The following is a 47,492-nucleotide window of genomic DNA, read 5'->3' as shown; positions in this document are numbered from 1 at the left end:
CCGCCCGCCCGTATTTCTCAAACTGTTAAATAACCAAAAATAATTGACCTGAAACCGCTAATAAGGTGCTTTTGAGAATCATCTTATTTAACCGCTACCCCTGCGTGCTTACATTAAATTCCAATAGCACAAGTTCGGGAGTTAGTCGGTGTGATGAACGGTAGCGAGCTCAAAATCTGGAGGCTGAATCACTCAGAACCAACTGAGGCCTGTGAGGCGGGCTTTAGCCCGGTCGCGTGGGGCGCTGAATCCGCCGGCGGTTGCCTGGATGCACTGCAAAGTCAGCTAACCGACTTGATGTCCGTGTCTACCAGCAATAGCGCCTTTGCTGCAGTGAGACTGGGCGGCAGGGTAACGACTTGGGGGAGTCGCTATTGTGGGGGAGATGCGAGTGACATTCTGCACCAGCTCAATGATGTAACAACGGTGTGCAGTACCGGAGCCTCTTTTGCTGCCATCAAGAACGATGGAACGGTTGTGGCCTGGGGTGCGGATTATGCCGGGGGTGACACCTCTCACGTTCAAGAGAGGCTCGTGAACGTGACGAAGATATACAGCACCGCAGCGGCATTTGCGGCGCTCAAAGCGGACGGCACGGTTGTCACTTGGGGCAGTGAGTATGCTGGCGGTGATTCGAGCAAGGTTCAGCGTCAGCTCGTTGATGTGGTCGATATTACGAGCACAGGAACAGCGTTTGCCGCATTGAAAAGCAACGGGCACGTGGTTGCATGGGGCGATGCAGATTGGGGCGGCTACACTGACCGTGTTCAGAATCGGCTCTGGGGAATAAAAAAGGTCTTTTGCACGGGTAGTGCGTTTGCCGGATTGAGAGGTGATGGGACGGTCGTTACCTGGGGATGTGATTATGCTGGAGGCGACATGGGTGATGTTTCCTCCGAGATCAAACAAGTAAAGACCATTTTCGCCAATAGGTACTCGTTCGCGGCTCTGAGATACGATGGTCGGGTATTAACGTGGGGGCTCGACAGCTGCGGTGGTGCCGTCGGGGAGGCCCAAAGCCGGCTGGTGGAGGTGCAGCATATATACAGCACCAATTCTGCCTTCGCTGCACTGTGTGCTGATGGGCACGTTGTAACGTGGGGGGATGAGCTCGCTGGGGGCGACAGCAGCGCAGTTAACGGTGAACTGCAGTGCATCACGGGTGTTTTCAGCACCGAGCGGGCATTTGCTGCCATTAAATCCGATGGCAGTGTTGTGGTTTGGGGAGACCCTGATGGTGGTGGTGCTGCAGGCGCTGTTCAGGGACAGCTTGTCGATGTCGAAACAATTTTCAGCAATGCTTCGGCATTTGCGGCACTAAAAACCGATAAGACACTCGTGGTGTGGGGTGACGACGCCTCGGGAGGTGACGCCAGTCAGGTTCAGGACATGCTCGTAAGAATCCGCAGCGTTCATGGCACACGGCGAGCGTTTGTTGCCCTCAAATCGAAATGAAAAATTCTTACCTCAACGTTGCCTGTTTGTTCTGGATATAGTTATTTTAACTTATAAGTATAACTGCACATTCCTGCTTAATTGTTTTCAGATTCTTCTCATTTTTTGTCTCATTACGACTGCGTAACATTGGTGGCGAGTTTTGAGGTTATCCCGTTATACCCTCAGCTGCTCTTAATCTTCTATATATGACGAATTCGTGTGAGGGAAAGAGTTATGAAAAAGGTAATTCTGGTAAGTGCACTGTACATGCTGTCTGCAACTGCTGCTGCTTCAGATAATACTATTACCTTCCAGGGTGAAGTTGCTGACAACACCTGTCAGGTTTATGTAAATGGCAATGCAGCATCACCGGTAGTATTGCTGCCGACAGTTAGTGTTTCAGATTTTTCTGCTGCCGGAGATGTTGCGGGAGAGACATCGTTCACCATATCTGTGGAAGGTTGTACTACTGACGCCGAGGCAATAAGCATTGAGACCATCTTTGTTCCCAATGGGCTCTCTGGTGACAATATGGCGAATACCGGCACCGCCGCCGGCGTGTCTTTGCAGCTGCTTGATGCACCGGGCGGAGCTGCGATTTCCCTGGTAAATGGTATCAATTCTGTCTCCGGACTGACTGTTGACGCCGGCGCTACCAGTGCGAGCCATGACTTTGCCGTTCAGTACTATGCTGATGATGCCTCCGTTACTCCGGGAAGCGTTACCAGTGCCGTGCAATACGCCATTAGCTATCAGTAATACTTAAACTGATAAGTGGTTGCTTGCAAGAGGTCCGCTATATAAGGAGGGAGTATTTCCCTCCTTATTATCTCGAATTTAATGAAAGCATAAACTAATTTATTCCGGGGAGCATCATGAGGCGAATTCTGCTTTTGATCGCATTATTATCCTGCCAATTAATGGCGAGTGTTCAGGCCGCAATTATAATGGTTGGTACCCGGGTTATATATGATGAAAGCTCCCGGGAAGTAACATTAAGGATTTCAAATACCGGTGATTCCCCGGTTGTAATACAGTCCTGGTTGGATACAGGTGATACGCGTTCTTCACCCGATACATCGGATGCGCCATTTGCGGTTGTTCCTTCCGTTACCAAAGTTTTGCCAAAGCAAGGTCAGTCGCTTCGGATGGTCTTTACGGGTGACGCCGGCGAACTGCCAACTGATATGGAATCTGTGTTCTTTCTGAATGTACTTGAGATTCCATCTATCCGATCTGAGCAAGTTGATCAGAACAAACTGGTTCTGCTCACCCGACACCGGGTCAAAGTATTTTATCGACCGAGTGGAATTGCGGAGCAACCGAGCCGCGCGTTGGGGCGACTCTCGGCAACACGTTCCCGAATCGGCAGTAATCAGACGCAGATCCTGGTTCGAAACCCCACGCCTTATCACGTGTCTTTTCGCCGGGCAGAAGTCGTTGCTGGCGAGCAATCGTTAGATCTGGGCCGCGGGGGCATGATTGAGCCGTTTTCCTCAGAGCGCTGGGTGCTGGAGGGGGATGTTACGGGTGAGCCGGCCGAATTGCGCATGATGGTTATCGATGATCATGGCGGCAATCGGGTTCAGAGTGTTTCGCTGTAAGGGCCGGAGTCTTGTCATGTACCGAAAACTGCACGGTTGCAGCCAGTGTGTTGATGATCTGCCGAGGCGGAACTACGCACTCCCGCTGCTGGTGGCAATGCTGGCTTGCAATCCATTTCCGGCATACGCCGGTGTGGCAGGCGACAGCGTAGTGACACAACACGACGAATACGTCTTCGACGACAGCATGTTGATCGGAACAGCCCTGGGAGCCGGGGGCATAGGGCGCTTCAATCGCCATGCCCACGTTGACCCAGGGCAATACCGCGTTGACCTGAGATTAAATGGAAACTTTCTGGGTCGCTTCGACGTACTCATGGTTGAGGCGGAACACGGAAGGATTCTGCCGTGCCTGGACAGAAGCATTCTGATTGGCGCGGGAGTGCTGCCCGAGCAAATCTCCCATGAAGACGAGGATTCATGCTTGATGGTTGAGAAGAGCATTGAGTCAGCATCCACAGAGTTTGATGCCGGCGCCCTGGCGCTGGTTATCAACGTGCCCCAAAGTTTGATGCGAAATACGCCAAGGGGCTATGTCGATCCGAATCTTCTGGATAGCGGCGCCAGTATGGTGTTTGCCAATTATAGTGCAAGCCATTTCCGCGTTGATCGTGACGGCGGTGCGTCCAACAGCAGTTCATTTGGTTCCCTCAATGCGGGCGTTAATGCAGGTCTCTGGCGGTTTCGGAGCCAGTCGAACCTGAGCGTCGATGATCGTGGTGAAACCCGATGGAGCGGTGCCAGAAATTACGTTCAGCGAGCACTGCCGACGATACAAAGTGAGTTGACCATGGGGGATAGCTACACGTCTGGTCGTCAGTTTGGTGGTGTGGCGTATCGGGGCTTCGAGCTTTCCTCAGATCAACGAATGTTACCCAGCTCCCAGCGTGGTTATGCTCCGGTGGTCCGGGGTGTGGCAAACACCAATGCCAGGGTCAGCATCCGGCAGAATGGCCGGGTGATCTATCAAACGACGGTTCCCGCAGGCAGTTTCGAGATCAGCGATTTATATCCCACCAGCTTCAATGGCGATCTTGAGGTGGAGGTGCTGGAGGCCGATGGTGCGGTCAGGCGCTTCAACGTTCCCTTTTCCTCCGTACCAGGGTCACTTCGCCCCGGGCAGTCACGGTATAGCCTGGCTGGCGGTTTGGCGCGTGAGATCGGCGACGGAGACGACCCATTTGGTGAGCTGGTGTATGAATACGGTCTCAGTAATCGCTTTACCCTCAACGGTGGTGTGCAGGGTGCCAGCGGCTACGAATCCGTCACATTGGGCGGTGTTCTTGGCAGTTCCATCGGGGCGTTTGGGCTTGATTTTTCCTACTCATCGGCTGAGTTGCCCAGCGACGGCAGGCAAGAGGGTTTGATGGGACGAGCAAGTTACAGCCGGAGCTTCTCTTCAACGGGCACCAACTTCTCCCTGGCCACTTATCGTTATTCAACCCGGGGTTACCGTAGCCTTTCGGAGGTCCTGTTGGCCCGTCACACTGACAATGAGGGTGCGGCATCCAGCTCGTCGATCGTATCGCAGCGCTCTCGTTTCGATATGAGCGTCAGCCAGCATTTGACGGATCGGGGCAGTCTCTACGCTAACGCCATTACCCGGGATTACTACGACACCTCCCGCGGGCGGGACTACGAATATCAGCTTGGTTACAGCCATCGGTTTGCTAACCGGGTGAATCTGAATGTGTCTGCCAACCGGCAGGAGGTTGGAAGCCTGGGCACCGGCGACGAGAATCGAGATCACTCCTTGACGGTGTCGTTATCCATGCCCTTGGGCACAGCGAGTAACAGCCCCAGTTTTTCCCTGTCAGCAAACCAGAACAGGGGTGGCGACACGTCCATTCAGGGGGCTGTAAGTGGCGTGGCGGGAGACGACTTGTCGACTGGTTACGGTGTTTATGCTTCCCGTGATACAGCACACAACAGTACCGAAGCCGGGGTTAACGTTCAGCACAGGTTCTCGAAAGGCACCCTGGCCGGAAATTACGCCCAGGGCCGGGATTACTGGCAGGCTGGTGCATCCGCTACCGGTGGGGTTGTGGTGCACGGTGGCGGCATTACCTTTGGTCCTTATCTGTCGGATACCTTCGCGCTTGTGGAGGCGAAGGGCGCAGAAGGTGCACGTGTCCGGAATGCCAACGGCGTAACCATTGACAGTAATGGTTATGCGATTGTGCCTTCTCTGTCACCTTACCGCTACAACCACATCTCACTTGATCCAGTCGGAATTGATACTCGCGCTGAGTTGCAGGAAACCAGCCGTCAGGTTGCGCCCTATGCCGGTGCAAGTGTCTACGTGCCTTTCAGGGTGACGCGTGGGCGCGGTGCGCTGATTACCGCCAAGCGGGATGGTGGCGCCCAGATCCCCATGGGGGCCACGGTTGTCAATGAATCCGGTGATGTGGTCGGCATGGTTGGTCAGGCGAGCCAGGTGTATGGAAGGTTGGAGCAGGACGCAGGTGTTCTGACAGTGCGCTGGGGTGAGGGCAGTTCTCATGCTTGTTCGCTCCCGTACGAGCTACCTCCGGAGACCAGTGTTAAAACACCGATTGTCAGGGTAACGGCGTTGTGCCGTTGAGGGGGAAAGTTGCATAACTTCTTTTCGAAGCAGTCTCTGGGTTTGATCCTGGCTGCTGTGTTGGTGTGGAGCAGTGCTGCGGATGCACGTTGTTATCGTGGGCCTGATTGGACGAACCGCGGCTCTGACGGTAACGCCTCCGGCATGGGGATTACGGCGATCAATATCATGAGCAACTATTTGCAGCCAATGGGTTCGGTGATTGCGGCCAGTACGGTGGTACCCAGTCAGTCTTTTAGTGGAGGGCAGGCGGGAAGCCCTGATGACGTACTTTATTACTGTGAGACGCAGGAAGACGTTGACAACTTCCGGGTAACCTTCGCGACCAATGGGGATAACCGTTACAGCGGTGAGTTCGAAGTGCCGGAGTATCCGGGCGCGTACTACACCCTATGGCACAACGTTGCATTTCGAGCCACATTGACGGAAACCGGCCAGGTAGTTAACCGGCTTTACCAGGAATTTCCTGCCAAACCAATCTACAACCCGGACACGGATCGGTACGAATTCTATTTCAGACAGTTGAGTCCCTTGGCAGTTGAGCTCATCAAAGTGCCAGGGAGACCTCCGGGAGGCATTTGGGATACGGATGGTCAGGCTTATACGTACACTCAGCCTTTCGTCTATTACGTTTTTTCCATGCCGGGCGTGAATGCAAACGGGCCGGTGGCCGGCGATGATTCTAGGGTTATGTATCGAGGGTTTTCCAACGAGTTTGTGGGTTTTGGGATCTACCGAAATCCGAGAGCTACCATTTATCGAAGAGCCGGTTGCGTTGTACGTAACAACACGCCATTTGTGCTGTTTCCGACCGTTTCGGTAGCCGAGTTGGAGAGTGGCGCGGCGCCCAGCAGCCCGATACGGGTTGATGTTGAGTGCGACACAGGTGTCGCCTCCGGAACCAACGCTGGTCAGACCGCGTTCGGCTTGCAGGTGTCGCAGGCGTCCTACTTCAACACCCAACTGCATGAGAGCGACCTGATCAACGGCTATGGCGGGGTGTCTTACCTGTTGTCGGATGATTATGGTGTTGACGCTAATGTCGCCAGGGGCGTGGGTATTCGCCTTGAGCATATGGCGACAGGGGAGCGCATGAATTTCCTCGGTTGGCACGGGGTGAATTGCGTTGGCACAGCGCCGGAAGTCTGCGGCGAGAACCCGACAGGCGGCGGCAGGCTTGCGGGCTGGTACCCCGTTCTCGCCGGTGCGGAGGTGACTGAGATTTCCGACTTTGGGACAACAAAATACAGTCACCAAATGTCTGCAACCCTGGAAAAACTCCCCAATTCAACGGTAACGCCAGGCAAGGTGAAAGCGCGCGCACAAGTGTTAGTGAGGGTGCAGTGAGAGGCTCGCGGAGGCTATGTGGTGCAACCGTTGTGGCTTGCCTGTTTGCGTTCAACGCTCAGGCTGGCCTGGCGATATCGGGCACACGTGTTGTGCTGACCCAAGCTCAACCGGAACAAACCCTTCGGTTGTTGAACGGATACTCGCATCCCGTATTGCTTCAGGCCTGGACCGGTGATGGTTCACCCTATGCCACCCCGGATACCGATATATCACCAGTCATAACGCTGCCGCCGGTATTCAAGCTTGATCCGGGTGAAGAAAAGAGCTTGCGGCTGATTTTTGATGGTTCATCCCTGCCGGCAAATAGAGAGAGTGTTTTCTGGCTCAATCTCTACGAGGTGCCTGCGCTCAAAGCGGGTGAGTTCGACGAGGAAAGTGTTCGTTTACAGGTAGCTACAAGAACACAAATGAAAGTTTTTGTGCGGCCGGAAGGAGTTGCAGATAAAGACAGGCAAGTGGCGGGAAAACTGAAGTTCACAATCGGTCGTAAAGACAACAAATGGTTTGTGCGGGTAAACAACGGTTCGTCGTTGCATGCCTCGTTCTCCACCTTGAGCCTTGAGATCCAGGGCCAATTGCACGAACTCAGCGGTGATTGGGAAGGGATGTTGGCGCCGGGGGCTGAGCGCGCACTCTTCTTCGGTTACCAAGGCGACCGCATAGACAGCGGCAAGCTCACTTACGCGCTGATCAACGATTTGGGACAGGTGGTTGAATACTCTGTTCCTCTGACTTATCCCGCCCGGGCACAAGGTGAATGATGGAGAAGCAAGGGAGGCAAGGAAGTTACAGGGTGGTCTATTTTTTTGCCATCGCTGTCATTATGCTGGCGGTTGCAAAGCCGTTGATGCAGGAATCGTTTGTCTGCAGTGTGCCAGGTGTGGGCGCCACACCGTTGTGCCAGGAACCACCGGCATCAGAGGTGTTCCGCAAACCAAGTGACCGGTTCGTCCAGGATTTCCTTCTTGGGCCGTCTTCTGCCAAAGGTTCTTTCGAATCGGCATTGTCTCGGTCAGGGTTGAGTGTCACAGAGACAAGTGGGTTCGTGGTGGCAACGGATTGGAATCGTTTCCATTCCTTGTTTGCCGTTGTCACCAGTTTTCTGTTGCTGGTTATCTTTTGTCTGTCACTTTGCCTGCGCAGGTATCGTCGGGAGGTTGCTCGCCGGGAGCTCATAGAACAGCGTCTTCTGGATGTGACACAGAATCTGCCTGCTGTCATTTACAAAGTTAAACTGGATAAAAACAAGCGAATTTCCGTGCCATTGATTATCGGGAATACGCTAAAGATCCTCGGAGTTGATAAAGCGGAGTTAGAACAAAATCCGTTTATATTGTTCTCAGAGAACGGGATGCCCGGGCGATCAGTGATCGAAGAGTGCCTGTTATCCTCTGTGGCGACTTTCGAACCTATTTCAAGAGAGTTCTCGATCATCGACAACGTTGGGGGGCAGCGTTGGATCGCCACCTATCTGGTACCCCGACGTACCGAATGTGGCGATGTTCACTGGAATGGTTACTGGGTTGACGTAACCAAGCAGCACGAACAGGCAGAATCCCTGGCCGAAGCAAAAGAGAAAGCTGAGGTGGCCTCAAAATCCACGCGCAGTTTCCTGGCCGCCATATCCCATGAAGTAAGAACCCCCATGAGTGGCATCATCAGCACTCTGGAGCTGATCAATGACAGCGAGCTCAGCGCTGGTCAGGCGCGCCTGGTGTCACTGGTTGCGGATGCCTCAGAGTCGCTGTTGCAGATTCTCGATGATGTGCTGGATTTCTTTAAGCTCGATGCCGACAAGTTGGCCATTCATCCTGAGCCGGTTGATTTACGGCGTTTGGTTGATTCAACGTTAAGTGTCCTGTCGCCCCGAATTTATGCGAAAAAACTGAGTTTAAGGCTTTATCTGGACTCCAGGCTCTCAGCGTTGTTCTTGACCGATAGCCTGCGTTTTCGCCAGATCCTGTTCAATTTGGTGAGCAACGCCACAAAGTTTACCGAGGCTGGTGGTATCGAAGTTCGGCTTGAGGTGATTGAAGACAGGGGTTGCTCCCAGACGGTGCGATTGCAGGTGACAGACACCGGCATCGGGATTGATAAGCAGATGCAAGGGGAAGTGTTTGTACCATTTGCTCAAGTAGATGACGCAAGAACCCGGTATCTGGGCGGCACGGGGTTGGGTTTGCCAATATGCCGTCAGTTAGTCAGTTTGATGGGAGGCAAAATAAACCTCATCAGCGAACCCGGGGTGGGTACGCGAGTCGTTGTTGATTTGCCGATCGACATTACGGTGCGAGAACCGAAGGATACGCCACTCTCCAACGTAAAGGTTGATGTGTCTTTGGACGATATGGGCCTGACAGAGGCGCTCCAGGAGATTCTCATCTATTTCGGTGCAGACATCGCCACGTCTGTCGAGAGCGCCGATCTGAAAATTCGGGATCAGCGTGGAGCATACCCGAGGAGCGACATCGTCTACGTAACGTCAGAACCGTTGGTTCTGGATAATGAGTCCAGAAACGTGCTGAGCAGCAACCCATTCAAGTTGTCTAGTGTTCTCGATGCGGTTCAGCACTGCCTCGGGCGGTCCGCCAGGCAAATGCCGGTAGAAGATGCAAAGCCGAAAATTAATACTAACTGGCCCGCGACCGTGACGATATTGGTCGCCGAGGATGATGCATTAATAAGATCGGTATTGGCGGAGCAGCTGAATCGATTGGGAATAACCTACGACATTGTTCAGAACGGCTGCATTGCGTTGGGTTTGGTTAAAGAAAAACACTACGACCTGATGCTTACCGATTGCCATATGCCAGAGATGGACGGTTTCGAGCTTACGCGCAGGTTAAGAGCCGTGGAGCAGAACACGGGCTGGCCGAGAACCACCGTGATTGGTATGACGGCGAATCTGCTGGATGGGCAAATTGAAAGCTGCTTTGAGGCTGGGATGGATGATGTGATTGGCAAGCCAATCCGGCTGAATGCGTTGAGCAATATGTTAAGCCAGCAACTGGCAGATATTATCCGGCCGCCCGCTGACGATGATCGTCCTCCCGGTTATTACAACCTGCTGGACATTTTTGGTGACTCGGAGATGACGGAAAGAACGCTCATAACGCTCCTCTCGGAATTGCGAAGTGGCTTAAACGAGCTTAGGGAAGCCGTCATGGAAAACGATGAGGTCCTTATGGGGCAACTCGTGCACCGAAGCCTGGGGGGGCTCCGAATGCTGGACGAGCCTGCCCTGTTAAGTATGGGATTGGCAATCGATGCCCGATTCCAGAATTCAGAGGCCCAGGATATATCCATGGTCGCCGCTTTCATCCGTTTTCTGGAAGACTGCCTGGCGGGTATCGAGCGTTGGCTTGGGCGGCGTGATGATTAAAGTTGTTCGGGCTTAACCCCGAAGATATGAATGATTCCATTCTCCAGGGCGCGAAATGAACGGCTCAATGCCGTGCAGTATGGCGATAGTCACTTGGGGACTTGCCCATCACCTTCTTGAACAACCGGGAAAAGTAATAGGCGTCGTCATAACCCAGCTGCCGGCTGATGTCGGCGAAGCTCTGGCTGGTGGTATCCAGCAACTGGCAGGCCCGCTCCACCTTCAGGTGCAGGAAGTGCTGAATGGGTGAGGTGCCGGTCTGCGCCCGGTAGCGGGTGGCAAAATGCGCCGGGGACAGGCCGGACAGTTCCGCCAGTTGCTGCAACGTTAGCCGTTCCTCAAGGTGTTCCCGCATGTAGTTATGGATGGTCTCCAGCTCCGCCTGTTGTGCCAGGCCGGTTTCGTCGGCATTCAGGGGCACGGCGGCCAGCAGTTGTCGCAAACGGTTGCTGGCGTGAATCAGCCCCCGGGCGCGAAAACCGGTCTGGCGAACCGACAACAGTCCGTTGAAATCCACCAACAGCCTCGGTTGCCGGCCCAGATGGCGAACGTGGTTGTTGCCATCAAAGCCCATGTAGTTTCTGAACTCTTCTGCCAGCGGCCCGGTGTAGTGCACCCAGTGAATGGTCCATGGGTTGTCCGGTGCGGCGGTGTAGCGATGGCTGGCACCGGCGGGTAACAGCAGAAGATCCCCCGCGTTAACCGTCAGGGGCTCGCCCGCGACATTCAGGAAGGCCTGGCCTTCAGTGCAATAGATCAAAAGATTGTCACGATGGTGTTCCCGGTGCATGTGATGGCCAGCGGCCCTGCGGTAGTGGCCAAAAGCCAGCGGGTACAGCTCGCGGGTTAATGGATGCTTGGCCAGCAAGCGCACTATCGGTTCCGGCACCACATAGCGCACGCTGTCTGGCGGCACCGGCCATTGCGAGGTTTGGGTGGTTTTCGGAGTTCTGGGTTCCTGTGGCATCGAAAAATAATCCATCATGGGCGAAATTTAGTCAATCACCCTTTGCCAAACCCCGTGCTACGCTCTTTCCATATCGTGCCGCTTCCGGGTGGGAAACGGCGTCCCCGCACAACAACAAACAGGGATTATCAGCATGAAGAAGATACCTCAGTACATCGCCGGTGAATTTGCCCAGAGCCAGACCGAAAACTGGATCGACCTCACCAACCCCGCCACCAACGAAGTGATCGCCCAGGTGCCCTGTGCCACCGAAGCCGAAATGCGCCGGGCCATCGATAACGCCGGGGAAGTGTTCAAGAGCTGGAAAGAAACCCCGGTGTCCGAGCGAGCGCGGGTGATGCTGCGTTACCAGGCACTGCTGAAAGAGCACCATGACGAGATTGCCGAAATCCTGTCCCAGGAAACCGGTAAGACCTTTGACGACGCCAAGGGCGATGTCTGGCGCGGTATTGAGGTAGTAGAGCACGCTGCCAATGTCGCCTCCATGATGATGGGGGAAACGGTAGAGAACGTAGCCCGCGAAGTGGATACTCATTCCTGGATTCAGCCCCTGGGCGTGTGTGCGGGCATCACCCCGTTTAACTTCCCGGCGATGATCCCGCTGTGGATGTTCCCCATGGCCATCGCCTGCGGTAACACCTTTATCCTGAAGCCCTCCGAGCAAGACCCGATGACCCCGATGCGCCTGGCAGAGCTGTTCGAGCAGGCGGGTGCGCCGAAGGGTGTCCTGCAGGTAGTGCATGGCGCGAAAGAGCAAGTGGATACCCTGCTCACAGACCCGGCCATCAAAGCCATTTCCTTCGTCGGCTCGGTTCCGGTAGGGCGTTACATATACGAAACCGGCACCAGCCACATGAAGCGGGTGCAGAGCTTCGCCGGCGCCAAGAACCACATGGTGATCATGCCGGATGCCGACAAACAGCAGGTGATCAACGCCCTGGTGGGCGCCTCCGTGGGTGCCGCCGGTCAGCGTTGTATGGCCATTTCCGTCGCGGTATTCGTGGGCGCGGCGCAGGAGTGGATTCCGGAGCTGAAAGAGGCCATGGCGAAAGTGCGCCCCGGTGCCTGGAACGATTCCGGTGCGAGCTACGGCCCGGTGATCAGCCCCAGGGCCAAGGAGCGTATTGAACAACTGATCGCCACAGGCGAGAAACAGGGTGCGCAACTCCTTCTGGACGGCCGGAACTGCACCGTGGATGGCCTGCCCGATGGCAACTGGGTTGGGCCAACCCTGTTCGGCAACGTGACTCCGGAGATGGATATCTACAAGGAAGAAATCTTCGGCCCGGTTCTGACCTGCATGAACGCCAACGACCTGGGCGAAGCCATCGCGCTAATCAACAACAGCCCCTATGGCAACGGCACGTCCATCTTTACCAATCACGGTGGCGCCGCACGCCGGTTCCAGCATGAGATTGATGTGGGCCAGGTTGGCGTGAACGTTCCCATTCCGGTACCCCTGCCGTTCTTCTCCTTCACCGGCTGGAAAGGTTCCTTCTACGGCGATCAGCACGCCTACGGCAAGCAGGCGGTTCGCTTCTACACCGAAACCAAAACCGTGACATCCCGGTGGTTCTCCAGCGAAGCCACCTCATCCGAGGCGAACTTCTCAATTCAGCTTCGCTAAAGGAGGAGCCGGGTAATGGACTTCAACCTGACCGAAGACCAACTGGCCTTCCGGGATGCCGCCCGTGCCTTCGCCGAGAAATCCATGGCACCGCACGCGGCCCAATGGGATGCCGAACACATCTTCCCGGTGGAGGTGATGAAGCAGGCGGGTGAGATGGGCTTTATGGGCATGTACACGCCCGAAGCCCTGGGCGGCATGGGGCTGTCTCGCCTGGACACCTCGGTGATCGTGGAAGAGCTGGCCATGGCCTGCCCCTCGACCGCCGCGTTTATCACCATCCATAACATGGCCACCTGGATGGTGGCCAGTTTTGCCTCGGATGACCTGAAGCAGGCGTATGTGCCCAAGCTGGCCAGCGGCGAATGGCTGGCCAGCTACTGCCTGACCGAGCCTGGGGCTGGCTCCGATGCCGCCAGCCTGCGTACCCGTGCGGTGCGAGACGGCGACAGCTACGTCATCAACGGCAGCAAGATGTTTATCTCCGGCGCCGGTGCCACAGACATTCTGGTATTGATGGCCCGAACCGGAGATGCAAACAGCGGCGCCAAGGGCATCTCGACCTTCGTGATTCCGGCTGATGCCGAAGGCATTTCCTACGGCAAGAACGAAGAGAAAATGGGCTGGCACAGCCAGCCAACCCGTATGGTCACCCTGGAAGATGTGCGCATTCCCGCCAGTAACCGGGTGGGTGAGGAAGGCGACGGCTTTGCCATCGCCATGAAGGGGCTGGACGGCGGCCGCCTGAACATTGCCACATGCTCCCTTGGCGGTGCCCAGGCGGCCCTGTTGCGGGCGCGCAACTACATGCATGAACGCCAGCAATTCGGCAAACCCCTGGCGGCGTTCCAGGCCCTGCAGTTCAAGCTGGCGGATATGGCCACCAACCTGGTAGCTGCCCGGCAAATGGTACGTTTGGGGGCCTTCAAGCTGGACAGCGCAGACCCGGAAGCCACCCTGCATTGCGCCATGGCCAAACGCTTCGCCACCGACGCCTGTTTTGACGTGGCCAACGAGGCCCTGCAGCTGCACGGCGGCTATGGTTATATCCGTGAGTATCCGCTCGAGCGCTACCTGCGGGATTTGCGGGTGCACCAGATCCTGGAAGGCACCAACGAAATCATGCGCCTGATCATCGCCCGCCGGCTGCTGGAGGATGGCGTGGTAGAAGCCATCCAGTAACCGGCCAGAGACAAAACAAGGAACCGATCATGAGTGACCTGATTCAACTTGAGAAACGCGACCACATTGCGACCCTGACCATCGCCAATCCACCGGCCAACACCTGGACGGCGGATTCCCTGGCGGCACTGGCGAAACTGGTGGAAGAACTGAACCAGGACCGCAACATCTTTGCCCTGGTCGTCACCGGCCAGGGCGAAAAGTTCTTCTCCGCTGGGGCGGACCTGAAAACCTTCGCCGACGGGGATCTTGCCCGCGCCAACGACATGGCCCAGCGTTTTGGCGAAGCCTTCGCCGCACTCACCGCCTTCCGGGGCGTGTCTATCGCCGCCATTAACGGCTACGCCATGGGCGGTGGCCTGGAGTGTGCGTTGTCCTGCGATATCCGCATCGCCGAGGAGCACGCCCAGATGGCCCTGCCGGAAGCCAGCGTTGGCCTCTTGCCCTGTGCCGGCGGCACCCAGAACCTGCCCTGGCTGGTGGGTGAAGGCTGGGCCAAGCGCATGATTCTGTGTGGCGAACGGGTGGATGCCCAGAAAGCCCTGCAGATTGGCCTGGTGGAAGAGGTGGTGCCCTCCGGCGAGGGGCTGGCCGCGGCCCTGAAACTGGCGGAAGGTGCCTGCAAACAAAGCCCGTCGTCCATTGCGCGCTGCAAGCAGCTGGTGATGAGTGCCCGTGACGGTCGCAGCCACAGCGACGGCTGGCGCATGGAGCGGGAACTGTTCGTAGAACTGTTCCACACCGAAGACCAGAAAGAAGGCGTGAATGCCTTCCTGGAAAAGCGCAAGCCGGACTGGAAGAACCAATAACCGTTGAGACTGCTATGAGCGAGCAACCCATTATTTTTGAAGAGTGGACAACCACCGGTGGTGAGCTGATTGCCGTGGCGCGGCTGAACACACCGCGCAACCTCAACTCGTTGTCGATGGAGATGATCCGCCTGCTCAAACCCCAACTGACCCGCTGGGCGGAAGACGAAAGGGTGTGCGCGGTCTGGCTGGAAGCGGAGGGCGACAAGGCCTTCTGCGCCGGAGGAGACATCGTGTCTCTGTACCGCAGCATGACCGAGCCAGGAAAACTCGGCGAGGGCGACCAGTTCTTCACCGAAGAATACGAGCTGGACTACCAGATTCACACCTTCCCGAAACCGATCATTTGCTGGGGCCACGGCATTGTGATGGGCGGCGGCATCGGCCTGATGGTGGGCGCTTCCCACCGGGTGGTTACCGAACACTCGAAACTGGCGATGCCGGAAGTGAGCATCGGCCTTTACCCGGACATCGGCGCCGGCTGGTTCCTCAATCGCATGCCCGGTCGAACCGGCCTGTTCCTGGGCTTGACTGGTGCACGGATGAACGCTGCCGACGCGTTGTTCACCGGCATGGCGGACCGGTTCGTGAAGCAGGAACTTAAAGCGCAGGTGGTCGACACCCTGGTCGCAGCCGATTGGCAAGGTGCCGATAGCCACGCAGTGGTTAGTCAGGTACTGCGCAGGTACGAGCAGCAAAGCCAGGATGCTGTGCTGGAATCACCGGTGCGGCAGCATTACGACGAGATCCAGCAAGCCACTGATGCCGATTCTCTGGAACAGGTGGTGAGTCGCCTGCAGGAATTCGGCAGTCGCAACGACTGGCTGGGCAAATCTGTGAAAGGCCTGGCCGCGGCCAGCCCGACGTCGCTGGCGCTGCATTGGCAGCATTACCACCGCAGCCGTTTGCACAGTCTGGCCCAGGTATTGGACAACGAACTGGTCATGGCGAAGCAATGCCTCAGAAAAGGTGAGTTTGCCGAGGGCATCCGCGCCCTGCTGATTGATAAAGACATGCAACCCCGCTGGCGCTACGCCGCGCTGGGGGAAATCGACAACAGCTGGATAGACGAGTTTTTCAGCCAGGAAGCCGAGGGCTAACCACTGCCCCTTGGCTTCAGTACAACAACAAGGAGAAGCAACATGGCGAAGATTACCTTTATCGGCCTGGGCAACATGGGCGCGCCCATGGCCTCTAACCTGCTCAAGGCCGGGCATGATGTGACCGTATTCGACCTGTCACAGCCCGCCGTTGAGGCGCTGGTGGCCGAAGGTGCCAGCACCGCGGATTCCGGCAAGGCCGCGGCCGAAGGGGCAGAGTGCATCATCACCATGCTGCCGGCCGGCAAACATGTGGAAGCGGTGTACCTGGGCGAGGACGGCCTGCTCTCAGCCTTGCCCGAAGGCACCCTGGTGATTGATTCCTCCACCATTGCCCCGGAGACTGCCCGCGCCGTGGCGGAAGCCGCTGCAGCGCGGCGCCTGGCGTTCATCGATGCCCCGGTGTCCGGTGGCGTAGGCGGTGCCAAAGCCGGCACCCTCACCTTCATCTGCGGTGGCGAAGAAGACACTTTCAATCGCGCCAAACCTGTCCTGGAAGGCATGGGAAAAAATATCTTCCACGCCGGCCCCCACGGTGCCGGCCAGGTGGCCAAGATCTGCAACAACATGATGCTGGCCATCCTGATGGCAGGTACCAGCGAGGCCCTGGCTCTGGGCGCCAAGAACGGCCTGGACCCTGCGGTACTGTCAGAAATCATGAAGCAAAGCTCTGGCGGCAACTGGGCGCTGAATGTGTACAATCCCTGGCCGGGTGTGATGGAGGGCGTGCCGGCATCGCGGGAGTACCAGGGTGGCTTCCTGGTGAACCTGATGACCAAGGACTTGGGCCTGGCGTTTGATAACGCGGTGAAGAACCAGGCGTCTATCCCCATGGGCTCGCTGGCCCGAAACCTGTTCCAGTTGCATGCGGGGCAGGGTAATGGTGAGCTGGATTTTTCCAGTATCCTCCGGCTCTACAAGGCGGACTGAGCGGTTCAGCTTTGTAAGGCGGCGCTGTAACGATCCGGTTATCGTCCTGGCTGGGGATGCACCCGCAACAGCCAGGACGCAGCCGCAACTCCGACCAGACCAAGCAGGGCGCCCGGTAGTGCTCCGAGTGCCAGGCTGACAACCAGTCCGGCCATCAGCGAGAAGCCGCCGGCCAGGATGATTCGCGGCCTGGAGGTTGTCACAACGCCTTGCTTGCGGCGCATTTCAAAAGCCACCACCAGCGCGATGACCGGCACCACCATCAGGCTGCAGAGCACAATCCACCAGAACCGCCCCATCCAGAAGCCGGGTTCACCGGGCAAACCGGCGTCCACAGGCAACCCGAAACGGTCGCCCTGCCAGGCGGCTGGTAGTTCTGCCAGTTTGTGCCAGAGGTACAGGGGCATACTCAGGGCACTGAGCATGGTGACCGCCCCGCTGATTCTGCGCCTGTCCAGCAGCCAACGCCCCGGCCGCTCGAAGAACAGAACCGCGCCAACCTGAAGCCACATTACGCCCACCAGCGCCAGGGTGGGGGGCAGCATGTTGCTGTCGCCGTGAAAATCCCGGCCTACCATGCCGATGGGATAACCACTGGCCAGGGCAGCCACCAGCCAGAAGCCGCCCAGCACCAGGAAAAACAGACCCGTCCACACACCCCTGAAGCGGCCCCGCCTCCAGGCAATGCCCAACTGCTGGGGTAACAGCCAAACCAGCACGGCATTGACCCAGCCGATGCCGTCTGCCGAATCCGTTACCCGCTGTCCCAGGCGCAGAATATCCGCCGCTGAGCCGGGCATGGCCCGCACAACATCCACCACCGCGGCTGCCACAACCAGCCCAACGACCGCCCCCAGGCCCCAGCGCCTGTCGGCCTCCACGCTCAGGGGCAACAGCGCCTGCACGGCCAGCAGCATGATCAGAAACCACAAGTGTATGGTGAGCGACTGGTTAAACGGCCCCAACACCCGGCCGCCGGTGTAGAGTGAAAGCAGGGCAATCAGGGTAATGGCGGCAAGATACGTCACCGTAGGCCTGGCCAGCGCCAGCGCTCTCCCTGCCCACCAATGCATCTGCCGGTGCCCCTGAGCCATCCGGTGCACCACACCATCGGCACTGACGGTGGCAGATACAAACACGAACAGCGGCACCACCTGCACAAACCAGGTGATAAACCCTGAAGGCTCCCAGATTTTTAACAGGTGTTCTGTTTGAATTTCCAGGCCACCATCAAACCGGGGCAGAGTGGCTATCCAGTGCCCGAATACCACCACCAGCAAAGCACCGGCACGCAGGGCGTCCAGGTACAGGTCCCGCTCGGAAGGTGACTGGGTGTGTTTATCGGATGACGGCGTGGATTGTGTTGCCATGAAACTCCTAAGGAAGGGCTGCCAGGGCTTGCGCGATGTAACGGTAACCTTTCTCCCCGGGGTGATAGCCATCACTGGCCAGCAATTCCGGGTCTGAAATGACAGGGTAGTGAACGTAAGAGAACCGCTCTGGCATCTCGCTGGCAAGTGTCTTGTACAGGTGATCCAGCAGCCGCGCCCGCCATCCGATTACGTGCCGCAACGGCGCGGGCAGGGCGGTAAACAGGTGCATGGGCGGAACACTCAAAAGCATCAGCGGTGCAGGGTAACGGGCACCGAGCAACTGGCGCAGCTCCAGCAGTTGTTGGCGAAACTTGTACCTGGGCGTAAAGCCGGTAGTGTCGTTCACCCCCATGCTCAGGACTACCAGGTCTGCTTCTGGCAGGTCCGCCCTCGCGAGCTGCTTGTTCAAGGCTCCAAGGCGAATGCCGTTCACCCCGAAGGTATGCCAGGCAATGGCCTGGCCGGTACGTTCATGGATCTGCTTCGCCAACTGGCTGGCCAGCCCCTGCTCGTGGTTATCAACACCCACGCCGGCGGCGGTGGATTCTCCGATCACCAGAACGCGCCTGGCGGGCTCGCCCTCGCCATACTGCCCACACGGAGAGCCAGAGGCCTCCGGTAATCGGGGCGTGGTACGCCGGGTGCGTTTCCCCTGGTACAGCAATACCGGAAACAATAGGGCCGTTGTCAGCCAGAATGGAAGATGCATTGCGTGGGTCTCAGCTTTAATTAACCAACTTGGGGCTACAGTTAATCTCACCAGACTAGCATGAAACACAAAGGGCTGATCACCCGCCCCAGAGTGGTGGCCACTGGCCATGGCTTTTGATGTACTGCTCAATCGGCTCGCTGCGGTAACCGCTGCTGTAGCGCGTCTTAACGCTGGGGTGTACGTAGGTCAGGTTGGCCTCGGGTACGGGGATGCTGCGAACCAGCTTACCCAGCAGCCGGTACTTGCCCTTGTATTCATTGTGCTGCTCGGCCGTTGCATGGGTTTGGGAGGGCAGATTGCTATTGAACACCAGTTTCTGTTTCTTTGCCTCGTCTGCCATCCAGAGTAGCGGAATGTCTGCCAGAATCTGATTCGACTTGTCCGGGCCGTAGCCGCCGCCCACATCCGAGTGCACCCCGGCAAACCACACCTGCTGGATGTCTGTGCCGTTCCTCGGCTCCCAAAGCGTGGGTTCAAAATCCTCCCGCTGCTCATCCAGAGACAACGCGTGCCGGGCCGTTGCGATGTTGCTGCCAATCTCCCTGTCATAAAACAGGTCTTTATCCTTAATCAGCCCGAAAAAGGTAAACGGCAGCCCCAGGGCACCTACGGTATCCCACACACCCACAAACTTGATGGGAGTGCGCAGCTCTAACGAATGTGTCTTCTTCCAGGCCATGGCATGTTCGCCATTGGCGGGATGCTTCTTGGTTTTGTACAGCTTGAACGCGTTTTCAATCTGATTGGCGTGAACCTTCTTCAGAATGCTGCAGTTATTGATCATGCCGCACAGGCTGCGGGCGGTGTAGGCGCCGCGGCTGAAACCAAACAGAAAGATCTCATCACCCGGCTCGTAGTTGTGAACCAGAAACCGGTAGCCATCCATCACATTTTTCTCCAGCCCCTTGCCCGTGGCGCCGGCCCGAAGCTGGTCATGATAAGAGCCAATGCCCCAATCGTAAAACACCACCTGCTCCACGCCCTGGTCATCCGTGGGCCGAATAGCCCGGGCAAACTGCAGAACATTAGTGGGGAAATCCTCGCCGATGTTTTCCTCTGGCCGGTTCCAGGTGCCGTCAAAGCAAATGGCGATGCGCTTCATGGTAATGACCTCCTGTCATGCCCACACCTTGCTGACATACACCAGAGCCAAAACTCCGGCAGGCAAGTACCGCCTGGCTGTTGTGAATAAGTAACTCAGATAATTAAAGCCGATAGGTGAGGCGTGCGCCAGCGAACCCTGGCGGGCGTTATGCCCTAAAGGAGATGCCCATCTGGTAACATGCGTTTGTGTAGAATACGGATAATCTCAACGACACTGTCGGTCGCTACCCGATAGAATATGATGTGACTTCCTTGGGGATACTGTCGGTAGTCCGCGCGGATCCCATCGCAGGTTTGCCCCAGATTCGGGTTTTCGCCCAGTAGTTGGAAGCACTGGTCAAACTGGAGAATGTAGTGGTTTCGTTGATCTCGGCCCCATTTACGCTCCGCGTACAGTGCAATAGATTTGAGATCAGCTTTGGCCTTCCTGGAAAGCTTGAAATTCAGCATTAGCGCTCTTCGTTGTCCAGTTCGCGAATGAAAGAGTCATAAGAGTAGTCTTCAAAGCCACTATCTTCGCCTTCCTTAAGAAGTTTGCGGAGCGTAGTCAGGCGGGTTTCGGACTCTTCAAGCAGGCGCAATCCTGCACGAACAACTTCGCTGGTTGAGCTGTATCGGCCATTTTTGAGTTGTTCCGCAATGAACGCATCAAAATGTTGGCCTAGAGTGATGCTGGTGTTCTTTTGCATGATGCTGTCTCGCTAGTACCAATAATTGGTATATTTTGGTTCAGGTGGCATAACAAATCAATCCACGCGACAAGCGCTCGATTGCGGGCGTTAGGCATGCAAGGTGACGCTTCTTGGATAGTAAACTTCTGAGCTTAGTTCAACGGTTGCAGGTCCCTGACCGACCAAAGACAAACAGCGGCTACGCTGGTCCGCGAGTTGCGGTGATTCACGGCTTCATGGCCCGACGACTGATGCAGCGCAACCTGCTGCGTTACCTCAGAAGCAAGGGGTTGTCAGACGTGACAATGTACGGTCACCTGCACTCGGTTGATGCGATATCAGATGACTTGCAAGCATCACGTCGCGAGGGGCGGAAGCTCGTGATTCTCGGGTATAGTCAGGGCGGGTTCCACGCGGTCAAGGTTGCACGCGAGCTTGAGTGGCGCGGTGTGGAGGTTGCCCTGCTCGTCATCATCGCCGCAGGAGGGCTGGGGCGAGTATTCCCAGGACGGTGGGGGTTTGATCCTCGTAACGTACCGACAAATGTTGATGTGTGCCTTAATTTCTTCTCGCAGGGAGACTTGCTCGGGTGCGACCAAAGTCACCAAATGAACGAGGCTTTCGGGAGCAGAGCAACGCAACGGGTCGAAAATCACATGTTCCATGCACACGAGGGCGTAAGTCATATTGATCTGGTCAGGTGTTATCCAGAAGAAAGGATCAAACCTGCGGTGCGAACACAGGTTATTGAAAGGATCATGACGGAGATTAGTGGGCTCAACACGTCCGGCGTCCAACACATATGAGCCTCTCCGGAAGCAGTCATATGATTCGAGAATAATAAACAGGCAGATGCCGACCAAATCCAGGAGATTTGGCTATCCGCCTTAATCGCAGCTCATAATTTCAAACAGGGATTCGTTTCCGTCGGAGACTTCCGTTTGTTGGTTCTTCTTTAGCCAAAAGTTTACCTTTACGTAAAGTGAAGGCTATGCTAAACCTGATTGAAGTTTGTACAACCAACAACGACAACAAACGGAGTGTACGATGAGCCTTCCGCAATACAATGACGTGTACAACCAGTTTGATGCGGCCGCGCTGGAAGCGGACATCCTGGACGGACGCCTGGAGAGTGGCCTGAACGTATGCCACGAGATTTGTGACCGATGGGCCGTTGACCCGCAAAAGGTTGCGCTCTACTACGAAAAAATCGGCGGTGGTGACGGAGCTCTTACCTTTGCTGAGCTCAAAGCCGCGTCTGCACGTTTTGCCAACTACCTGAAGTCTCTTGGTGTCACCAAAGGTGACCGGGTGGCCGGCCTTCTGCCCAGGGGGCCGGAGCTGCTGATTGTGATTGCTGGAACCCTGCGCCTGGGCGCGGTGTACCAGCCGCTGTTCACCGCCTTTGGTTCCGGCGCTATCGAGTATCGCCTGGAGAAGGCTAGCACCCGGCTGGTGGTGACCGATCCAGATAACTACCCCAAGCTGGAGGAAGTCAAAAATTGCCCGCCGTTACTGTGCCTGAACGCGGCGGCCACCGGTGCTGGTGTGCCTGATTTTGAGAAGGTATTGGCGGAACAGTCGGACCAGTGCGAGCCGGTAATGATCACCGGCAACGATCCGTTCCTGCAGATGTTTACCTCCGGTACCGTCGGCAAGGCCAAAGGGGTGGCTGTGCCCGCCAAGGCGTTGCTGGCGTTCTACGTTTACATGAAATACGCCATCGACCTGCGCGAAGACGACGTATTCTGGAACGTGGCAGACCCCGGCTGGGCCTATGGCCTGTACTACGCGGTAACCGGTCCGCTGCTGATGGGCCACGCCACCCATTTCAATCCCAATCCGTTCACCCCGGAATCCACCTACGAGATGATCCGCAAGTACCGGATCACCAACCTCGCAGCGGCGCCGACGGCCTATCGTCTGCTCAAGGCGAACGATCAGGTTCTGCCGGAAGGGGAGAATCTTGGCCTGAGGGTGTGCAGCAGCGCCGGCGAGCCCCTGAATCCGGAGGTGGTGAACTGGATTGCTCGTCGTCACTTCTGCCCGGTGAAGGATCATTATGGCCAGACTGAAACTGGCATGACCTGTTGCAACTTCCACGGCCTGGACCATCCGATTCGCCAGGGCTCCATGGGGTTCTCATCGCCTGGCCACAGAGTAGTGGCGTTGAACGAAAAAAATGAAGAAGTGGGCGAGGGCGAAATCGGCCAGTTGGCAGTGGATCTCAAGGCGTCGCCGCTGTTCCATTTTGATGGCTACACCTGGGGCGAGAAAGACCCGTTCGTGAACGGCTACTACCTGACCGGCGACATGGTGATCTGCCATGGCGATGGCAGTTTCTCCTTCAGCGGCCGTGACGACGACATTATCACCACAGCAGGTTACCGCGTAGGGCCAGCGGATGTGGAAAGTACACTGCTGGAGCACGCGGCGGTGGCCGAATCCGGTGTGGTGGCCAAGCCGGATGAAAAGCGTGGCTCGATCATCAAGGCTTATGTGGTTATCAAATCCGGTCAGGAGCCGGCAGACGACGCCGTGCTCAAGGAAGAGCTGCAGGAACTGGTTCGCCACCGCTTGTCGACCCATGCCTACCCGCGGGAAATCGAGTTTGTGGAAGAGTTGCCGAAAACACCCAGCGGCAAGATCCAACGCTTTGTGTTGCGCAACCGGGCCAAAGAGGAAGTCGCCGTATGAAGATTACCTTTGAGGAGCTGCGCTATTTCCTTGAAGAGCAGTTTCCGCAGGGGGCCTCATACGGCACCCTGCAGGAACTGGGTGATGGCTGGGCAGAAATGAAGCTGGAGGTAGAAGAAGAACACCTGCGCCCCGGGGGAACCGTGTCTGGCCCCGCCATGATGGGGCTGGCCGATGTTGCCATGTATGCCGCGTTGCTCAGCAAGATTGGCCTGGTGCCTTTGGCCGTCACCACCAACCTGAATATCAACTTCCTTAGAAAACCCGTGGCTCATGCGCCTATCTGGGCCAGGGCGACCATTCTCAAGGTGGGGCGAACCATCGGTGTGGGTGAAGTGTTTGTGTATTCCGAGGGCTCGGAAGAGCCCGTTGCGCACTCCACCATGACCTATTCCATACCGCCGGAAAAATAACCAAGTTTGTTCTTGACGTTTACGTATACGTCAATCTAATCTGTGGGTTGATTGTTAAATACAACAATAACAAAAGGTGAAGTGGCTCATGAGTGAACAGTACGTTCTCGAGACCCGTAACCTGGTCAAGGAATTCAAAGGATTTGTAGCGGTTGATAACGTCAACCTGCAGGTCCGGCAGGGTGATATCCATGCACTGATCGGGCCCAATGGCGCGGGCAAGACCACGGTCTTTAACCTGCTGACCAAATTCCTGAGCCCGACCAGAGGCCAGATCCTCTACCACGGTGAAGACATTACCTCCCTGAAGTCTGCCGCCATTGCCCGTAAGGGTATCGTCCGCTCTTTCCAGATATCGGCGGTGTTTCCCCATATGACGGCGCTGGAGAATATCCGCATTGCGTTGCAAACCGCAGAGGGCACGTCATTCAGCTTCTGGAAATCCGGCGCCTCCCTGAACAGGCTGAACCAGCGCTGCATGGAATTGCTCGATTCCGTCGGCCTTATCGAATTTGCCAACACCACCACCGTAGAACTGGCCTATGGCCGCAAGCGCGCGCTGGAACTGGCCACCACCCTGGCGATGGAGCCCAAGCTGCTGTTGCTGGACGAACCAACCCAGGGCATGGGCTCGGAAGACGTAGAGCGGGTGGTGGAGTTGGTGCGCAAGGCCGCCGCAGGCCGCACCGTCTTGATGGTGGAGCACAACCTGAGTGTGGTCAGCAAATTGTGCGACCGCATTACGGTGCTGGCCCAGGGTGCTGTGCTGACGGAAGGCGATTATCAAGCGGTCTCTGCAGACCCGAGAGTGCGCGAAGTGTACATGGGCAGCGATGGCAGCGGAGAACGCGGTGGCAAGAGTCCCGCCGAGCAGGCGGAGGCAGCACAATGAGCCAGAATCCCCAGAAAGACTACGAACAGTTGCGGGTGTCTGGCCTGCACGCCTTTTACGGCGAATCTCACATTCTCCACGGGGTCGACCTGGTGGTTAAGCGTGGCGAGCTGGTCACCCTGCTTGGCCGCAACGGCGCCGGCCGCAGCACCACCCTCAAGGCCATTATGAATATGGTGGGCCGCCGCACCGGGTCCATCATGATCAACGGCGAAGAAACCATGCAGTGCGCGCCGCACCATATTGCGAGGTTGGGAGTGGGGTATTGCCCCGAACATCGGGGCATTTTTTCATCTCTCAACGTCCAGGAAAACCTCACTTTGCCGCCGGTGGTGCGCAGTGGCGGCATGAGCCTGGAAGACATCTACAACATGTTCCCCAACCTGTATGAACGTCGGTTCAGCCAGGGCACCAAGCTGTCCGGTGGTGAGCAGCAGATGCTGGCGATGGCCCGTATCCTGCGCACCGGCGCCAACATGCTCCTGCTCGATGAGATCACAGAAGGGCTTGCACCTGTGATCGTAGAGAAGCTGGGCGAGGTGCTGATGGCGCTCAAAGAGAAAGGCCTGACCATCATACTGGTTGAACAGAATTTCCACTTTGCAGCCCCGCTGGCTGACCGGCATTACGTGGTTGAGCATGGGCAGATTGTGGAAGAAATCCACGCCGATGAACTGAGTGCCAAACAATCGGTGCTGGACGGCTATTTGGGGGTCTGAACTCCGGATAGAACAGGTGCAACAAAACCAATAACTCCAACAACATCAACCAACGCAAGACAGTAGCGGAGATACAATAATGACAATGACCAAAAAGCTTCTGACCTCAGCCGTTGCCTCAGCTCTGATGGTGAGTGGCGCGCAGGCGGCCATTTCCGACAATACGGTGAAGATCGGCTACCTGGCCGATATGTCTGGTACCTATCGTGACCTGGCGGGCCCCAATGGCCTCAAGGCCTTGCAGATGGCCATCAAGGATTTCGGTGGCACTGTGAACGGCGCCAAGATCGAAGTTCTCAGTGCCGATGACCGTAACAACCCCGATGCGTCTTCCAGCACGGTTCGACGCTGGGTGGAAAACGACAAGGTAGACATGGTTGCCGGCCTGGTGGCTTCGTCTGTCACCATCGCAGTCAGCAAGATCCTTGAAGAAAACGACAGACTGGGCATTGTCTCCGGTTCTGCCGCCTCAAGCATCACCAATGAGCACTGCACCCCCAACCACATCCACTATGTGTATGACACCTATCCGCTGGCCAACGGCACCGCCAGTGCGGTGGTTAAAGAGGGCGGCAAGAGCTGGTACCTGATGACTGCAGACTACGCCTTCGGCCACGCCCTGGAAGCAGACGTTACCCGCGTGGTGGAGGCCAACGGAGGTGAGATCGTCGGTTCTGTTCGCCATCCGTTCCCGACCCAGGATTTCTCCTCCTTCGTGCTACAGGCCCAGGCTTCCGGTGCGGATGTCGTTGGCCTGGCCAACGCCGGTTCAGACACCACCAACGCCATCACCACCGCCAGTGAATTCGGTGTTACCCAGGCGGGCCAAACCCTGGCCGCCTTGCTGCTGTTCCTGACCGACGTGCATGCGCTGGGTGTCGACACAGCGCAAGGTATCCAGCTCACCACCGGGTGGTACTGGGACATGAACGATGCCACCCGTGAGTGGTCAGACCGCTTCATGAAAGAAACCGGTGTGCGGCCCACCATGGTGCATGCGGGTATCTATTCCAGCACCCTGCATTACCTGAATGCGGTAGCCGCGGCAGGCTCGGACGATGCCCAAACCGTTCGCAAGCAGATGATGGACACACCCATCAACGACATGTTCGCCACCAATGGTCGTATCCGCGAGGACGGCCGGATGGTGCACGACATGTATCTGGCCGAGGTGAAAACACCGGCGGAGTCCAAGAACGAATGGGATCTGTACAAGATCCTGCGGACCATTCCGGCCGACGAAGCCTACCGCCCACTCTCTGAGAGCAAGTGCAAACTGGTGACTAACTGAGGCTGAGGAAAGCCGGGCGCGCCCTGCAACAGGGCAGGGTGCGCCCGGCATATCACTGAGCCAACAAGCTCAATACCAACGTACGTGCTGCTTGTGGAGTTAAACCCATGACCATGATTTTCGGCGTCCCTCTTGCTGTGCTCTCCGGTCAGCTTTTGATCGGGTTCATCAATGGCGCCTTTTATGCCCTGTTAAGCCTGGGCCTTGCCATCATCTTCGGCCTGCTGAAGATCATCAACTTCGCCCACGGTGCCATGTACATGCTGGGTGCCCTGTTGACGGTGGTTATGTTCAACACCCTTGGCGTCAACTATTGGGTCGCCCTGTTTATGGCGCCGCTATTGGTCGGCGTGTTTGGGGTGCTGATTGAATATTTCCTGCTGCGGCGAATTGCCGGGCAAGATCACATTTACAGCCTGTTGCTCACCTTCGGGGTGGCGCTGATTATTCAGGGCGTGCTCACCAATATCTACGGTGTGTCTGGCCTGCGCTATGCCATGCCCGATATGTTCAAGGGCGGCATTAAACTGGATTTTATGTTCCTGCCTTATTACCGGGCCTGGGTGATTGTGGTGGCGCTGCTGGTGTGTTTCGGCACCTGGTTCATGATTGAAAAAACCAAACTGGGGGCCTACTTGCGCGCCGGCACGGAAGATTCCCAGCTCATGCAGGGCTTTGGCATCAACGTGCCCTTGCTGGTCAGCCTCACTTACGGCTTTGGTGTGGCGCTGGCGGCTTTTGCCGGTGTGCTTGCCGCACCCATCTATTCCGTCACACCCGGCATGGGCGCCAATACACTGATCGTGGTGTTTGCCGTGGTGGTGATCGGCGGTATGGGCTCCATTGGCGGGGCGATTATCACCGGCATTATGATGGGTGTGATTGAAGGCCTCACCAAAACCTTTTATCCACCCGCGTCGTCTGCCGTTATTTTCCTGGTCATGGTGGTGGTGTTGATGTTCCGACCCTCAGGCCTGTTCGGTAAGGAAGCATAATCATGAGCCAATCCTTTAATCCCGCCGACGTGCGAAAGGCGATCATCGACCAGCAAAAGGCCCAGGATCGCCGGAAGATGCTCCTCAACGGCGTACTGCTGCTCTTGCTGCTGGCGGCGCCATTCGCGATGTACCCGGTCTTCCTGATGAAGATCCTGTGCTTCGCACTCTTTGCGGTGGCCTTTAACCTGCTGTTCGGTTTTACCGGGCTGTTGTCCTTTGGCCATGCCGCGTTTCTCGCCACCGGCGGTTACACCACCGGTTACCTGCTCAGCAATTATTCAGGCCTGACCACAGAAGTGGGCATTATTGCAGGCACGCTGGTTGCAACGGCCCTGGGCCTGGCGTTCGCCTTGTTGTCCATTCGCCGGCAAGGCATCTACTTTGCCATGGTCACCCTGGCCCTGGCCCAGCTGGTCTATTTCTTCTTTGTTCAGTCGGAATTTACCGGCGGTGAAGATGGCATGCACGGCATCCCCCGGGGCCACCTGTTCGGGCTGATTGACCTGTCGAAAAACCTGAACATGTACTACTTCGTGCTGGCCGTGTTTATCGGTTGCTACCTGTTGGTTCAGCGCATTGTCAGCAGCCCCTATGGTCAGGTGCTCAAGGCCATCAAGCAGAACGAACCCCGCGCGGTGTCACTCGGTTACAACGTGGACCGCTACAAAGTGCTGGCGTTCGTGATTTCGGCGGCACTGGCGGGCCTGGCGGGTTCCATGAAATCGGTGGTGTTCCAGCTGGCCTCGCTCAACGACGCCCACTGGCACATGTCCGGTGAGGTCATCCTGATGACACTGGTCGGCGGCATGGGCACCTTGCTTGGCCCGGTGGTGGGCGCCACCTTTGTGGTCAACATCGAATACCAGTTGTCACAGGGGCCACTGCGGGACTGGGTGAACCCGATCCTCGGCGGCATCTTCGTGCTGACCGTACTGGCGTTCCGCAGCGGGATCGTCGGCGAAATCCAGAAATTCCTGCGCAAAAACCTGGGGTGAATCCCGCCGGTACGGCGTTCATCAAACACATCGGGCTACAGGAGGTGTGGGACATTACCCCCACACCTCCTGCCGGGTAGCGCACTTGCCTGGCCGAACGCCGGGCCTACTGACACTGCTCCAGTTCGGCACTGATCATCCACTGAACACCAAAGCGGTCCTTCACCATTCCAAACCGGTGCGCCCAGAACGTCTCTTCAAATGGCATGATTGTTGTGCCTCCCTCAGACAGCGCCTGGAAAACCTGCTCTGCCCGCTCCGTATCAGCGTAATCCAGGTGAACCTGGGCGCCCTGGGGTGCTTGATAGCAGTCGCCTGCCATATCCGCCCCCATCAATCGGCGCCCCCTCAGGTTCAGGGAGGAGTGAACAATGCGGCCGTGCATCGTTTCGGGTACATCCGCCTTTGCCGGTGTTTCTCCATAGGTAATCATGGCTTCCAGATGGCCGGCGGTTACCTCAGCATAGAATTCCATCGCCTCCCGGCAATTGCCGCCAAAGGCCACATGCACGTTCATTTCACGGGGCAAATTTCCCATGGAGCGGTGTTTCTCAAGGGCGGCGCCGGGCTCAAAGTCTTCCAGGGTGAAGTAACGGCGTAACTCCAGGGTTACGTTGCCGTCGGAATCTTCCCGGGGCCACTGCTTTGCCCAGGCGATGGCGTCTTCCAGGGAATCCGCCTCAAGCACGCTGTAGCCCGCGAGCAGTTCGTCCGTGTGCTCAAAGGGGCCGCGCACCACCGTTGGTTCACCATTACGGAACTGTATGCGGCATCCTTCGCGGGTTGGCCGCAAGCCATTGCCATCAACGAACACCCCGGCGTGCAGCATGCGTTCGTTGTAGTCAGCCATCGCCTGCAGGATCTCTTCGGTCGGCAATACGGCGTTTTCAGTGTCTGTATCGGCCTTGCGCATCAGCATGTATCTCATACCAGCTTTCTCCAGTGATTGTGGGTTGTCTTCACTGGTAAGTCGGGCAGGGCTGATGGAAATCGACAACCGGATTTATGGATATCGTCGGGAAAGTACCGGCTGTTGGCGAAGAGCCTCGCCAACAGCCGGCAGGGGGAGGGTTAAAGCCAGGTCAGGCCGATGCTAATGATGGCGCCGGTAATAAACAGCAGCATCAGACAATAGCCCATGATGTCTTTGGCTTTCAGCCCGGCAATCGCCAGCACGGGCAGGGCCCAGAAAGGTTGCAGCAGGTTGGTCCAGGCGTCACCCCAGGCTACCGCCATGGCAACCCTGGGGATATCGGCACCCAGTTCCTGGGCAGCTGGCAGCATGACCGGCGCCTGCACCGCCCATTGCCCACCCCCAGACGGCACAAAAATGTTCACCAGGCCCGCGCTGATAAAGCTCCAGAAAGGCAGGCTTTGCGCGCTGGCGATGGAAACGAAGCCCGAGGAAATGCTGGCGGCCAGGCCGGATGCAGTCATAACCCCCATGATGCCTGCATAGAAGGGGAACTGAATCACGATGCCGGAACCACCTTTAACCGCCTCGTTCAGACTGGCCAGCAGGCGTTTGGGAGTCTGGTGTAGAATGATTGCCAGGAACAGGAACATGAAGTTGACGATGTTCAGGTTCAGGCCGCCACCGTTAATGAAATACTGGAAGATGAACGCGATGCCGCTGAAGCCAATCAGCCACGCCAGAATCCTGCTGTTTTCCAGGTGGTCCGCCGGGCGATTGATCACAACGGCAGTGTCTGGCTCGTCGTCCAGCACTTTCGGGTCTGCGTACACGCTGTCTCGTTCCTCGGGCAACATGAGCCGGTTAACCAGCGGCACCACGATAAACAGGGCCACCACGATGGCCAGGTTAAAAAACGCGAAAATGGTCTCGCTGGTACCGATAACGCCGATCACGTTTTCCGTGAAGTGGCCATCGGTGGCAATTACCAGCGGAATGGACCCCGCCAGCCCGCCGTGCCACACGATAAACCCGGAGTAGGCGCTGGCGATCAGCAGCGGATAGTGCACCCGAATCTGCCGAGCCAGGGCTTTGGCAAACAGCGCCCCCACCACCAGGCCGAACCCCCAGTTGATCCAGCTGGCAATCAGGGCCACGAAGGTAACCAGCACAATCGCCTGCCCAGGCGTTCTTGCCAGGCCTGCAATCCGGTTCAATATGCCGCGCACTAACGGAGTGCTGGCCAGCATAAACCCGGTAACCAGCACCAGCAGCATCTGCATGGAGAACGTCAGCAGGTTCCAGAAGCCATTACCCCACATCTCGATCACCGCCAACGGGCCATGGCCTTCAAAGACCATGGCGGCGATGAACGACAGTAGCGTGAGGATAATAACGAACAGGTAGGGGTCTGGCAGGTACTTCTCCACCAGACTGACAAAGGGTTTGGATGCTCTGTCTAACATGGTGTTCTCCTTTATTATTTTTGGGTCATCACAAGCTTAGCAATCAAACGGAAAAACGCATGCTGTAGGGATCATTCTTTTGTCGGAGGTGCTCTTTACGCGCGCCAGATGAGTCGCTCAAATAGCACTGACATGTTGAGGCACTAATTTGGTAGATTCAGGTACTGAATCCTCTCTACTCTGAAAACGGAGTCTATTCATGCAGCCCAAAGACATCGTGGCGCAGTTCATTTCAGACATTCAGGCCCAGCGTTTTGATGGGGCAAAGGCCTTGCTGGTTGAAGAGGGGTTTGAATATGTGGGGCCGAACATGCGTTTCCTCCGGCCCGACGACATGCTGGCGTACCAATTCGGCATGGCGGCCATCCAGAAAGACCTGGTTATTCGCCAGCTCAGCGCTGACGGCGAACACGTTTACGCCATTCTGGACTACCAGACCCACTTCAAACCGATCGGAGACGTGCGGCTTGCGGTCTGGTTTCGTGTCCGGAATGACAAAATACACACGGTGGAAACCTTCTATAACGCCGCCGTGGTTGAAAACATGCTCGGGGGCAACCTGCCGTCCGCCAGTTGATCAGCTGAGATTAGGCAGGCTTTGCGTGTTTGCCCTCTGGCGTATAAGTGGCTATCCGTTGCGCCCATTCCAGATTATGCTAGTGAAATATGCTTTCACATGTGAAGTAAATGGCTGCGCCTATGCCTGTCGATCTTGAAACCCTGTATCCCAAGCTGGTTAATCTGTTGCTAGATCCAGTATTCGTTGTGGATGAATTCGGGAACATTGTGTTTGTCAGCGACGCCTGCGAGGCACTGCTGGGGTACACCGCCTCTGAAATGATCGGCACGTTGATTTTCGATTACCTTCATCCCGATGACCGTGAGCGCACCCGCGCAGAAGCCAAGCGCGTTATGCAGGGCCAGGCCCACACCAACTTTGAAAACCGATACCTCCATAAAGAGGGCCATGCGGTTCATATATTATGGTCTGCGCGCTGGTCAGAAGACGACCGATTGCGAATTGGCCTGGCCCGCAATGTGACGTCTCTGCGGCGCGCCAATCAAACCCGGGATGCGCTCTACCGAATATCGGAAGCCACACACGCTGCCGATAGCCTGCGTGGGATCTGCGACGGTGTGCGGCAGGTGATTACAGAGCTGTTTCCGCACAACGATCTGCACCTGGTTTTCTACGATCCGGTGAAGGCGGTGTTGACCGTTCCGGACTGGTCAGCCGATGGCTCCAATGACTGGATTGAAGGCTCGATGCAACCCGGCACCACGCTGGCCGAGGTGATCGGCTCCGGACAGGCCATACTGACCTCACGGGATCCCTATCAACCGGGTCTTGGGGCGATAACGATGGATGGATTGAACGCGCCTGGCCCCAAGAACTGGCTGGGTGTGCCTCTGATCTCAAACGAGTCGGTACTGGGCGCGCTGGTGATTGAGAGCCATTCAGAACACACCCATTACCGCGCTGAGGACCAGGAGCTGCTTCAGTTCGTTGCTGCCCAGGTTGCGACCGTTGTCGAACGTAAGCGCGCGGAAGATCACCTGCGTTTTCTTGCGCACCACGACCCCCTGACTGGTTTGACTAACCGATCACTGTTTTACGATCGGCTGGAAACCGCATTGAAGTCAGCCAGCCGGCATAACAGCCACGTAGCCCTGTTGTATCTGGACCTCAACGATTTCAAACAGATCAACGACAACCTGGGCCATGAGGCAGGCGACCAGCTGCTGATCGAAACCGCGCGCCGGCTGGAACAGTGCACCCGCGAAACAGACACCGTAGCGCGCATGGGCGGTGACGAATTCACCGTGTTGTTAACCGACATCGGCGATCTTGCCGCTGCGGATGCTGCTGTTGGCAAAATCCGCGAGGTAATGGCCGCGCCCATGGTGCTGGGAGGCCAGAGGGTGCTGATTTCCCTCAGCGTGGGTGTTGCCTTGTACCCCGAAGACGGCCACACGGCGCGCAACCTGCTTGGGCGCGCCGATTCGAAAATGTACGAGCAGAAACGGGGACTCTGAACGGGTTTTAGTCGGCCCTTTTCAAGCCGACCGGGAATTTTCGGATGCAGTGTGGAGCCGCCCCTCAGAAAACAAACGAATCCATCGAAAGCACCCCGTGCTCAATGCCACCTTCAATAACCGTGGCCGGGGCATTGGAATCAGCAGCTCCAAGGGCAACCAGTAGCGGCAGGAAATGCTCAACCGTGGGGTGTGCGCGGCGAGCATGGGGAGCCAGGGTCAGGGCGTTTACCAGTCGCTCGTGATCGCCTGCAATCGCCGCTTCCCGAATCCAGTGGCTGAAGTCCCGGGCGTACTCGCTTGCCTGTTCGTCGCGCCAGCGGACCTCATACAGGTTGTGGGTCAGGCTGCCGGAGCCGACGATCAGAACACCCTCTTTTTGCAAAGGGGCGAGCGTCTGGCCCAGGCGCCAGACAGAGTGGCTGTCGAGCCAATCCGGCAGGGATACCTGAAATACCGGCACGGACGCATCCGGGTAAAGATGCCGCAACGGCACCCAAGCCCCGTGGTCGAGGCCGCGTTGAGCGTCGGCGACTGGCTTCCAGCCCGCTTCCTCAAGGAGAGAAAGCGCCATTCTGGCAAAAGCCGGGTGGCCCGGAGCCGTGTACTCGAGCTCATAAAGCGCGGGTTCGAAACCGTTGAAGTCGTGGATGGTTGCCGGTGTTTCGGCAAGGCCTACCCGCACCTCGGGCGTCATCCAGTGGGGCGACACCACCAGCACAGCAGCCGGCCGTGGAAGTTGCTGCCCCAGCCTGGTGAGGGCCGGGCCTGCCAGGCCCGGCTCCAGTGCAAAGGTGGGGGCGCCGTGGGATACGAACAGACTGGTCATGGCGCGTTGCTCCTTTGGGTTGAGTTCGGTGTACTGTTTAGCGAGCGGCCACAAGCCGGTCAACCGATGCGCGCCCGGCTCCGCTGAACATCAGCGAAACAGAAGCCGCCAGCAAGGCCAGTCCGAATTCGTAGCCATTGTTGCTCATAAACAGGCCGTTCTGGATGTGCACGCTGAAAATGGCAATCACCATGGCGAAGGCCAGAGCCGCGCTGGCTGGGCGAACCAGCAGGCCGATGATCAGCGCAAGACCGCCAAAGAACTCCGTACCGCCGGCCAGCAAGGCCATCAGGTAGCCCGGGCTTAAACCAATAGAATCCATCCATTGCCCGGTGCCTTCAAGGCCGTAGCCTCCGAACCAGCCGAACAGCTTCTGGGCACCGTGGGCGGCGAAGATAATGCCTACCGGAATACGCAGGGCTAGGGCGCCCCAGCCAGCGTTGGTATCGAGCAGTTTGTTGATGAGTGCGTTGTTCATAATCGTGCTTCCTTCTGTGTGGTTGAGTATGGGGCTACTTTACGGGGATCTATTTTTGGGATAAACATACGTTTAATAGATTGACTGTTTCAAAAAGTGGAACAATAAGATGGATCGATTACTGGAAATGCAGACCTTCTGCGCCGTTGTGGAAGCCGGCAGTTTTGTCGCCGCCTCCGAGACCATGGGTATGTCCAAGGCTGCCGTATCGCGCTACATCAACGAGCTGGAGTCGCGCCTTACCGTGCGGCTGCTACACCGCACCACCCGGCGGTTGTCCCTGACAGCGGAAGGGGAGGTGTTTTACGTTCGTTGCCGGGAACTGCTGGCGGGGGTGGAAGAGGCCGAAGCAGAACTGACCTCGCGCACCAGCGTGGCCAAAGGGGTGCTGCGCATCAACGCACCGGTGAGTTTCGGTATTCGACACCTGGGCCCGCTGTGGGGTGAGTTCCACGCCCGGTTTCCGGAGGTGGAACTGAACATCGAGTTGTCTGATCGCATCGTGGATATCGTTGAAGAAGGCTTTGACCTGGCCATTCGTATTGCCAGCCTGCGAACCTCCACCCTGGTGAGCCGTCGCCTCACCAACACCCGGCTGATGGTGTGCGCCTCGCCCGAATACATCCGGGCGCACGGTGCACCCGAAACGCCTGAAGACCTGATGCACCACAAGGTCATTGCCTACAGCAACCTGGCCAGCGGTAACGAATGGCAGTTTCAGGGGCCGGAGGGGCCGGTAAGTACGCGGGTACGCCCTTGGATGTACGCCAACAACGGTGACACCTGTTGCGCCGCCGCTGTGGCCCACCAGGGGGTGGTGTACCAGCCGAGCTTCCTGTTGCGTGATGATCTGGACTCGGGCAGGCTGGTGGAGTTGCTGCCGGAATACTGCTCTACCGAGCTGGGGGTGTATGCGGTTTATCCCACCCGCAAGTTCGTGACGCCCAAGGTGAGGGCGTTGGTGGACTTCCTGGTGGCAACGTTGCCAGACGCTGTGTAGTGCCGCCGTAAATTTACAGTAGCCTGCCGGAGGTGACATGAAGTTTCCTTCAAGTACCTCGTTTGCTCTTCTGGGTGCCGCCCTGATAGCCATCAGCTTCGGGCTGGCCCGCTTTGCCTTCGGCTTGTTCGTGCCGCCGATCCGGGCGGAGCTGGAACTCTCGCCAGACATGATCGGCATCATCGGCGCGCTTCCCCTCATCAGTTTTATCCTGGCTACCCTGGTCGCGCCGCTGGCGGCTGATCGCTTGGGCGCCCGCAACACGGCGGTGCTGTCTGGTGGCTTTGGTGCAGTGGGCCTGGTGTTGATCAGCCAGGCGGCGGGCGTTTTGTCGCTGGGTGTGGGCGTAGTCGCTTGTGGTATCTGCACCGGCTTGATGATGCCGGCACTGACCGCCGCCATGCAGGCGCTGGTAAAACGCTCCCTGCATGGGCGCGTGAGCTCGGTGATGAACGCCGGTACCAGTGTGGGTGTGGTGATTGCTGCGTCGGCCATTCTGTTACTGGCCGGGGCCTGGCGTTATGCCTATTTCTCCTTCGCGGTTTTGGCCATTATCGGGGTGTTGGCAACCTGGTATTTAATCCCCTCGGTTTCACGAGTCATGCCGGCGAACGCAGCGCCGCCGCCTGCCATTACTACCCTGCAGTGGGTGCGCCTGCTGCGGCTCTCAGGGTTTGCCTTCGTGATGGGCTTTGTGTCTGCCGCGTACTGGATTTTTGCGCCGGACCTGGCGGTTACCGTGGGAGACTTGCCATCGGGTTCCACCGGCTGGCTGTGGCTGGGGGTAGGCCTGGCTGGGCTGGGCGGTGCCGTGGTTGCAGACCTTGCCGATCGCAACAACCCACCCATCACCCAGGCCCTGATGCTGATGATGCTGTCTGCCAGCCTGGCCCTGCTGGCCGCCAGCCCCGGCAATATAGTGATTGCGGTGTTTTCCGCCCTGGTATTTGGCCTGGCCTACATGAGCCTGACCGGCCTGTACCTGATGACCGGCATCCGCCTGCTACCCGGCCGGTTGTCTGTGGGGCCGGTGTTACCCTTTATATCGGTATCCCTTGGCCAGGCCGTCGGCTCGCCCATCGTGGGTATGTTGGTGAACGAGTTCAGTTATGCGGATGCGTTTGCCATGTTTGCCGCCATCGGCATACTGGCGGCACTGCTGTCGCCGCTTTACCCGCGCTCCCTTGAACAGGGCGCAGAAGAGCAGGGCGAGGACGAAACCGGCTTGCAGGCGGCTTATGATTATCAGTTGCAGACTGAGGAGGGGGAGCCGTATCGGGCCGTCAAAATCGAAGCACCGAGTGAGGGTAACTAACTATGATCCTGAAGACGACTAAGGTAAAACGTCTGCTCCATGTTGATATCTCGGTTTCAGTGAACCACTACAATTGCCTTGTGACTGGAGTGACCACCTTGATAAAGACATCTTTATAGGGCGAATCTAGCAGAGTGCGCACCTATTGGCATCCCGGCATGAGTTTCTAAGCCATCTGTGAAGCGGAGAGAGCGTAGAGGCTTTCTTGAAATCGAGCGATGCTGATACACTTCCACAGCATATGGAGCACATGCAACTCTGAAGAGGGTAGGCATAGGGGCAGAGCTGCCCATCAAGGAGAGTTCGGGATTGTTTCCCGGGCATCAAGGAAGAAGCAAGGAGCAAAGCCATGAGCGGCAAGAAAGTTGTGCTGTTGGGGGATCTAGGTACCGACCACGAGGGTTTTCCGCCCACCCCGGTAATCAATGGTTCCCCGGATGTATTCATCGACGGCAAGCCCGTCGCTCGGGTAGGTGACCAACTTGCCCTGCACTCCAAACCCAAGCATTCCCCTCATCCGCGTGCTATCGCTTCCGGTTCAAGCACGGTTTTCATTAACGGGTTACCCGTTGCCACAACCGGTGGTGCGATTTCCTGTGGTGGAGTCACCATTGGCAGCAGTAGCGTGGTGGTAGGCGATACCCATGCGCCATTGCCATTCTCTGGTGTTTCGGGGGCAAATTCTCACTCCGCGCCTTTGGGCTCTGAATTCAGTACAGCAAAAACACACACAAACGGCACAAAGGCCTCTTCCGGCGCGCAGCTGCGCAATAGCACGTCCAGCCACGATGGTGGAGGGGCTGGCTCAGCCGCAACCCCTTCTCAGGCCACCAAGTCTATTGACGAGTCTGGCAAAACCCTTCGCCTGGGGGTGTTTATTGATGGCACTGGCAACCATCGGGGCAATGACCAGATCCTGGCGAACCGCGATGTGACGAATGTGGCGAAGTTGTATGACCTTTACAGGGAGACGACTAATATCCGGAGGGTCTATGTTCGTGGGCCGGGTACTATTGATGGCAAGCACACTCCGAATGGCTTTGAGGCCTCGGAGGATTTGATGGGTCTGGGGTTGGGCATTGGGCCGGAAGGGGGCCATGACAGGATAGAGATTGCGATTAGGCGGATGCGAGATGAAATCCATGCTGGGGATTACAACGAAGTGGTCTTCGATGTATTCGGCTTCAGCCGTGGCGCGGCCCTGGCCCGGCATTTTGTCAATCTGATCAATGGACAACCGGAAACGGTCCTGCTGCCCCAGTTTAAGGGTGCCTCTTTGTTCTCCCCAATGGTTGGCGTCACACCCGTACCTGCTTTTCCGTCTGGTGTGAAGGTGCGGGTCAATTTTGTTGGCCTGTTTGACACTGTGGGTAGTTTTTACCTACCCGGAGACAACGCCAACCTGGACTTTAATCTGAACCTTTCGCCTAGCAGTGCTGAGAGGGTTGTGCACCTTACGGCCCATCATGAGATCCGCAAGAATTTCCCATTGAGCAGTATTATGAATGACAACGGTAATGGGCCATCACACTTTACGGAAATAGCCGTACCGGGTGCCCATTCCGATGTGGGCGGCGGTTATGAAAACCCGGACAAAGGCTTCGAGAATATTGAGAAGATCGTTCTGGGCATCCACTCGGGGCTTGCGGACGGCGGCCATACTCAGCGCACAGCGATTCCACAGCTTGAAGCACAGTACGCGCGCCCAGGCCGGACTGTGGTGGCGGTGCCACAGCCAAATGGCGATATCCACGTGCAGGAGCGTAGGCATACCCGTAAGGAATTGGCTATCTATAACCTGCATCGTATGTACGAATTCGCGTTGCAGAGCGACGTGCCACTCAGGCAGATGAATACCAACAACAAGGATTTCCAAATCCCTCAAGACTTGCAGGCCGCGCTGAGCAGTTGGCATACAAGTGGGGGATTACTTGATGCGTCAAGAGATTACCTGGGTCGATATATCCACACCTCTGACAGCATCTACCGGCTTGGTCTGGAGCCGGACCCCTCTGGTAATCGAACAGTGTTTTTCAACCGGCCAACTAAGGCCATAACCCCGCTCAGCAAAGGAGTTGCTCATGCGCAATAACATCACGGCAAGGGTAGCCTTTTCATTTCTATTGCTGGTCTTGGTAACAGCTTGCTCCTCGGAACCTCGGGAATATGACTTTGCCGTGTCCGTGGCGGGAGGGCCTGAAGGGTGGCCTGTTTGGGTTGATGAAGTAATCGTTGATCAATCTTGGAGGGTGCCGGCTGGGGGAATTGAACATGGCTTTGATCAACGCCCTCCAATAGGCGGTGTGGCCATATTGGGTCCCAAGCCTGCACCCAGCAGCGTGCATGCCCGCTGGTTCTCCTACCGGACCCAGACATTCTATGAAGTTATCCTTTCGCTGCCAGAGGATCTTGATGACAAACTGCGCAAATGGTACCGGGACTATCCGCTTGATGACTACAGCCATACTCTGATTGTTGGGTTTTCAGGTAAGGGAGAAGCGCTTGCCTGGTGGAAGGCTTTTTGCTCCACCTGCAATTACGATCGCAGCCACGATTTCCACACCCCGCTGATCGAAAATGTCCAAGCCGAAGTGGTTGAAGGGGATCCAAGCGGCTACCGATTGCAAACTCAGGAGTTGATTGATGAGGGAAGTATGCCGTCGCCGTGGTAGCGGAGTCTGTCAACGTAGCTGCCGCGTTTAAGTCATCAGCTCTTTAACAATTGGCCGCCTTTTCCGGATTCAGAGTCACTGATTCCGGCAAGCTGAAGTTTGTGATATCACCGGACCAGCGACGCGGGTTCTTGGCTTTTGCCGCCATCGGCATACTGGCGGCACTGCTGTCGCCGCTTTACCCGCGTTCCCTTGAACAGGGCGCAGAAGAGCAGGGCGAGGACGAAACCGGCTTGCAGGCGGCTTATGATTATCAGTTACAGACTGAGGAGGGGAGCCCTATCGGGCCGTCAAAATCGAGGCCCCGAGTGAGGGCAACTAACCTGCCGCTCGGGATTAAATCCTGCCCAAGGCAAGCTGACCGGCCTTGTTAGGGCCTTTGAATCGGGATAGCATAGCTTTATCGCCACTCGCGGAGGCACCATGAAGACCGAAACACTAGACCACCTACGCTCCCAGATTTCGGCTCTCTCTGAGTCGGAACGTGCAGCGCTGGCTCGGGAGCTGATAATGAGCCTGGACGGCCCCCGTGACGACTCGGTCGAGCAGGCTTGGAACGATGAAATTGTTCGCCGTGTATCCAAAGTCAAAAGCGGAAGAGCCACGCTGCTCAGCCGTGAAGAATTTCGATCAAAGATGAGAGCGAGGTTAGGCCAGTAACAGTGCGAACGGTAAGGATACTGGAAGAGGCCTCGCAGGAAGCAATAGAGGCAGCAGCGTGGTATGAATATGAGCAGCCTGGACTCGGGGTCGAGTTTTTTGCTGCTGTTGATGCTGCTATCGACGTGATTGAAGAAAACTTCCTCCCCTTATCACCTCTCCCCGAAGAAGCCGGCGATACCGGTGCAAGGCGCCTGATTCTGGAGCGCTTCCCATACGATATAGTCGCTATTGAGCTGCCAGACGAAATTATAGTCATTGCCGTTGCTCACCACTCCCGAGAACCTGGTTATTGGCGGCAACGTAGCAAGCCCTAACGTCCAGGCTCAGCCGCCGGTTTGATGCGATAGCTGCAAACTGGTGGACTTCACCCACTTGTTAATCAGCGGCCAACTTGATTGTGTGGCCATAATTCGTTCAACTTCTGCTCAATCAGCCGATTTATGTCATCAAGCCCGGAAGCCAGTTCCTGAACATCGAATTGCTCTCCACGAAATGCATATACTTTTGTGGCTGGATCATAGTGGTGAATTATATCTTCATCGGTAATAGCATCACCGCCTATCGCGGACCTCGGGCCAACAAGCTGCTTTACGATATTTCTGTTTTTGCTCTTCTCGGCCCAATCATCAAGCCGTTCATCGAAATGCTCGAAGTGATCTCGGAGGGTTCGATTCTGAACCGGATGTCCATGTCTAACACCAATGGCTTTTCTTAGAGCTTCACCCCTACTTTGTGAGCGCTGACGCGCAGCTTTGTTTTTTCCACCGGGAGGCCAAAAAATCCGCGACACTGCTGCGGCATGGTGGACCATAGCCTGTGCTGGGCCAAAAGGATCCTTTGCACCTTTTGAAGCTATTGCATCATTCAGTTGCTCAATTGCTTGGAAGGCGAGCTGACATTCTTGTTTCGCCTGGTCCAGATAAATTCGAAGCAGGAAATCATCCATAATTGTTAAAGCCTTTGCTCACCATTGATTAACGTCTGCAGCAGGGGCGCGACGTCAGGAGCGTCCCTTGCCTGCACTTGTTAACCATTTTTGGCACCAAGCCGCACCAAGTGCTTCATGAATGATGAGGAAATCTCCAAAATAAACTCAATCTCCTCCTCAATAACTGAATCATCATGCTTCACGTAGCTGTTGTGATACTTTGCGTAGTAATCAATTAGCTTAACAAGCATGTTTGCAAGTTCTGGCGAGCCGCCGCGATCTTTAATGTACTCTCCGATCTCTGGGATCTGGTTTTCCAAGGATTTCGAGTTGCCCAAAAGGGAGCGAAGCAACCTCTCAAGAGCCAACCTTAAATCATCGAGGAGATTTCTTTGGAAAGCCCCATGCTCATACTTCTCTATAGCCTGGGTAAAAAGTGAGAGTGACTCTGGATAGCCTGATAACCAGTGCCGAGTCTCGTTGACCAAATTTTCATTAACTTCTGAAGGAGTGTCCTTAGGGTCTAAGTGCCCGTATCTCGTAACGAGACGAACCTTTAGCTCTTTGCGTTTATTAATTTCGGTCTCAGGGAGCGAAGGGTGATCACAGAGATCTTTCAGTAATCTGTATTGTTGGCCAGCAGTGAAAGCCATCAAATTATCGTACAAGGCTGTGCGCTTATTCGGAGCTTCGAAGGGATAGGTGGGATGCGGAAGATTGTCGATTCCGTACTCTACCGCGAATGCAGAAGTGACCTTAACAATCACAGAACCGCTCAACCCGGATGATGTGTCAGCAAGGATGTCCGACGCGTATTGAATAAAAGTCGGTGGCATTCCTTGATCGAAACTATCCAAACGAAATCCCCTTTTGGTTAACGCCGATGGTAACCGGCGCCGGAGCGCCAGCGAAGGGAACCAAAAGCGCCACGCTTTTGGCGTCCGGTTGACCTATTGGTTAGATTTGTCTGCGATGAACTCAGAAACAGCACCGACAACACTAAGCCCGCCCATTATGTAGCATATGGCCCCTCTCACTTGCTCTGGCAACCCTCGCTCCTTGGCTTCCAAATTTCCGCACAGCGATACCAACTCTTTGGCCAACATCTCTTCCTTTTGCGAGTTCACATTATGTGCGAGCTCATTTCTCAATTTGTTCAGACGGTGAATCGCGGGAAACACAGAATCATGAATGGGCAAGGCTATCAAAGCCTTGGCGAGATGAGAGAGCTGCGAAAATGAAAGCCTTGCCTCACCAATGTATTTCGGAAATTTACAGTGTGATATGACAATCGAATACAGCGCTTCCTCCACCAATAGGTGCCCCTTGAGGGTTATCAGGGTAATGTCATCGATCTCGGGGAGGAGGTCGAGCAAAATTTGGTTTCGATCATTATGCGAACGGAATAGCTCTTCAAATCTATCGTCGCTCAACTGTAATCCCCTGCATTGCCAAAAATCTAACGCCCGCAGCACGCGCGGCTTTGGAATGGAGGCGAAGCCGCAATGGAAAAGCCGTCGCTGTGCCTGCGATTGTTATGTTCAGCTAGCAATCTGGCCCCCAGTTTGATTCATGTACAGAGTACCCGAGAACTGGTTGCAACTCCCCAGCGCATCGCTCCGCCGACTGAAGCGCCAGGTCTGAGAAAGGGCCAAAGTCGACTATTGTCGCGCACGGCTGCCCCTTTACCTTGTGCCATGCTTGAATCGCTACAAAACCGCCACCTTTTGCTCGTGTCATGTAGCAGATCTCGAATTCTCTATAACTCCGCGTATCGATTCGCTTCGCCCTTAGCTTTGATGCAATCCACAAAATGCCATCGTGCTCGCATACAGCGATGTGACGAGTTTTATGCTCGGCAAAGAACTCCTGCACCTCCAGAGGTATGGAAGAGTCCTTGATACTCAGGTCTCCGCCGACTTCAGCAAATGCCGGCTTTTCAATTGTGGCTGATTTCATAAGAGAACATAACGCCCCGCTAATGTGCGCCGCTTGCGGCGTCACCATTGAGCGGTTTGTTAACACTGTAGATACATTTCCGGCTTAGCTTTATAGCTAGGTGTTAGTGGATCGCCAGCCAAAAGCCGTTGATATGCAACTGGGCCAACGCTATAAACTTTAACCTTCTCGTAATTCCTGATGAATTCCTTACGAAAAGCTTTGTACATGGCCGTCGAAAAATCACCTTCTCCTGGTGAAAATTCACCTGGTATCAGAAACTCATTTTGGTAGATACCGGAAGGTTTGAAGTACAAACATACCTTTGATTCTACTTTGTACTTCACGCCACCTCGGCGTTGGGGAATTTCTATGGCTGTAACCTCAGCTTCTATCGGAACAATCAAATACCGTGGCATCTGCTCTACGTTCCCTTTCTCAGATACCCCAAAGCCTGGAAGATCTTTGTAAGAAACGTACTCAACCACCTCTGGAGAATCGAATAAACCTGGGACAATATATTTAAAGCTCTGAGATGCCTCCAAAATTTCTAGCCCGGGAACCATATCGTCCTTTGTGGCGAAGAAGAATATTCCTTTTCTTGGCACGATTACTCCTCTAGGTGTTAACGCTGATGGTAACCGGCGCCGGAGCGCCAGCGGAGGGAACCAAAAGCGGTACGCTTTTGGCGTCCGGTTGACCGCTTGGTTAAAAGACCTGGCATCCAAGTTCACGAGTCCTTGGCGAAAAGTTTCTGGAACAGGCGCTCTGACTCTTTTAGACCGTCCTCAGTGAACAGGACAGACTTGGCCTTACCAACCGGGTTCTCAATGAGACCCTTTTCATGAAGCCTATTCATGGCATCCCAATCAAAAGATTTCCACGCCCGACCACCGTCATGCAAAGTCAGGTACAGCAAAGCCAATACGGCCTCATCGATTTTCTCTTCATCAATCTCCATGGCTCATCCTCTGGTGATGTGCCCTTTTAACGCCGCCAGCATGCGCGGCTACGGAATGGAGGCGAAGCCGCAATGAAGTAGACGTCGCGGTGCCTGGCTTTGTTAAATCTAGATATCAAGCCGTCACCTTAAATTTGCTTCCGCAATGTGGACAAGTTGTTTGCATTGTCTTACCCGCCAGTACGTTCATTTTTCCACCGCAGGAGGGGCAATCAATCATTAGTTTTTGTTTATGCTCCGTTGATAAACCTACATCTTGGCCGTAGTAACGGACAGCCATCAACTCCTGGCCGGCTAACCAAGCCATAAGGTCAAGCCAGTTGATTACCGCTTTTGGAGGCAGGGTTCCATGAACTGGATTAAAGCTGAGGGGCGCAATCGGCTTCGATATCGCTGGATGGCTAAAAAACGTTTGCTCCCTCTCTGAAAAAACATAATCCCTCACAATATCATCAGCGGAATTGAAGTAATCCAAGACTTCCCTGAAATCCCTTTTCTTCAGGTCTCTAGAACCCTCATACATTTCTTTCGATGAAAAAATACGAACAATAACATCATTTGACTCTTCGTCTTTGAACTGAGCAATCCATTGATAATTCAATATTTTTTCAGACCTAGCCCCTGAATGATAGATTGCAAACAGAACAGCGACTCCGATGCCAGTAAAAATGATCCAAGTGTCCATACTAGTCCCATTTAACGCCAATGTTCAGCGGCCGGTTTGGAGTGCAACGGAAAACCGGTCCGGTGGAGGCCCGCCAGGGCCGGAACGAACTGCAACTACTTGTTAGGCATTTTCCAATGCTTCATGGGCACGTACCTCTATGACGCGACGGGCGAACTCCAAATCTTTCTTAAGATTATCAAGTGTACGTGGTGCTTGATCTGAACTTCCAAGGGGGCAATATTGATCCTTTGCAACTATATCAATTCCACATTCATTCTCTAAAGAGTTCATGACCAAAAACCGATCACTTTTTTCAGGTTGCTTAGTTGGCTCAAGAAATCTAAGGAAGTAATCTGGTTTTTCTTCCGGCGACAAGTGATGCAACTTCAAACAGTACTTTGAGCTGCAATAAACACCAAGATCATGGAATATCGCATTAAATATTGGCTCGTATCGCATAACTTTAAGCTCGTCAGGTAACCGACGATCTGATTCTGTATATTGCTCGGGATCAAACAAAGTATTAGCTGTTAATTCTGATCCTAAGCGAAAAAGCATGCACTGAGCCAAGTATGACAATCCGTCTATAATCACCCTCTGATCTCTACCAAAGGACCCACATCTAAAAATAAAGGAAAAGACATTCAGCATCCCTGTAACGACAACGCTAAAGAGTCTGATATCGTCTAGCCCCATCCCCCAAGGATGTTTCAGAACATCACCATACTCAACCTCTGCAATTACACATGCTAAAGTCAGATATGAATTCTCATGGAATTCATTTCTTCTTTCCCAGAGTTCATCCAGCTCTCCTCCAGCTGGAAGCAGCATGAGGTTAGAAAATTTCGACTCTATAACTTTACAACGGCCCCCGAATGCAAGAGAAGAAGGTAGAAATCTTGCCAGAGTCCTTGGATTTTTTCTGAGAATCACCTCAAGATCATGCCCTTGCCAAACAGAAACACATGGGCGCTTGTGCGAATCTTGGAACTCCTTTATCCAATCCAACGTCGGATTTGAAATCGTTTTATTGGTAATAATTACAACATTATCTTTAGAGTTGTTTCCTGCGGCGTTTAGTATAGTGCTTTGAACTTGGCTCTTTTCAAGCTGGGCACTTCTATATTTCACCTCAAACCAATACTTTTCTTCTTTCGACACCGCAGGCGAGACCGTCCAATATGTTCCTTCCAAGTCTCTGCCACCATCCGTCGCGGAGTTCCCTTCTCCGCCTTTTCTCCAAGTCAAATTAGAGAAGCCCATTTCGTCTAAAAGATGAAAGACCAAATTTTCAAAATCGACGGGATTAATGTCAGAAAAATTTAATTCTTCCTGCAAGAAATCAGTATCGGTGAGAGTAAACGAAATGTCTGCCATTTGCTTTCCTGAAATCTTCTTGCCTAACGCCGCTCAGCACGCGCGGCTGCGAAATGGAGGCGAAGCCGCAATGTAGTAGACGTCGCCGTGACTGGCCTGGTTATAAGCTTGCTACTCACTGATGATCCTACCTGTGTCCCAGAACTCAATGATTTTTGCCCACTGCTTCTGAGACTCTGGCGGCAACAATTCTTGCACCTTATCTGGAACATCCGACCCGACGACGTTTGTGTTCTGTAGATCCTCCAAGATGCCAACGATGGCAGCTTCCCTTACATAACCATCACCCTCAATGAGCCAGCGCTCAATTACCTCGAAAATGTCGGATAGCTCTCGAGTTCGAGATTCTGTAACGAGCCCCGATATATACGTGGCCAAATCTGATAACGCCAAGTATTGAGGAAGCTCTGCCTCATCTTCCCATTCGCTGACGAACTCATTCCAAATCGGCCTGAAACCATCAGAAACGGCCAAAATTGGTTTGAACATCTCTTCCTTTGAGATCATCTCCCGAACCCTCTTGGCTTATAACGCTTGCAGCATGCGCGCCTACGGAATGGAGCCGAAGGCGCAATGTAGTGGGCGTCGCCATGCCTGCACTGGTTAGGCATCACATTACCCCTTGTTCGATAGCCCACATCCACGCTTGAGATAAGATCCCTGCGATACCGACAATAACGATCGCCCAAGTCAGGCGATTACCTACTTTTGCCGTTTTGATCTGATCCTGGTGGCGCTGAACATTCAGCTCAAATTCCGAAAGGGTAACCAAGGCTTTGCCCGTTACGACGTAATTCGTACCATTCTTAGTCAACTCTCCGGAATCCACAAACGAATCAAGAACAAGCTCAAGGTGTGCTTTGTGCTTGTCTTTATCTGGATGATAGAGCCATTTACGCGAGTATTTTTGTACTGCCAGCATAAGAGGATATATTTCATCCCGTGGGTTATCGATTTTGCGCTCGACAAGGTGCCTAAGCAGTTCCATTCTCTCTTCACGAACCAAGCGCTTTTTATTGTACAAAGACTGGCTCACCCGATCTCGATACTTCACGATTTTGTGCCAGCGGATAAGCTCCATCAGCAGGAATTTACCGGGGTCGGTATAGTTGAACTGGTATCCTTGGTAATAGTGCTCAATTCTTAGATCAAATGTTGCCGGGTCGATATCTCTTTCGGTCAGAGTTTTCTCCTTCCCGGACTGCTCGCCTCTCCAAACCAACGCTTCATACCCAGTTGTCTTGCGATTCCGGATCAATATCCGTGTATTTGAATCAGAATCTTCCAGCTTTACTGAGTAGAAGTCGTTTTCCTGTGCTCCTGGCCAGCTGGTAGTAAAACGCTGAGGAGCTGGCTTCTCTAAAGCCTTGTTCAGAGCACGAAAGAACAACTTATTCTCCTTGCCTAACGC

47 protein-coding genes are annotated in these 47,492 nt (G+C 55.5%); 28 read left to right on the top strand and 19 right to left on the bottom strand.

Annotated features, from left to right (window positions below):
- Positions 1–150: 150 nt before the first annotated feature.
- From C7H10_RS03480 to C7H10_RS03450, 7 genes are all read left to right on the top strand, one after another.
- Positions 151–1,455 carry an RCC1 domain-containing protein gene (locus C7H10_RS03480; RefSeq protein WP_146136792.1) on the top strand — a complete coding sequence of 435 codons (1,305 nt, stop codon included), beginning with the start codon at positions 151–153 and terminating at the stop codon, positions 1,453–1,455.
- 216 nt (positions 1,456–1,671) lie between these two features.
- Positions 1,672–2,196 carry a fimbrial protein gene (locus C7H10_RS03475; RefSeq protein WP_106693772.1) on the top strand — a complete coding sequence of 175 codons (525 nt, stop codon included), beginning with the start codon at positions 1,672–1,674 and terminating at the stop codon, positions 2,194–2,196.
- A gap of 116 nt (positions 2,197–2,312) precedes the next feature.
- The gene (locus C7H10_RS03470) at positions 2,313–3,041 is read left to right on the top strand and encodes a fimbrial biogenesis chaperone (RefSeq protein ID WP_106693771.1); all 729 of its coding nucleotides are present in this window, start codon (positions 2,313–2,315) and stop codon (positions 3,039–3,041) included.
- 16 nt (positions 3,042–3,057) lie between these two features.
- Positions 3,058–5,625 (top strand): fimbria/pilus outer membrane usher protein, encoded by a 2,568-nt coding sequence (locus tag C7H10_RS03465; RefSeq protein ID WP_167392870.1) that lies wholly within the window; start codon positions 3,058–3,060, stop codon positions 5,623–5,625.
- A gap of 9 nt (positions 5,626–5,634) precedes the next feature.
- On the top strand, positions 5,635–6,972 hold the full coding sequence (locus C7H10_RS03460) for a fimbrial protein (protein WP_146136791.1): 1,338 nt from the start codon (positions 5,635–5,637) through the stop codon (positions 6,970–6,972).
- A 32-nt stretch (positions 6,973–7,004) separates the two neighbouring features.
- Positions 7,005–7,736 (top strand): fimbrial biogenesis chaperone, encoded by a 732-nt coding sequence (locus C7H10_RS03455; protein WP_146136790.1) that lies wholly within the window; start codon positions 7,005–7,007, stop codon positions 7,734–7,736.
- Positions 7,733–10,357 (top strand): ATP-binding protein, encoded by a 2,625-nt coding sequence (locus C7H10_RS03450; protein WP_106693767.1) that lies wholly within the window; start codon positions 7,733–7,735, stop codon positions 10,355–10,357. The genes C7H10_RS03455 and C7H10_RS03450 overlap by 4 nt, the downstream gene beginning before the upstream one ends.
- Positions 10,358–10,421: 64 nt before the next feature.
- Here the strand turns inward: C7H10_RS03450 and C7H10_RS03445 are convergent, their stop codons facing one another.
- Positions 10,422–11,342 carry an AraC family transcriptional regulator gene (locus C7H10_RS03445; protein WP_061333501.1) on the bottom strand — a complete coding sequence of 307 codons (921 nt, stop codon included), beginning with the start codon at positions 11,340–11,342 and terminating at the stop codon, positions 10,422–10,424.
- 115 nt (positions 11,343–11,457) lie between these two features.
- On the opposite strand from C7H10_RS03445, the gene C7H10_RS03440 reads away from it, so the two are divergent.
- From C7H10_RS03440 to mmsB, 5 genes are read left to right on the top strand one after another with little or no spacing between them, the layout of a single operon-like run.
- The gene (locus tag C7H10_RS03440) at positions 11,458–12,951 is read left to right on the top strand and encodes a CoA-acylating methylmalonate-semialdehyde dehydrogenase (protein ID WP_106693766.1); all 1,494 of its coding nucleotides are present in this window, start codon (positions 11,458–11,460) and stop codon (positions 12,949–12,951) included.
- A 15-nt stretch (positions 12,952–12,966) separates the two neighbouring features.
- Entirely contained in the window at positions 12,967–14,133 is a 1,167-nt protein-coding gene (locus tag C7H10_RS03435) for an acyl-CoA dehydrogenase family protein (protein ID WP_106693765.1), read from the top strand.
- Between the two features lie 29 nt (positions 14,134–14,162).
- On the top strand, positions 14,163–14,942 hold the full coding sequence (locus tag C7H10_RS03430) for an enoyl-CoA hydratase (protein WP_106693764.1): 780 nt from the start codon (positions 14,163–14,165) through the stop codon (positions 14,940–14,942).
- Positions 14,943–14,956: 14 nt separating this feature from the next.
- Positions 14,957–16,042, top strand: a complete 1,086-nt coding sequence (locus C7H10_RS03425) for an enoyl-CoA hydratase/isomerase family protein (RefSeq protein ID WP_106693763.1) — start codon at positions 14,957–14,959, stop codon at positions 16,040–16,042.
- Positions 16,043–16,084: 42 nt separating this feature from the next.
- Complete coding sequence (gene mmsB / locus C7H10_RS03420) at positions 16,085–16,972, top strand: 3-hydroxyisobutyrate dehydrogenase (protein WP_106693762.1); 888 nt, start codon at positions 16,085–16,087, stop codon at positions 16,970–16,972.
- 38 nt (positions 16,973–17,010) lie between these two features.
- Here mmsB and C7H10_RS03415 read toward each other — a convergent pair whose 3' ends face one another.
- The 5 genes from C7H10_RS03415 to C7H10_RS03395 form a co-directional block, all read right to left on the bottom strand.
- Complete coding sequence (locus tag C7H10_RS03415; protein ID WP_167392868.1) at positions 17,011–18,342, bottom strand: acyltransferase family protein; 1,332 nt, start codon at positions 18,340–18,342, stop codon at positions 17,011–17,013.
- Between the two features lie 7 nt (positions 18,343–18,349).
- The gene (locus C7H10_RS03410; protein ID WP_106693760.1) at positions 18,350–19,054 is read right to left on the bottom strand and encodes an SGNH/GDSL hydrolase family protein; all 705 of its coding nucleotides are present in this window, start codon (positions 19,052–19,054) and stop codon (positions 18,350–18,352) included.
- Between the two features lie 79 nt (positions 19,055–19,133).
- On the bottom strand, positions 19,134–20,159 hold the full coding sequence (locus tag C7H10_RS03405; RefSeq protein WP_106693759.1) for a DUF2235 domain-containing protein: 1,026 nt from the start codon (positions 20,157–20,159) through the stop codon (positions 19,134–19,136).
- A gap of 155 nt (positions 20,160–20,314) precedes the next feature.
- Positions 20,315–20,611, bottom strand: a complete 297-nt coding sequence (locus C7H10_RS03400) for a type II toxin-antitoxin system RelE/ParE family toxin (RefSeq protein ID WP_106693758.1) — start codon at positions 20,609–20,611, stop codon at positions 20,315–20,317.
- Complete coding sequence (locus C7H10_RS03395) at positions 20,611–20,850, bottom strand: type II toxin-antitoxin system ParD family antitoxin (RefSeq protein ID WP_088828616.1); 240 nt, start codon at positions 20,848–20,850, stop codon at positions 20,611–20,613. Before C7H10_RS03395 ends, C7H10_RS03400 begins: the two co-directional genes overlap by 1 nt.
- Before the next feature lie 113 nt (positions 20,851–20,963).
- Here C7H10_RS03395 and C7H10_RS03390 point away from each other — a divergent pair, with 113 nt between their 5' ends.
- The 8 genes from C7H10_RS03390 to C7H10_RS03355 all read left to right on the top strand — a co-directional run bounded on the left by C7H10_RS03390 (position 20,964) and on the right by C7H10_RS03355 (position 28,837).
- Positions 20,964–21,638, top strand: a complete 675-nt coding sequence (locus tag C7H10_RS03390) for an alpha/beta fold hydrolase (protein ID WP_106693757.1) — start codon at positions 20,964–20,966, stop codon at positions 21,636–21,638.
- Positions 21,639–21,879: 241 nt separating this feature from the next.
- A complete protein-coding gene (locus C7H10_RS03385) occupies positions 21,880–23,529 on the top strand; it encodes an AMP-binding protein (RefSeq protein WP_106693756.1) in 1,650 nt (549 codons plus the stop codon).
- Positions 23,526–23,942, top strand: a complete 417-nt coding sequence (locus C7H10_RS03380; protein ID WP_106693755.1) for a PaaI family thioesterase — start codon at positions 23,526–23,528, stop codon at positions 23,940–23,942. Before C7H10_RS03385 ends, C7H10_RS03380 begins: the two co-directional genes overlap by 4 nt.
- 88 nt (positions 23,943–24,030) lie before the next feature.
- A complete protein-coding gene (locus C7H10_RS03375) occupies positions 24,031–24,834 on the top strand; it encodes an ABC transporter ATP-binding protein (RefSeq protein WP_106693754.1) in 804 nt (267 codons plus the stop codon).
- On the top strand, positions 24,831–25,553 hold the full coding sequence (locus C7H10_RS03370) for an ABC transporter ATP-binding protein (RefSeq protein WP_061333515.1): 723 nt from the start codon (positions 24,831–24,833) through the stop codon (positions 25,551–25,553). The genes C7H10_RS03375 and C7H10_RS03370 overlap by 4 nt, the downstream gene beginning before the upstream one ends.
- A 79-nt stretch (positions 25,554–25,632) precedes the next feature.
- Positions 25,633–26,844, top strand: coding sequence for an ABC transporter substrate-binding protein (locus C7H10_RS03365; RefSeq protein ID WP_106693753.1), 1,212 nt, complete (start codon positions 25,633–25,635; stop codon positions 26,842–26,844).
- A gap of 107 nt (positions 26,845–26,951) precedes the next feature.
- A complete protein-coding gene (locus C7H10_RS03360; protein ID WP_106693752.1) occupies positions 26,952–27,839 on the top strand; it encodes a branched-chain amino acid ABC transporter permease in 888 nt (295 codons plus the stop codon).
- A 2-nt stretch (positions 27,840–27,841) separates the two neighbouring features.
- On the top strand, positions 27,842–28,837 hold the full coding sequence (locus C7H10_RS03355) for a branched-chain amino acid ABC transporter permease (protein ID WP_106693751.1): 996 nt from the start codon (positions 27,842–27,844) through the stop codon (positions 28,835–28,837).
- 106 nt (positions 28,838–28,943) lie between these two features.
- Here the strand turns inward: C7H10_RS03355 and C7H10_RS03350 are convergent, their stop codons facing one another.
- Positions 28,944–29,765 carry a YciI family protein gene (locus C7H10_RS03350; protein WP_106693750.1) on the bottom strand — a complete coding sequence of 274 codons (822 nt, stop codon included), beginning with the start codon at positions 29,763–29,765 and terminating at the stop codon, positions 28,944–28,946.
- A 143-nt stretch (positions 29,766–29,908) separates the two neighbouring features.
- Positions 29,909–31,216, bottom strand: a complete 1,308-nt coding sequence (locus C7H10_RS03345; protein WP_106693749.1) for a short-chain fatty acid transporter — start codon at positions 31,214–31,216, stop codon at positions 29,909–29,911.
- 199 nt (positions 31,217–31,415) lie between these two features.
- On the opposite strand from C7H10_RS03345, the gene C7H10_RS03340 reads away from it, so the two are divergent.
- Entirely contained in the window at positions 31,416–31,793 is a 378-nt protein-coding gene (locus C7H10_RS03340) for a nuclear transport factor 2 family protein (protein WP_106693748.1), read from the top strand.
- Between the two features lie 110 nt (positions 31,794–31,903).
- Positions 31,904–33,253 carry a GGDEF domain-containing protein gene (locus tag C7H10_RS03335; protein WP_244178172.1) on the top strand — a complete coding sequence of 450 codons (1,350 nt, stop codon included), beginning with the start codon at positions 31,904–31,906 and terminating at the stop codon, positions 33,251–33,253.
- Between the two features lie 64 nt (positions 33,254–33,317).
- Here the strand turns inward: C7H10_RS03335 and C7H10_RS03330 are convergent, their stop codons facing one another.
- Both C7H10_RS03330 and C7H10_RS03325 read right to left on the bottom strand, forming a co-directional pair.
- Complete coding sequence (locus C7H10_RS03330) at positions 33,318–34,082, bottom strand: DODA-type extradiol aromatic ring-opening family dioxygenase (RefSeq protein WP_106693746.1); 765 nt, start codon at positions 34,080–34,082, stop codon at positions 33,318–33,320.
- A 37-nt stretch (positions 34,083–34,119) separates the two neighbouring features.
- Positions 34,120–34,560, bottom strand: a complete 441-nt coding sequence (locus C7H10_RS03325) for a DoxX family protein (RefSeq protein WP_058092349.1) — start codon at positions 34,558–34,560, stop codon at positions 34,120–34,122.
- Between the two features lie 109 nt (positions 34,561–34,669).
- On the opposite strand from C7H10_RS03325, the gene C7H10_RS03320 reads away from it, so the two are divergent.
- The 6 genes from C7H10_RS03320 (at position 34,670) to C7H10_RS03290 (ending at position 40,524) form a co-directional block, all read left to right on the top strand.
- Positions 34,670–35,560, top strand: coding sequence for a LysR family transcriptional regulator (locus C7H10_RS03320; RefSeq protein WP_106693745.1), 891 nt, complete (start codon positions 34,670–34,672; stop codon positions 35,558–35,560).
- 37 nt (positions 35,561–35,597) lie between these two features.
- Positions 35,598–36,875, top strand: a complete 1,278-nt coding sequence (locus tag C7H10_RS03315) for an MFS transporter (protein WP_106693744.1) — start codon at positions 35,598–35,600, stop codon at positions 36,873–36,875.
- Positions 36,876–37,224: 349 nt separating this feature from the next.
- Positions 37,225–38,967, top strand: coding sequence for a type VI secretion system PAAR protein (locus tag C7H10_RS03310; protein WP_106693743.1), 1,743 nt, complete (start codon positions 37,225–37,227; stop codon positions 38,965–38,967).
- Positions 38,957–39,547 carry a DUF2931 family protein gene (locus tag C7H10_RS03305; RefSeq protein WP_106693742.1) on the top strand — a complete coding sequence of 197 codons (591 nt, stop codon included), beginning with the start codon at positions 38,957–38,959 and terminating at the stop codon, positions 39,545–39,547. Before C7H10_RS03310 ends, C7H10_RS03305 begins: the two co-directional genes overlap by 11 nt.
- A gap of 423 nt (positions 39,548–39,970) precedes the next feature.
- Positions 39,971–40,207, top strand: a complete 237-nt coding sequence (locus C7H10_RS03295; RefSeq protein ID WP_106693741.1) for an addiction module protein — start codon at positions 39,971–39,973, stop codon at positions 40,205–40,207.
- 2 nt (positions 40,208–40,209) lie between these two features.
- Entirely contained in the window at positions 40,210–40,524 is a 315-nt protein-coding gene (locus tag C7H10_RS03290) for a type II toxin-antitoxin system RelE/ParE family toxin (protein WP_106693740.1), read from the top strand.
- 65 nt (positions 40,525–40,589) lie between these two features.
- Here C7H10_RS03290 and C7H10_RS03285 read toward each other — a convergent pair whose 3' ends face one another.
- The 9 genes from C7H10_RS03285 to C7H10_RS03240 form a co-directional block, all read right to left on the bottom strand.
- Positions 40,590–41,156 (bottom strand): hypothetical protein, encoded by a 567-nt coding sequence (locus C7H10_RS03285; protein ID WP_106693739.1) that lies wholly within the window; start codon positions 41,154–41,156, stop codon positions 40,590–40,592.
- Positions 41,157–41,236: 80 nt separating this feature from the next.
- Positions 41,237–41,995, bottom strand: a complete 759-nt coding sequence (locus C7H10_RS03280; protein ID WP_208622795.1) for a hypothetical protein — start codon at positions 41,993–41,995, stop codon at positions 41,237–41,239.
- Positions 41,996–42,088: 93 nt separating this feature from the next.
- A complete protein-coding gene (locus C7H10_RS03275) occupies positions 42,089–42,571 on the bottom strand; it encodes a hypothetical protein (protein ID WP_106693738.1) in 483 nt (160 codons plus the stop codon).
- 585 nt (positions 42,572–43,156) lie between these two features.
- The gene (locus tag C7H10_RS03265; RefSeq protein WP_106693736.1) at positions 43,157–43,684 is read right to left on the bottom strand and encodes a hypothetical protein; all 528 of its coding nucleotides are present in this window, start codon (positions 43,682–43,684) and stop codon (positions 43,157–43,159) included.
- 122 nt (positions 43,685–43,806) lie between these two features.
- On the bottom strand, positions 43,807–44,037 hold the full coding sequence (locus tag C7H10_RS03260) for a DUF6429 family protein (RefSeq protein ID WP_091640469.1): 231 nt from the start codon (positions 44,035–44,037) through the stop codon (positions 43,807–43,809).
- A gap of 115 nt (positions 44,038–44,152) precedes the next feature.
- Positions 44,153–44,722, bottom strand: a complete 570-nt coding sequence (locus C7H10_RS03255) for a TFIIB-type zinc ribbon-containing protein (RefSeq protein WP_061333876.1) — start codon at positions 44,720–44,722, stop codon at positions 44,153–44,155.
- 102 nt (positions 44,723–44,824) lie between these two features.
- Positions 44,825–46,081: a restriction endonuclease gene (locus C7H10_RS03250; RefSeq protein ID WP_106693735.1), complete on the bottom strand. Its 1,257-nt coding sequence runs from the start codon at positions 46,079–46,081 to the stop codon at positions 44,825–44,827.
- Between the two features lie 111 nt (positions 46,082–46,192).
- A complete protein-coding gene (locus C7H10_RS03245; RefSeq protein ID WP_106693734.1) occupies positions 46,193–46,588 on the bottom strand; it encodes a DUF7674 family protein in 396 nt (131 codons plus the stop codon).
- Between the two features lie 103 nt (positions 46,589–46,691).
- Positions 46,692–47,492, bottom strand: an 801-nt coding sequence (locus C7H10_RS03240) for a hypothetical protein (protein WP_208622794.1), incomplete at its 5' end; no start/stop codon positions are given.

The organism is Marinobacter shengliensis (assembly GCF_003007715.1).
Classification (GTDB): domain Bacteria; phylum Pseudomonadota; class Gammaproteobacteria; order Pseudomonadales; family Oleiphilaceae; genus Marinobacter; species Marinobacter shengliensis.
Note: the sequence above shows the minus strand (reverse complement) of the source record. Positions and strands in the feature narration are given on the sequence as shown.

Bases quoted from the DNA above. Each gene is read 5' to 3' on its own strand.
- C7H10_RS03245 (WP_106693734.1), bottom strand. From the start codon at position 46,588: ATGATCTCAAAGGAAGAGATGTTCAAACCAATTTTGGCCGTTTCTGAT.
- C7H10_RS03260 (WP_091640469.1), bottom strand. From the start codon at position 44,037: ATGGAGATTGATGAAGAGAAAATCGATGAGGCCGTATTGGCTTTGCTG.
- C7H10_RS03345 (WP_106693749.1), bottom strand. From the start codon at position 31,216: ATGTTAGACAGAGCATCCAAACCCTTTGTCAGTCTGGTGGAGAAGTAC.
- C7H10_RS03305 (WP_106693742.1), top strand. From the start codon at position 38,957: ATGCGCAATAACATCACGGCAAGGGTAGCCTTTTCATTTCTATTGCTG.
- C7H10_RS03295 (WP_106693741.1), top strand. From the start codon at position 39,971: ATGAAGACCGAAACACTAGACCACCTACGCTCCCAGATTTCGGCTCTC.
- C7H10_RS03255 (WP_061333876.1), bottom strand. From the start codon at position 44,722: ATGGACACTTGGATCATTTTTACTGGCATCGGAGTCGCTGTTCTGTTT.
- C7H10_RS03470 (WP_106693771.1), top strand. From the start codon at position 2,313: ATGAGGCGAATTCTGCTTTTGATCGCATTATTATCCTGCCAATTAATG.
- C7H10_RS03435 (WP_106693765.1), top strand. From the start codon at position 12,967: ATGGACTTCAACCTGACCGAAGACCAACTGGCCTTCCGGGATGCCGCC.
- mmsB (WP_106693762.1), top strand. From the start codon at position 16,085: ATGGCGAAGATTACCTTTATCGGCCTGGGCAACATGGGCGCGCCCATG.
- C7H10_RS03400 (WP_106693758.1), bottom strand. From the start codon at position 20,611: ATGCTGAATTTCAAGCTTTCCAGGAAGGCCAAAGCTGATCTCAAATCT.
- C7H10_RS03335 (WP_244178172.1), top strand. From the start codon at position 31,904: ATGGCTGCGCCTATGCCTGTCGATCTTGAAACCCTGTATCCCAAGCTG.
- C7H10_RS03375 (WP_106693754.1), top strand. From the start codon at position 24,031: ATGAGTGAACAGTACGTTCTCGAGACCCGTAACCTGGTCAAGGAATTC.
- C7H10_RS03360 (WP_106693752.1), top strand. From the start codon at position 26,952: ATGACCATGATTTTCGGCGTCCCTCTTGCTGTGCTCTCCGGTCAGCTT.
- C7H10_RS03450 (WP_106693767.1), top strand. From the start codon at position 7,733: ATGATGGAGAAGCAAGGGAGGCAAGGAAGTTACAGGGTGGTCTATTTT.
- C7H10_RS03395 (WP_088828616.1), bottom strand. From the start codon at position 20,850: ATGCAAAAGAACACCAGCATCACTCTAGGCCAACATTTTGATGCGTTC.
- C7H10_RS03445 (WP_061333501.1), bottom strand. From the start codon at position 11,342: ATGATGGATTATTTTTCGATGCCACAGGAACCCAGAACTCCGAAAACC.
- C7H10_RS03415 (WP_167392868.1), bottom strand. From the start codon at position 18,342: ATGGCAACACAATCCACGCCGTCATCCGATAAACACACCCAGTCACCT.
- C7H10_RS03310 (WP_106693743.1), top strand. From the start codon at position 37,225: ATGAGCGGCAAGAAAGTTGTGCTGTTGGGGGATCTAGGTACCGACCAC.
- C7H10_RS03365 (WP_106693753.1), top strand. From the start codon at position 25,633: ATGACAATGACCAAAAAGCTTCTGACCTCAGCCGTTGCCTCAGCTCTG.
- C7H10_RS03340 (WP_106693748.1), top strand. From the start codon at position 31,416: ATGCAGCCCAAAGACATCGTGGCGCAGTTCATTTCAGACATTCAGGCC.
- C7H10_RS03475 (WP_106693772.1), top strand. From the start codon at position 1,672: ATGAAAAAGGTAATTCTGGTAAGTGCACTGTACATGCTGTCTGCAACT.
- C7H10_RS03315 (WP_106693744.1), top strand. From the start codon at position 35,598: ATGAAGTTTCCTTCAAGTACCTCGTTTGCTCTTCTGGGTGCCGCCCTG.
- C7H10_RS03405 (WP_106693759.1), bottom strand. From the start codon at position 20,159: ATGAAGCGCATCGCCATTTGCTTTGACGGCACCTGGAACCGGCCAGAG.
- C7H10_RS03285 (WP_106693739.1), bottom strand. From the start codon at position 41,156: ATGGATGATTTCCTGCTTCGAATTTATCTGGACCAGGCGAAACAAGAA.
- C7H10_RS03250 (WP_106693735.1), bottom strand. From the start codon at position 46,081: ATGGCAGACATTTCGTTTACTCTCACCGATACTGATTTCTTGCAGGAA.
- C7H10_RS03440 (WP_106693766.1), top strand. From the start codon at position 11,458: ATGAAGAAGATACCTCAGTACATCGCCGGTGAATTTGCCCAGAGCCAG.
- C7H10_RS03355 (WP_106693751.1), top strand. From the start codon at position 27,842: ATGAGCCAATCCTTTAATCCCGCCGACGTGCGAAAGGCGATCATCGAC.
- C7H10_RS03410 (WP_106693760.1), bottom strand. From the start codon at position 19,054: ATGCATCTTCCATTCTGGCTGACAACGGCCCTATTGTTTCCGGTATTG.
- C7H10_RS03465 (WP_167392870.1), top strand. From the start codon at position 3,058: ATGTACCGAAAACTGCACGGTTGCAGCCAGTGTGTTGATGATCTGCCG.
- C7H10_RS03330 (WP_106693746.1), bottom strand. From the start codon at position 34,082: ATGACCAGTCTGTTCGTATCCCACGGCGCCCCCACCTTTGCACTGGAG.
- C7H10_RS03320 (WP_106693745.1), top strand. From the start codon at position 34,670: ATGGATCGATTACTGGAAATGCAGACCTTCTGCGCCGTTGTGGAAGCC.
- C7H10_RS03430 (WP_106693764.1), top strand. From the start codon at position 14,163: ATGAGTGACCTGATTCAACTTGAGAAACGCGACCACATTGCGACCCTG.
- C7H10_RS03350 (WP_106693750.1), bottom strand. From the start codon at position 29,765: ATGAGATACATGCTGATGCGCAAGGCCGATACAGACACTGAAAACGCC.
- C7H10_RS03380 (WP_106693755.1), top strand. From the start codon at position 23,526: ATGAAGATTACCTTTGAGGAGCTGCGCTATTTCCTTGAAGAGCAGTTT.
- C7H10_RS03385 (WP_106693756.1), top strand. From the start codon at position 21,880: ATGAGCCTTCCGCAATACAATGACGTGTACAACCAGTTTGATGCGGCC.
- C7H10_RS03425 (WP_106693763.1), top strand. From the start codon at position 14,957: ATGAGCGAGCAACCCATTATTTTTGAAGAGTGGACAACCACCGGTGGT.
- C7H10_RS03370 (WP_061333515.1), top strand. From the start codon at position 24,831: ATGAGCCAGAATCCCCAGAAAGACTACGAACAGTTGCGGGTGTCTGGC.
- C7H10_RS03325 (WP_058092349.1), bottom strand. From the start codon at position 34,560: ATGAACAACGCACTCATCAACAAACTGCTCGATACCAACGCTGGCTGG.